This is a genomic window from Amycolatopsis umgeniensis (assembly GCF_014205155.1).
Classification (GTDB): domain Bacteria; phylum Actinomycetota; class Actinomycetes; order Mycobacteriales; family Pseudonocardiaceae; genus Amycolatopsis; species Amycolatopsis umgeniensis.
The window spans coordinates 4,658,867-4,714,170 of the sequence record NZ_JACHMX010000001.1 but is presented as its reverse complement, the minus strand read 5'-3'; the positions used below and the strand labels follow the sequence as shown (position 1 = coordinate 4,714,170).

General features: G+C 68.7%; 59 protein-coding genes (2 of these 59 running past the window's edge). 22 read left to right on the top strand and 37 right to left on the bottom strand.

The window, feature by feature from the left end:
- On the bottom strand, positions 1-860 hold the 5' portion of the coding sequence (locus HDA45_RS22135) for a hypothetical protein (protein ID WP_184898282.1). The gene continues 751 nt to the left of window position 1, outside the view; only the first 860 of its 1,611 coding nucleotides appear in the window; the start codon lies at positions 858-860; its stop codon lies off the left edge, out of view.
- A 263-nt stretch (positions 861-1,123) separates the two neighbouring features.
- Here HDA45_RS22135 and HDA45_RS22130 point away from each other — a divergent pair, with 263 nt between their 5' ends.
- A complete protein-coding gene (locus HDA45_RS22130) occupies positions 1,124-3,061 on the top strand; it encodes a DUF6541 family protein (RefSeq protein WP_184898280.1) in 1,938 nt (645 codons plus the stop codon).
- Between the two features lie 55 nt (positions 3,062-3,116).
- Here HDA45_RS22130 and HDA45_RS22125 read toward each other — a convergent pair whose 3' ends face one another.
- Genes HDA45_RS22125 through HDA45_RS22095 form a run of 7 tightly spaced genes read right to left on the bottom strand, consistent with a single transcriptional unit; the run spans position 3,117 to position 9,512 of the window.
- Positions 3,117-4,088: a lysylphosphatidylglycerol synthase domain-containing protein gene (locus HDA45_RS22125; protein WP_184898278.1), complete on the bottom strand. Its 972-nt coding sequence runs from the start codon at positions 4,086-4,088 to the stop codon at positions 3,117-3,119.
- 33 nt (positions 4,089-4,121) lie between these two features.
- Positions 4,122-5,363 (bottom strand): acyl-CoA reductase, encoded by a 1,242-nt coding sequence (locus tag HDA45_RS22120; RefSeq protein ID WP_184898276.1) that lies wholly within the window; start codon positions 5,361-5,363, stop codon positions 4,122-4,124.
- A complete protein-coding gene (locus HDA45_RS22115; RefSeq protein WP_184898274.1) occupies positions 5,360-6,412 on the bottom strand; it encodes a LuxE/PaaK family acyltransferase in 1,053 nt (350 codons plus the stop codon). Before HDA45_RS22115 ends, HDA45_RS22120 begins: the two co-directional genes overlap by 4 nt.
- Complete coding sequence (locus HDA45_RS22110) at positions 6,409-7,806, bottom strand: AMP-binding protein (RefSeq protein WP_184898272.1); 1,398 nt, start codon at positions 7,804-7,806, stop codon at positions 6,409-6,411. The genes HDA45_RS22115 and HDA45_RS22110 overlap by 4 nt, the downstream gene beginning before the upstream one ends.
- Positions 7,806-8,531 carry an SDR family NAD(P)-dependent oxidoreductase gene (locus HDA45_RS22105; protein WP_184898270.1) on the bottom strand — a complete coding sequence of 242 codons (726 nt, stop codon included), beginning with the start codon at positions 8,529-8,531 and terminating at the stop codon, positions 7,806-7,808. The genes HDA45_RS22110 and HDA45_RS22105 overlap by 1 nt, the downstream gene beginning before the upstream one ends.
- Positions 8,531-8,770, bottom strand: a complete 240-nt coding sequence (locus HDA45_RS22100; protein WP_005149592.1) for an acyl carrier protein — start codon at positions 8,768-8,770, stop codon at positions 8,531-8,533. Before HDA45_RS22100 ends, HDA45_RS22105 begins: the two co-directional genes overlap by 1 nt.
- Positions 8,771-8,786: 16 nt before the next feature.
- Positions 8,787-9,512 (bottom strand): UDP-N-acetylglucosamine acyltransferase, encoded by a 726-nt coding sequence (locus HDA45_RS22095; RefSeq protein ID WP_184898268.1) that lies wholly within the window; start codon positions 9,510-9,512, stop codon positions 8,787-8,789.
- 158 nt (positions 9,513-9,670) lie between these two features.
- Here HDA45_RS22095 and HDA45_RS22090 point away from each other — a divergent pair, with 158 nt between their 5' ends.
- From HDA45_RS22090 to HDA45_RS22080, 3 genes are read left to right on the top strand one after another with little or no spacing between them, the layout of a single operon-like run.
- On the top strand, positions 9,671-10,777 hold the full coding sequence (locus tag HDA45_RS22090) for a DegT/DnrJ/EryC1/StrS family aminotransferase (protein ID WP_184898266.1): 1,107 nt from the start codon (positions 9,671-9,673) through the stop codon (positions 10,775-10,777).
- A complete protein-coding gene (locus HDA45_RS22085) occupies positions 10,774-11,733 on the top strand; it encodes a Gfo/Idh/MocA family protein (protein WP_184898264.1) in 960 nt (319 codons plus the stop codon). The genes HDA45_RS22090 and HDA45_RS22085 overlap by 4 nt, the downstream gene beginning before the upstream one ends.
- Before the next feature lie 46 nt (positions 11,734-11,779).
- Positions 11,780-12,256 carry a hypothetical protein gene (locus tag HDA45_RS22080; RefSeq protein ID WP_184898262.1) on the top strand — a complete coding sequence of 159 codons (477 nt, stop codon included), beginning with the start codon at positions 11,780-11,782 and terminating at the stop codon, positions 12,254-12,256.
- Here the strand turns inward: HDA45_RS22080 and HDA45_RS22075 are convergent.
- The 4 genes from HDA45_RS22075 to HDA45_RS22060 all read right to left on the bottom strand — a co-directional run bounded on the left by HDA45_RS22075 (position 12,223) and on the right by HDA45_RS22060 (position 15,018).
- The gene (locus tag HDA45_RS22075) at positions 12,223-12,981 is read right to left on the bottom strand and encodes a hypothetical protein (RefSeq protein WP_184898259.1); all 759 of its coding nucleotides are present in this window, start codon (positions 12,979-12,981) and stop codon (positions 12,223-12,225) included. The two genes, HDA45_RS22080 and HDA45_RS22075, sit on opposite strands and share 34 nt — an antisense overlap.
- Positions 12,978-13,487, bottom strand: coding sequence for a SigE family RNA polymerase sigma factor (locus HDA45_RS22070; RefSeq protein WP_184898257.1), 510 nt, complete (start codon positions 13,485-13,487; stop codon positions 12,978-12,980). The genes HDA45_RS22075 and HDA45_RS22070 overlap by 4 nt, the downstream gene beginning before the upstream one ends.
- Before the next feature lie 71 nt (positions 13,488-13,558).
- Positions 13,559-14,125, bottom strand: coding sequence for a copper resistance CopC family protein (locus tag HDA45_RS22065; protein ID WP_184898255.1), 567 nt, complete (start codon positions 14,123-14,125; stop codon positions 13,559-13,561).
- A 680-nt stretch (positions 14,126-14,805) separates the two neighbouring features.
- Positions 14,806-15,018, bottom strand: coding sequence for a hypothetical protein (locus HDA45_RS22060; RefSeq protein ID WP_184898253.1), 213 nt, complete (start codon positions 15,016-15,018; stop codon positions 14,806-14,808).
- A 16-nt stretch (positions 15,019-15,034) separates the two neighbouring features.
- On the opposite strand from HDA45_RS22060, the gene HDA45_RS22055 reads away from it, so the two are divergent.
- Entirely contained in the window at positions 15,035-15,403 is a 369-nt protein-coding gene (locus tag HDA45_RS22055) for a hypothetical protein (protein WP_184898251.1), read from the top strand.
- A gap of 38 nt (positions 15,404-15,441) precedes the next feature.
- On the opposite strand, the gene HDA45_RS22050 is transcribed toward HDA45_RS22055, so the two are convergent.
- Positions 15,442-15,636, bottom strand: coding sequence for a hypothetical protein (locus tag HDA45_RS22050; RefSeq protein ID WP_184898249.1), 195 nt, complete (start codon positions 15,634-15,636; stop codon positions 15,442-15,444).
- 40 nt (positions 15,637-15,676) lie between these two features.
- On the opposite strand from HDA45_RS22050, the gene HDA45_RS22045 reads away from it, so the two are divergent.
- On the top strand, positions 15,677-16,066 hold the full coding sequence (locus HDA45_RS22045) for a hypothetical protein (protein WP_184898247.1): 390 nt from the start codon (positions 15,677-15,679) through the stop codon (positions 16,064-16,066).
- Here HDA45_RS22045 and HDA45_RS22040 read toward each other — a convergent pair whose 3' ends face one another.
- Positions 16,067-16,642, bottom strand: coding sequence for a Uma2 family endonuclease (locus HDA45_RS22040; RefSeq protein WP_184898245.1), 576 nt, complete (start codon positions 16,640-16,642; stop codon positions 16,067-16,069).
- Positions 16,643-16,793: 151 nt separating this feature from the next.
- Between HDA45_RS22040 and HDA45_RS22035 the strand changes: the two genes are divergently transcribed.
- The gene (locus tag HDA45_RS22035; protein WP_184898243.1) at positions 16,794-17,375 is read left to right on the top strand and encodes a hypothetical protein; all 582 of its coding nucleotides are present in this window, start codon (positions 16,794-16,796) and stop codon (positions 17,373-17,375) included.
- Position 17,376: 1 nt separating this feature from the next.
- Here the strand turns inward: HDA45_RS22035 and HDA45_RS22030 are convergent, their stop codons facing one another.
- The 4 genes from HDA45_RS22030 to HDA45_RS22015 are packed head-to-tail and all read right to left on the bottom strand — an operon-like array spanning position 17,377 to position 21,283.
- Positions 17,377-18,003 carry an acyltransferase gene (locus tag HDA45_RS22030; RefSeq protein ID WP_101611763.1) on the bottom strand — a complete coding sequence of 209 codons (627 nt, stop codon included), beginning with the start codon at positions 18,001-18,003 and terminating at the stop codon, positions 17,377-17,379.
- Positions 17,990-19,186, bottom strand: a complete 1,197-nt coding sequence (locus HDA45_RS22025; protein WP_184898241.1) for a glycosyltransferase family 4 protein — start codon at positions 19,184-19,186, stop codon at positions 17,990-17,992. The genes HDA45_RS22030 and HDA45_RS22025 overlap by 14 nt, the downstream gene beginning before the upstream one ends.
- Before the next feature lie 26 nt (positions 19,187-19,212).
- The gene (locus tag HDA45_RS22020; protein ID WP_184898239.1) at positions 19,213-20,145 is read right to left on the bottom strand and encodes an NAD-dependent epimerase/dehydratase family protein; all 933 of its coding nucleotides are present in this window, start codon (positions 20,143-20,145) and stop codon (positions 19,213-19,215) included.
- Between the two features lie 7 nt (positions 20,146-20,152).
- Positions 20,153-21,283: a DegT/DnrJ/EryC1/StrS family aminotransferase gene (locus HDA45_RS22015; protein WP_184898237.1), complete on the bottom strand. Its 1,131-nt coding sequence runs from the start codon at positions 21,281-21,283 to the stop codon at positions 20,153-20,155.
- Between the two features lie 103 nt (positions 21,284-21,386).
- Here HDA45_RS22015 and HDA45_RS22010 point away from each other — a divergent pair, with 103 nt between their 5' ends.
- Positions 21,387-24,506, top strand: coding sequence for an AfsR/SARP family transcriptional regulator (locus tag HDA45_RS22010; protein ID WP_184898235.1), 3,120 nt, complete (start codon positions 21,387-21,389; stop codon positions 24,504-24,506).
- Here the strand turns inward: HDA45_RS22010 and HDA45_RS22005 are convergent.
- Together HDA45_RS22005 and HDA45_RS22000 are read right to left on the bottom strand one after the other, a co-directional pair.
- The gene (locus HDA45_RS22005) at positions 24,488-25,171 is read right to left on the bottom strand and encodes a hypothetical protein (RefSeq protein WP_184898233.1); all 684 of its coding nucleotides are present in this window, start codon (positions 25,169-25,171) and stop codon (positions 24,488-24,490) included. The two genes, HDA45_RS22010 and HDA45_RS22005, sit on opposite strands and share 19 nt — an antisense overlap.
- Positions 25,168-25,365 carry a hypothetical protein gene (locus HDA45_RS22000; protein ID WP_184898231.1) on the bottom strand — a complete coding sequence of 66 codons (198 nt, stop codon included), beginning with the start codon at positions 25,363-25,365 and terminating at the stop codon, positions 25,168-25,170. Before HDA45_RS22000 ends, HDA45_RS22005 begins: the two co-directional genes overlap by 4 nt.
- A gap of 95 nt (positions 25,366-25,460) precedes the next feature.
- Here HDA45_RS22000 and HDA45_RS21995 point away from each other — a divergent pair, with 95 nt between their 5' ends.
- The gene (locus HDA45_RS21995) at positions 25,461-26,558 is read left to right on the top strand and encodes a C45 family peptidase (protein ID WP_184898229.1); all 1,098 of its coding nucleotides are present in this window, start codon (positions 25,461-25,463) and stop codon (positions 26,556-26,558) included.
- A complete protein-coding gene (locus HDA45_RS21990; RefSeq protein WP_184898227.1) occupies positions 26,555-28,096 on the top strand; it encodes an MFS transporter in 1,542 nt (513 codons plus the stop codon). Before HDA45_RS21995 ends, HDA45_RS21990 begins: the two co-directional genes overlap by 4 nt.
- 80 nt (positions 28,097-28,176) lie before the next feature.
- Here HDA45_RS21990 and HDA45_RS21985 read toward each other — a convergent pair whose 3' ends face one another.
- Positions 28,177-28,668, bottom strand: coding sequence for a nuclear transport factor 2 family protein (locus HDA45_RS21985; RefSeq protein WP_184898225.1), 492 nt, complete (start codon positions 28,666-28,668; stop codon positions 28,177-28,179).
- Positions 28,665-29,261 (bottom strand): TetR/AcrR family transcriptional regulator, encoded by a 597-nt coding sequence (locus tag HDA45_RS21980; RefSeq protein WP_184898223.1) that lies wholly within the window; start codon positions 29,259-29,261, stop codon positions 28,665-28,667. Before HDA45_RS21980 ends, HDA45_RS21985 begins: the two co-directional genes overlap by 4 nt.
- Between HDA45_RS21980 and lhgO the strand changes: the two genes are divergently transcribed.
- The gene (gene lhgO / locus HDA45_RS21975; RefSeq protein WP_343072128.1) at positions 29,216-30,526 is read left to right on the top strand and encodes an L-2-hydroxyglutarate oxidase; all 1,311 of its coding nucleotides are present in this window, start codon (positions 29,216-29,218) and stop codon (positions 30,524-30,526) included. The two genes, HDA45_RS21980 and lhgO, sit on opposite strands and share 46 nt — an antisense overlap.
- On the opposite strand, the gene HDA45_RS21970 is transcribed toward lhgO, so the two are convergent.
- Positions 30,523-31,512, bottom strand: a complete 990-nt coding sequence (locus HDA45_RS21970) for a DUF3558 family protein (protein WP_184898219.1) — start codon at positions 31,510-31,512, stop codon at positions 30,523-30,525. The two genes, lhgO and HDA45_RS21970, sit on opposite strands and share 4 nt — an antisense overlap.
- A gap of 20 nt (positions 31,513-31,532) precedes the next feature.
- The gene (serS, locus tag HDA45_RS21965) at positions 31,533-32,801 is read right to left on the bottom strand and encodes a serine--tRNA ligase (RefSeq protein WP_184898217.1); all 1,269 of its coding nucleotides are present in this window, start codon (positions 32,799-32,801) and stop codon (positions 31,533-31,535) included.
- Between the two features lie 155 nt (positions 32,802-32,956).
- Between serS and HDA45_RS21960 the strand changes: the two genes are divergently transcribed.
- Positions 32,957-34,240, top strand: a complete 1,284-nt coding sequence (locus HDA45_RS21960) for an aspartate aminotransferase family protein (RefSeq protein ID WP_184898215.1) — start codon at positions 32,957-32,959, stop codon at positions 34,238-34,240.
- Between the two features lie 66 nt (positions 34,241-34,306).
- On the opposite strand, the gene HDA45_RS21955 is transcribed toward HDA45_RS21960, so the two are convergent.
- Genes HDA45_RS21955 through HDA45_RS21940 form a run of 4 tightly spaced genes read right to left on the bottom strand, consistent with a single transcriptional unit; the run spans position 34,307 to position 37,557 of the window.
- Entirely contained in the window at positions 34,307-35,212 is a 906-nt protein-coding gene (locus HDA45_RS21955) for a haloalkane dehalogenase (RefSeq protein WP_184898213.1), read from the bottom strand.
- A 55-nt stretch (positions 35,213-35,267) separates the two neighbouring features.
- Positions 35,268-35,720 carry a DUF350 domain-containing protein gene (locus HDA45_RS21950; protein ID WP_184898211.1) on the bottom strand — a complete coding sequence of 151 codons (453 nt, stop codon included), beginning with the start codon at positions 35,718-35,720 and terminating at the stop codon, positions 35,268-35,270.
- 55 nt (positions 35,721-35,775) lie between these two features.
- Positions 35,776-36,942: a glutathionylspermidine synthase family protein gene (locus HDA45_RS21945; RefSeq protein ID WP_184898209.1), complete on the bottom strand. Its 1,167-nt coding sequence runs from the start codon at positions 36,940-36,942 to the stop codon at positions 35,776-35,778.
- Positions 36,943-37,557, bottom strand: a complete 615-nt coding sequence (locus HDA45_RS21940) for a hypothetical protein (protein ID WP_246480753.1) — start codon at positions 37,555-37,557, stop codon at positions 36,943-36,945.
- 94 nt (positions 37,558-37,651) lie between these two features.
- Between HDA45_RS21940 and HDA45_RS21935 the strand changes: the two genes are divergently transcribed.
- The 4 genes from HDA45_RS21935 (at position 37,652) to HDA45_RS21920 (ending at position 40,993) form a co-directional block, all read left to right on the top strand.
- Complete coding sequence (locus HDA45_RS21935) at positions 37,652-38,659, top strand: septum formation family protein (protein WP_184898207.1); 1,008 nt, start codon at positions 37,652-37,654, stop codon at positions 38,657-38,659.
- 4 nt (positions 38,660-38,663) lie between these two features.
- Entirely contained in the window at positions 38,664-39,014 is a 351-nt protein-coding gene (locus tag HDA45_RS21930) for a metallopeptidase family protein (protein WP_007030570.1), read from the top strand.
- Positions 39,015-39,228: 214 nt separating this feature from the next.
- Positions 39,229-40,497, top strand: coding sequence for an MFS transporter (locus HDA45_RS21925; RefSeq protein ID WP_184898205.1), 1,269 nt, complete (start codon positions 39,229-39,231; stop codon positions 40,495-40,497).
- 61 nt (positions 40,498-40,558) lie between these two features.
- Positions 40,559-40,993, top strand: a complete 435-nt coding sequence (locus tag HDA45_RS21920; protein WP_184898203.1) for a hypothetical protein — start codon at positions 40,559-40,561, stop codon at positions 40,991-40,993.
- 1 nt (position 40,994) lies between these two features.
- Here the strand turns inward: HDA45_RS21920 and HDA45_RS21915 are convergent, their stop codons facing one another.
- From HDA45_RS21915 to pheA, 3 genes are all read right to left on the bottom strand, one after another.
- Complete coding sequence (locus HDA45_RS21915; RefSeq protein WP_184898201.1) at positions 40,995-41,648, bottom strand: DUF4232 domain-containing protein; 654 nt, start codon at positions 41,646-41,648, stop codon at positions 40,995-40,997.
- 146 nt (positions 41,649-41,794) lie between these two features.
- Positions 41,795-42,415, bottom strand: coding sequence for a histidine phosphatase family protein (locus HDA45_RS21910; RefSeq protein ID WP_184898199.1), 621 nt, complete (start codon positions 42,413-42,415; stop codon positions 41,795-41,797).
- Positions 42,412-43,320 carry a prephenate dehydratase gene (gene pheA, locus HDA45_RS21905; RefSeq protein ID WP_184898197.1) on the bottom strand — a complete coding sequence of 303 codons (909 nt, stop codon included), beginning with the start codon at positions 43,318-43,320 and terminating at the stop codon, positions 42,412-42,414. Before pheA ends, HDA45_RS21910 begins: the two co-directional genes overlap by 4 nt.
- Before the next feature lie 97 nt (positions 43,321-43,417).
- Between pheA and HDA45_RS21900 the strand changes: the two genes are divergently transcribed.
- The 3 genes from HDA45_RS21900 to HDA45_RS21890 all read left to right on the top strand — a co-directional run bounded on the left by HDA45_RS21900 (position 43,418) and on the right by HDA45_RS21890 (position 45,911).
- Entirely contained in the window at positions 43,418-44,059 is a 642-nt protein-coding gene (locus HDA45_RS21900; protein WP_184898195.1) for a macro domain-containing protein, read from the top strand.
- A gap of 157 nt (positions 44,060-44,216) precedes the next feature.
- The gene (coaA, locus tag HDA45_RS21895) at positions 44,217-45,149 is read left to right on the top strand and encodes a type I pantothenate kinase (protein ID WP_184898187.1); all 933 of its coding nucleotides are present in this window, start codon (positions 44,217-44,219) and stop codon (positions 45,147-45,149) included.
- Positions 45,150-45,740: 591 nt separating this feature from the next.
- Complete coding sequence (locus tag HDA45_RS21890) at positions 45,741-45,911, top strand: hypothetical protein (RefSeq protein ID WP_184898185.1); 171 nt, start codon at positions 45,741-45,743, stop codon at positions 45,909-45,911.
- Positions 45,912-45,961: 50 nt separating this feature from the next.
- Here HDA45_RS21890 and HDA45_RS21885 read toward each other — a convergent pair whose 3' ends face one another.
- From HDA45_RS21885 to HDA45_RS21865, 5 genes are all read right to left on the bottom strand, one after another.
- The gene (locus tag HDA45_RS21885; RefSeq protein WP_184898183.1) at positions 45,962-46,378 is read right to left on the bottom strand and encodes a PIN domain-containing protein; all 417 of its coding nucleotides are present in this window, start codon (positions 46,376-46,378) and stop codon (positions 45,962-45,964) included.
- A complete protein-coding gene (locus tag HDA45_RS21880) occupies positions 46,375-46,674 on the bottom strand; it encodes a type II toxin-antitoxin system Phd/YefM family antitoxin (protein ID WP_221471206.1) in 300 nt (99 codons plus the stop codon). The genes HDA45_RS21885 and HDA45_RS21880 overlap by 4 nt, the downstream gene beginning before the upstream one ends.
- Before the next feature lie 46 nt (positions 46,675-46,720).
- Positions 46,721-48,277 carry a DUF1841 family protein gene (locus tag HDA45_RS21875; protein WP_184898181.1) on the bottom strand — a complete coding sequence of 519 codons (1,557 nt, stop codon included), beginning with the start codon at positions 48,275-48,277 and terminating at the stop codon, positions 46,721-46,723.
- 189 nt (positions 48,278-48,466) lie between these two features.
- Positions 48,467-49,780 carry a DUF6880 family protein gene (locus HDA45_RS21870; protein ID WP_184898179.1) on the bottom strand — a complete coding sequence of 438 codons (1,314 nt, stop codon included), beginning with the start codon at positions 49,778-49,780 and terminating at the stop codon, positions 48,467-48,469.
- The gene (locus tag HDA45_RS21865; protein ID WP_184898177.1) at positions 49,777-50,670 is read right to left on the bottom strand and encodes a nitrate- and nitrite sensing domain-containing protein; all 894 of its coding nucleotides are present in this window, start codon (positions 50,668-50,670) and stop codon (positions 49,777-49,779) included. Before HDA45_RS21865 ends, HDA45_RS21870 begins: the two co-directional genes overlap by 4 nt.
- Before the next feature lie 151 nt (positions 50,671-50,821).
- On the opposite strand from HDA45_RS21865, the gene HDA45_RS21860 reads away from it, so the two are divergent.
- Positions 50,822-51,139 (top strand): nucleotide pyrophosphohydrolase, encoded by a 318-nt coding sequence (locus HDA45_RS21860; protein ID WP_007030556.1) that lies wholly within the window; start codon positions 50,822-50,824, stop codon positions 51,137-51,139.
- On the opposite strand, the gene HDA45_RS21855 is transcribed toward HDA45_RS21860, so the two are convergent.
- Entirely contained in the window at positions 51,136-52,650 is a 1,515-nt protein-coding gene (locus HDA45_RS21855; RefSeq protein ID WP_184898175.1) for a 3'-5' exonuclease, read from the bottom strand. The two genes, HDA45_RS21860 and HDA45_RS21855, sit on opposite strands and share 4 nt — an antisense overlap.
- 186 nt (positions 52,651-52,836) lie before the next feature.
- On the opposite strand from HDA45_RS21855, the gene HDA45_RS21850 reads away from it, so the two are divergent.
- Positions 52,837-53,676, top strand: coding sequence for an excalibur calcium-binding domain-containing protein (locus HDA45_RS21850; protein ID WP_184898173.1), 840 nt, complete (start codon positions 52,837-52,839; stop codon positions 53,674-53,676).
- Positions 53,677-53,767: 91 nt separating this feature from the next.
- Positions 53,768-55,304, top strand: the 5' portion of a protein-coding gene (locus HDA45_RS21845) for a M14 family zinc carboxypeptidase (protein WP_246480751.1). It continues 983 nt past the right edge of the window; only the first 1,537 of its 2,520 coding nucleotides appear in the window; the start codon lies at positions 53,768-53,770; the stop codon falls past the right edge of the window.

Genomic DNA, 55,304 nt, shown 5'->3' with positions numbered 1-55,304 from the left:
AGCAGCAGGAATCCCTGGTGGACCACCGAGAATCCGGAGAGATACCGCCAACCGTGGTCGATACGCGCGGCGACATCGATGTCGAAGGGAATGACGACCGACGTCGGCAGGACGTGGTCGTAGTAGGTCACCCGCCACGCCGTCCACGGTGCGGCGAAGACGAGCCCGCCGAGCAGCCAGCCCGCCGGTGACCACCAGGTGTAGCGGCCGCGCAGCGCGGCGATGACCAGCCAGCTCCCGACGAGCACCGCGAGCAGCGTCCCCGCCGGACGGGTCATCATCGCGAAGGCGACGAGCACCCCCGCGACGACCGGACGCCGCGCCGCGAGCGAGGCGAAGACGCCGAACACGAGCAGCACGAACAACGGTGTCTCGGTGCCGGATCCGCCGTACGCGGCCAATCCTCCGGCGCCCGCGACGAGCACGGCGGCGGCCACCCCGTAGGCCGGACGAGGCTCCCCCGCCGCCCGCGCGACCACCCGGTTCACCGTCACGTGCGCGAGCAGGACCGCGCCGAGGGTGGCGAGGACCCCGAGGACGATCGCGGAGGTCTCGATATCGGCCCCGAAAGCGGCCTTCGGCAACGCGATCGCGATCATCCAGAGGAAATTCGCGTATCCCTCGATCCGCTCACCGGTGTTGAACACCGGGCCATTGCCGTCGGCGATGTTCTGGGCGTAACGGAAAGTGATGTACGCGTCTTCCGAGATGGTCGAAAACAACAGCTGGTGTATCAGCGAGAAACCGAGAGTCAGCGCCAGCGCGGCGGCGCGCCAGTTCTTGTCCGCACTGATCTCGGGCCAGGCCACGAGGACGAAGGCGGCGACCACGAACCAGGCGCCGACGAGCGCGACCACCACCTGATCCCCACCCTTCCGGGCCGAGCCACTCCCCTGACGAAAAGACTACGGTCAAGTATCGATCACCGCGCCGAGGTGTTTCTTTTGGCGCAGTTAGTTGACACGAATGGGTGAGTTCGGTGTGCGCGGAGTAGGCGTCGTTCCGCCGTTTTCCCCGACGGGATGTGACTCCTTCGGGTAACGGCCCTCGGCCGTTAATCTGACTTCCCATTCCGTTCCGCACCTCGGGGGTTCCGTGCGGATTCCCCACCCCGAGGAAGCCCGTGCCCACCCAGACCTCCCTGCTGGCCGACATCGTCACGGTGTGCGTCGCACTGCTCGTCATCGGCCTGCCCGGCCTGCTCACCGGTCTCGCCGCCGGCCTGCGCGGCTGGGTGCTCGCGGGTATGACGCCGTTGCTGAGTTACGCCATCGGTGGTCTCGCCGGGCCGTGGACGGCCGCGCTCGGCCTCCCGTTCACCCCGGTGACGTACGCGGCGGCGACGGTCTTGTTCGCCGGAGTCGCTCACGGTCTGCGACGGCTCACCCTGCGCCGATGGCCGCCCGCGCCGGAGGAACCGCTGTGGGGACGGGCAGGGCATCTAGCCGTCGGGGCCTGTTTGCTGCTCGCGGCCGCCGTCGGGATGTACGCCGTGGTGCGCGGGATGGGCAGGCTGGACGCCATCCCGCAGGGTTTCGACGCGGTCTATCACGCGAACGGCGTCCGGCAGATCGCCGAAACCGGGGACGGCGGCCTGTTCGGCACCGGCGAGGTCAACTGGTACGGCGACGCGGCGCCGGTGTTCTACCCCAACGCGTATCACCTGCTCGCGTCCGTGGTGTACCTGCTGAGCCCGGCGACCATCCCGCTGACCCTGGACGCGAACACCGCGCTGCTGCCCGCGCTGCTCGCGTTGTCGCTGGTCACGATGGTGCGCGTGTTCCGCGGGCGCGCGGTGCTCGCGGGCGCGGTCGCGCTCGTCTCCATCGCGCCGGTGATGGGGCTGTACGAGTCGATGAGCAGGGGACCTTTGCTGCCGTTCCTGCTCGGTCTGGCGCTGACGCCGCTGGCCGCCGTCGCGGTGAAGCGGTACCTCGACCGCCCGGCGCCCGACACCGGCTTCGTCCTGATGATCAGTGCTGTCGGACTGCTGTGCGTGCACTCGTCGGCGTTGTTCGGCGCGATCCTGTTCGCCGGTCCGCTGCTGCTGCAGCGCTGGCTCGCGCCCGGTGAACGGTGGCGGCGGATCGGACGGGACCTGCGCGCGCTGGCGATCGTCGGCGTCGTCGCGGTCTTCGTGGCGGGGCTGCAACTGTTCGGCGCGATCGGACTCGCGAACGGCGAGGTGCCCTATCGCAGCTGGCCGGTCGAATGGCGGGCGACGACGGCTCTCGGCGCGCTGCTGGGCTTCCAGCACCACGAGCCCTATCCGCAGATGTGGCTTTCCGCCGCGCTGTTGGCGGGCTTCATCTTCTTCGCGCGGGCAGGCGGGCTGCGCTGGATCGGGGTGACGGCGCTGGTCACCGGGCTCGCCTACATCGCGGTGACGTCGTCGGAGCAGCCGATCGTGCTGGCGCTTTCCCGGCCGTGGTGGAACGACCCGTACCGGTTCATGTCGATGGCGGCGGTCCCCCTCTCGATCATCGCGGCGCACGGGCTCGCCGAGACGCAGGCGTGGCTACGGGACACCCTGGTGCACCGGAAGGTGCCCGCGTTCGTCGTCGCGGTGGTGGTGTTCGGCGGATTCGCCTTCCTGAGCAACGGTTTCTACGCGCGGTCCAACGCGGAAAAGATCGCGCCCGGCTACGCGAACACCCCAGGCATCAACCCGCACAAACTGCCGGTGAGCCCGGACGAAGCGGCCGCGATGGAGAAGCTCGCCGAGTTCGCGAAACCCGGCGAGCGCGCGGTGAACGACCGGCTGGACGGGACGGTGTGGACCTACGCGCTGTCGGGCGTCCGCACCACTTCCGGGCATTTCGACGAGACGCTGTCGCCGTCGGACGCGCGGCTGCTGGAGTGGCACTTCCGCGAGTACCCGTCGAACGCCGAGGTGCGGGCGGCCGTGCGGCGGCTGAACGTGCGCTGGGTGATCCTCGGGCAGTACGGCTACCCGCCGGGTGCCCCGCGCCAGGCCGGGCTGCGCGATCTGGACGGTCTGAACTTCGTGACCGAGGTCTACCGCAACCCGGACGCGGTGATCTACCGGCTCAACCCCTGAAGCTTTTAGTCCTCTGGATGCGTTCCTTGCGCGTGCAACTACCGCATCCAGAGGACTAAACGCGGGAAGTGGCGAGGCGCGCCGAGAGGGCGGCGGCGCCGGCGGTGATCAGGTCGGCGACGGTGAACATGACCCGTGAGGCGATGGCGAACGCCGTCGCCTGGACGACGGTGAGGCCCGACGCGGTCAGCACGGCGACCTGCGCGACCTCACGGACGCCGACCCCGCTCGGCAGGATGAACGCGAACGTCCCGACGGTCATCGCGACCGCCATCGCGCCGACACACAGCACGAAGCCGCTGAACCCCGGCGTGCCGACGGAGTTCGCCAGCAGCCACAGGTGCACGCCCTGCAACGCCCACGCCGCCGTCGACGAACCGAAGACCTTCCCCACCACCGACCAGCTCAACCGGTGATCGAGCGGCGGGCGGCGCAGGATGCGCAGCACGAGCGACGTGCCCCAGGTCAGCACCTTCGGATGCAGCATCGCGAGCCCGACCGGGATGAGCACGAACAGCCACATCGCGCGCGGGCTGTTGCTGAACACCGCGGGGGCCGCGAGCAGCGAGACGACCAGCGCCGACACCACGCCGACGCCGAGCTGGATCAGCGAACCGGTGAAGATCCGGGCCCTGGCGAGCCCGGCCTTGCGGCCCAGTTCCATCTGCAGCAGGTACGCCCACACCGAACCCGGCACGTACTTGCCGAGCGAGCCGACGAGGCAGATCTGCGCGCCGCGGGCGTAGCCGATCGGCTTGCCGAGGTCGTCGACCATGACCTGCCAGCCGTAGGTCGACACCATGATCGCGGCGATGAGCGCGAGCAGGCTCAACGTGGAGGATTCCCAGGCGACGTCGGACAACGTCCGCCAGAATTCACCCCAATTGGCGACAAGTGTCTTCGCCGCGAAAGCGATGACCAGCAGGATGGCGACCCAGCGAACGACGTCGAGGACCTTCGCCTTGGTGGATTTCGGTTGCTTTACCGCAACCGGAGACTCCCCTTCGGGCGTTTCGACGGTCGTCACTGAACCTCCTTGCTCGGCCTCTGTCGCCGCTGGTCAGGCCTGTACGGTCACCAGTCGGCTGAACTCGGTCAGCAGATCGTAGCCGTCCCAAATCGCGGAGAACGTCAGGGCCGATCCGAAGGGAACGACACGGTCGACGCCGCGCCCCGCCAATTCCGTCACGAATTGCGTCAATTCTTCTTTGCTGAAGCCGAATTGGCCGACGGTTTGATCTTTGCGGAGCACGATCGGAACGAGGTCGGAAAGCGTGTCCACCCGCGCGTTGGCGAAAGTGCCCGCACCGAGCCATTCGCGCGGGAGGATCGCGGGGTCGGCCAACTCGAGCGTCGCGATGCCGTTGCCCTGGAACTCGATACCGCTGACGAGCCCGTCGACGGCCGCGCCGTACGCCGAAACCCGCTTCTGGACGGCCATCGCGGGCTCGGTGACGTGCTGTTTCGTCGCGAGGACCTCGGCGAGCAGCTTCCGGAACTCCTGCCCTGCTTCGCGAGCGCCCGCTTCGTCGCCGACCCAGAACACCGCGCGCGGTGACGAGCAGGCGGCCTGGTCGAACCAGTACGAGTCGTTGTAGAAACCCTCGGCCGCGCCTCGCCGCTCGGCCTCGGAGGCGTTCTGCCAGCCGCGCACCGACGCGACCGCGAACGAGGACCGGTCCGGGAAGGTCAGGTCGCGCGCGTGCGGCGCCAGCGGGTACTTGCGCAGCGCCGCGACCGAGGCGTCGCCGCCCCAGATCACTCGCAGGTCCGCCGCGACCGACAGCGCGCCGCTGATCGCGTCGCTGCGGTCGTAGGTGACCATGCGCTGGGTCGCGGTGATCGCGGCGGCGGTTTCGGCGTCCACTTCGGACAGTGCGGCGTTGAGCGCCTCCAGCACCGTTTCGGCGGCGCCTGCCGAACGCGAGGACACGCGGACGACGTTGTGATTGCCCGCGAGCGCGGAAAGCGCCCACGAGTACACGAAGATCGTGTCGACGTTGGCGGGCGGCACGTGGAAGACGAGCCCGCGCGGGAAGCGCAGCGCGTCGCCGGAAGTCTCCAAAGTGGACAGTGCCTTGGCGATCTCTCCCTTGCGCAGGAAGAAACCGAGCGACGCCAGTTCCGGGAAGCGGCGGGCGGTCGCGGGCGCGAGCAGCTTGCGCGCGAACTTCGTCAGGAACTCGACGACGCGCGGGTCTCCGACGCGCAGCCGTCCGCCGACTGGCTCGGCACGCAGCTCTTCGACGAGCTTGTCGACCTCGATGGCGTCCGAAAGCGGGAAACGCTGGTTCAGGCTCATGCCGCCGCCCCCTGGAAGGTGTCCGAGCAACCGCGGGCCTCGGCCTTGGGCAGCCTGCCCATCACCGAGAAGTGCTTGCCCGGCCAGTCGCCGTCGTCGATTCCGTTGTAGACACCGAGGTCTTCGGTGAGCAGGACGTGCCCCGGGTACGAATGCGGCAGCGTGCTGACGACCTCGATCACGCCGGGCTCGCCCACGGGCTGCTCTTCCCACGTCTCCGGGTTCCGGATCACAATGTCGGCGAAATCGGGGCAGTACAACGAGTTCCCGGAAGGTCCTTCGAGGAACACGGTGCCGATCTGCTCGATCATCCCGTAGTAGTTGTGGATCCGGGTGAGCCCGGTGTCCGCTTTGAAGCGGCGGCGGAACTCGGTGTTGTCGACCGCGCGGTCGATCAGTTTCTTCCAGCCACCGGAGTGGATCAGGATGCCGTTGGACAGGTCCAGCTCGTGCTCACGAGCGACCTCGTAGAGGTACTGCCACACCATGAAGGTGAAGCCGAAGATCAGGAACGGCTTGTCGCCGTAGTTCGCGAGGAACGTCTTGACCGCCTCGACGTCCGGCTGATCGTTCTCGTCGAGCACGTAGGTGTGCTTGCGGCCGAAGTTGGCCATGCCCAGCACGCCCGCGCCGCGCGCGGAGAACGAGCGGCGGTTCTTGATGATGCCGATCGTGTCGACCATCAGCATCGGCAGGCGCTCGTTGCCGAGGACCTCCTGCAGGGTGGCGCCGAGCTGCTTGGTCTGCGCGCCGGCGGCGGCCTTGTCCAGGTAGATCCGCGACGCGCCCTCGCCGGTGGTGCCCGAGGACGTCAGCGTCTTGAAGATCTCGGACTCGGGGATGCTGCGCAGGTCGTGCGTCTTGAACATGCGCACCGGGAGCCACGGCAGGTCCGCGATGGAAGCGAACGACGCGTCCCGCGCGATACCGAGCGACGAGAGGATGCGCTCGTAGCCTTCGGAGTTCTCGCGGTGGTGCGCGGTCAGCTCGGCGAGCTGCGGAAGCAGGTGCTTCTCGCGCTCGGCCTGAGACAACGTAAAGACGCTCATACCTGGGCCTCCAGCGACCGGTAGTCGATCTTGCCGCTGGCGAGCAGCGGCACGGTGTCGATGGGGCGGACGTCGAACCCGCTCGTGTGCAGGTGCAGCCGCTCGGACAGCGCCTTCGACGCGTCCTTGCAGATGTCCTTGTCGGCGCCTTCGGCGAACAGGACGACCTTGTCCCCGGCCGCGACGGCGGCCACGACGTCGATCCCCACCGAAGCAGAACGCACGGCGTGCTCGAGATCATCCAGGCTGACCCGATTGCCGAAGACCTTGCCGATCCGCTTGAGGCGTCCGGTGATGTAGAGGAACCCGTCCTCGTCGAGGTAGCCGAGGTCGCCGGTGGCCAGTACGCCACCGTATTCGTCGCCCGCGGCCAGCCCGGCCTCGTCTTCGGCGTAGCCCATCATCACGTTGGGACCGCGGTAGACGACCTCTCCGACGATCTTCGGATGCTGGGTCTCGGAGCCGTCCTCACGCCGGACGGCGAACGAGCCGCCGGGCAGTGCGGGCCCGGCGGAGCCGAGCTTTTCCGCGAGCCGCTCCGCTGGGACGGTGGTCATCCGCGGGGCGGCCTCGGTCTGCCCGTACATGACGAACATCCGCCCGCCGACCTCGCGGATCTTGTCGTTGAACTGGGCGACGAGGTCGTCGCGGAGCTTGCCGCCCGCCTGGGTCAGCGTGCGCAGCGTCGGGTACTTCGCCGGGTCGAACTTGAGGCGCCGCAGCATCTCGTAGTGGTACGGGACCCCGGCGAGCGACGTCACCTTGTACTCGTTGACCGCGTCCCAGAAGCCGCGCCCGAGCACGCCCGAGGGCTCGATGACCACGGTCGCGCCGCGGACGAGGTGGGAGTTCAGCACGGACAGGCCGTAGCTGTAGTGCAGCGGGAGACTGGTCGGCGCGACCTCGTCGCGGTCGATGCCGAGCACCTGCGCGATCGCGTCGGCGTTGGCGTAGACGGCGCCCCGCGAGAGCCGGACCAGCTTCGGGTTGCCGGTGGAACCGCTGGTCGGCAGGAGGACCGCCAGCTGGGGATGCGGCTCGACACCTTCGGCGGACTCCCGGACCCAGTGCCCGTCGGAGACGCCGTAACCCTCGGGTGCGGGCGCGTCCGGCGCCGACAGCACGGCGGCCGGGCGGAAACGCTCGATGAGCCCCGCCAGGACGTCGGCGTCGAGCGCCGGGTCGATCAGCGCGATCGCGCGGCCCGCCTCGAACGCGCCGAGGTAGTTCAGCACGCTGGGCAGGTCCACCGACATCCGCGCGAACAGCGCGCCCGGCGGCAGCAGCGACAACGCGGCCCCCACGCGGGTGACCTCGGTGTCGAGTTCCTCGCCCGCGAGCGTCTTGCCGCTCGTGACGTCGATCAGTCGCGCGCCCACACCCAACAGGGTCATTACAGAACAAGTCCTCCGTCGATGCCCAGCACCTGGCCGGTGATGAACGAAGCGTCATCACTGACGAGGAACCGGATCGCGTTCGCCACGTCCTCGGGCGTCCCGAGCCGTCCGAGGGGGGTCTTGCCGATGTTCTCGGCCTTGGCGTCCTCGGTCAGCCCCGAGGTCAGGTCGGTTTCGATGACGCCCGGCGCCACCGCGTTGACCCGGATCCCGGACCGGCCGAGTTCCTTCGCGGCCGATCGCGCGATGTTCGCCACCGCCGCCTTCGAAGCCGCGTACACCGTCTGACCGGCGCTTCCGTGCTCGCCCACGATCGAGGCCAGCACCACGATGGCGCCGGTCTTCTTGCGCATCATCGCCCTGGCCGCGGCCTGGACGGTGTGCAGCGTGCCCGCGACGTTCGTGCTCAGCGTGGTGTCGACGAGTTCCTCGCGGATCATGCCGAGGAGCGCGTCCTCCATGATCCCGGCGTTGGCGACCACGATGTCGAGCTTGCCGTGCTCCTTGGCCACACCGCGGACGAGCGTCGAGACGGCCTTGGCGTCGGTGACGTCCAGGGCGAGCCCGCTCGCGGCACCCGCGGCGGCGGCCGCTTCCTTGGCCTTGGTCTCGTCGCGGCCGGTCAGGACGACGGTGGCGCCCGCTTCGGCGAGCGCCCGCGCGGTGGCCAGGCCGATACCTCGGGTACCCCCGGTGACCAGGGCGATCTTGCCGTCCAACATCACTTGGACTGGAGGTCGGTGACCATGTCGACGGCGACCTTGAAGCTGGACATGTCGATCACCTGGTCGGTGTCGAATTCCACATCGAACTCGTCCTCGATGGCCGCGACCAGCGCCATGTGACCGACCGAGTCCCAGGCCTCGATGTCGCGGTACTTCAGGTTTTCGACGTCGACCTCGCCATCGAGGTCCAGCGCCTCGACGAAGACCTCACGCAGCTTGCCGGCGACTTCCGCCATCGTTGTACTCCTAGTGCTAGTCGCGCGGACGGGCGTCCCACGCCTTCACCAAGGTAGAGAGGTCGCCGGGCAGCCGGTCGGCCAGCCCGTCCTCAGGGAGACCGGCCTTACCCTTCAGCCACGGTCCCAATGCCTCGATGGTGGCCTCGTCCAGGCCCCGGCGGGAAAGTCCCACGGTGTTGACGCCGGTCACCCGCGCGGGGTTGCCGACGGCGATGGTGAACGCGCCCACCTCCTTGCGGACGGCGGAGCTCATCCCGACCATCGCGCCGGGGCCGATCACGACCCGCTGGTGCAGGATCGCGCCCATGCCCAGGTTCGCCCCGGCCCAGATGTGGCAGTGGCCACCGGTGATCACGTTCGAAGCGACCGTGACGGCGTCCTCGACCAGGCAGTCGTGGGCGATGTGGGAGCCGCGGAGGAAGTAGCCGCCGTCCCCGATGGTGGTGGTGCGCCAGGTGCCCTGGTGGACGCTCACGTACTCGCGGATCCGGTTGCGGCTGCCGATGACCACGCCGTGGCCGTCGTGATCGGGATCACCGTTCGGCGCGGACTCCCAGGCGGCGGGGTGCTCACGGCCGCGATCCTCGCCGGGGGTCCCGATGGTCACATGCGGGCCGATCCAGTTGCCGTCACCGATCCGCGCCGGGCCCACGATGACCGTGAACGGTCCGATCACGTTGTCTTCACCGAGCTCGACACCCTCGCCGATGACTGCTGTCGGGTGGATGCGGTTCACCACGTGAGATCCGTTCGTTGTGGCTGGGAGGCAGCCTGGGGTAATGGGCGCTTCGGCGGTCCCGGTAACGTGTGGCCCGCGCCAGAGAGGGCGGCCGGGCGCAGAACCGGCGGCTCACTGTACCGGACGCACCAGAACGCCCAGTCGAGAGAGACTTGCAGATGATCCCCATTACCGTGGTCGACGTCCGTGACGCGGAGGACCTCGTCGTCGAGGTGCTGCGATCCGGCGCCATCGCACAGGGACCGATGGTCAAGCGCTTCGAGGACGCGTTCGCGAGCGTTTCCGGCACGAAGCACGCGATCGCCGTCAACAACGGCACCACCGCGCTGGTCGCCGCCATCCAGGCGCTCGACCTCAAGCCGGGCGACGAGGTGGTCACCTCGCCGTTCACCTTCGTGGCCACGCTCAACGCGATCCTGGAGGCGGGCGCGACCGTCCGCTTCGCCGACATCCGCCGCGACGACTTCGCGATCGACCCGGACGCCGTCGCCGCCGCCATCACCGACCGCACCAAGGTCCTGATGCCCGTGCACCTCTACGGGCAGACAGCGGACATGGGCAAGCTCGCGCCGCTGGCCGCCGAGCACGGTCTCAAGGTGATCGAGGATTCCGCGCAGGCCGTCGGCGCCTCCTTCGAGGGCAAGCAGGCCGGATCCTTCGGGATCGGCTGTTTCTCCTTGTACGCCACCAAGAACATCACCACCGCCGAGGGCGGCGTCATCACCACGGATGACGACGAGCTGGCCGACGCGCTGCGCGTGCTGCGCAACCAGGGCATGCGCGCCCGGTACCAGTACGAGGTCGCCGGGCACAACTACCGGATGACCGATCTGCACGCCGCCGTCGGCATCCCGCAGCTGGAGAAGCTCGACCAGCTCACCGCCGCCCGTCAGGCCAACGCGAAGCGCCTCTCCGAAGGCCTCGCCGGCACGCCGGGTCTGGACATCCCGCAGGTCCTGCCGGGCCGCGAACACGTGTGGCACCAGTACACCGTGCTGGTCGGCCCGCACGCCTTCCTCTCGCGCGACGAGCTCGCCGCGGCCCTCACCGAAAAGGGCATCGGCAACGGGATCTACTACCCGAAGATCGTCTTCGACTACGACTGCTACCGGAACAACCCGCTGATCCCCGACGCGAAGGTCGAGGACTTCCCGGTGGCCGCTTCCGTCGCGGCACAGGCGCTTTCGCTGCCCGTGCACCCGCACCTTTCCGAGTCCGACCTGGACACCATCATCGAAACGGTTCGCGAGGTGCTCGGCGCATGACCACCCACAAGATCGCCCTCATCGGCACCGGCAACATGGGTTCGCTGCACGCCCGTGTCCTCGCCGCGAACGAGCGCGTGGACCTCGTCCGCGTGATCGACCCGCGTGAAGAGGCGGGCCGCAAGGTCGCCGAGCGCTACGAAACCCAGTGGACGCCCGAAATCGGCTCACTGTCCGATGTGGACGCCGTCGTGCTCGCCTCGGCCACCGAGGCGCATTACGAGCTGGCGCAGGAGATCCTGGGCCAGGGCAAGCCGTTGCTGGTCGAGAAGCCGGTGTGCAACAGCCTCGAGTTCTCCAAGGAGATCGTCGGGCTTTCGGCGAAGAAGGACGTCCCGCTGATGTGCGGGCTCCTGGAGCGCTACAACCCGGCCGTGATGACCGCGCGGGCGCTGGTCAACGAGCCGATCCACCTGATGGCCCGTCGTCACGGCCCCTACGCGCCGCGTATCAAGACCGGTGTCGCGTGGGACCTGCTGGTGCACGACGTCGACCTGGCGATCCAGTTCTTCGGCGGCGCGACCCCGCAGCGGGTCGCCTCCGGAGCGGGCTACTTCCACCCGAACTCGGTCGAAGGCGCCGAAGACACCATCGAGACGGTGCTGTCGTTCGAGTCCGGGCTCGCCACGGTTTCCGCGTCCCGCCTCGGCCAGCGCAAGGTCCGCTCGCTGTGGGTGTCCGAACTGGACCGCATGATCGAGATCGACCTGCTCCGCCGCGACGTCACCATCTACCGGCACGTCTCGCACGACTCGGTCACCCCGGACGGCCTCGGCTACCGGCAGCAGACCGTCATCGAGATCCCGGAACTGGTCACCGCGCGCGAGCCTCTCGCGACCCAGCTGGACCGGTTCCTCGAGCTGCTCGAAGGCAAGATCGACGCCGACACCGAGCGCGACCTGATCCTGCCCTCGCACGCCGTCGTCGACCAGGTGCTGACGCAAGCCGCCGCCTGACCTCCTCAGGGACCTGTCCCGGCCGGGCACGGCTACCGTCCGCGGGGTGCCCAAGACCCTCAAGCGCGCGACGACCGTTCTGGCCCTGGCGGCGTTGACGTGGATGATCACTTCGGGACTGCTCTCGTTCCTCGCCTTCATGCAAGGTGTGGACGGGCCCCGTCTCCGTCAGGAGGATGCGGGGTCGCCGGTCGTCATCTGGTTCCTGGTGTTCGGCGTCGTCCAGATGGCACTGTGCGTGGTGACCCGGGCAGGCCGGAACTGGGCACGGGTGGCCCTCACCGCTTCGGCGGGTTTCATGAGCCTCATCACGCTGGTCACCGTGATCGCCGCGGTGGTCGGCTATCTGGACACGACCGAGCGCGCCACCGTGCTGGACGGCGAAGTACGGGTGTCAGGTCTGGGGATCGCCCTCGTCGCGATCGACGTGCTCGTCCTCGCGGGGACCGTGCTCGGCATCGTCGGGTTGTACCGGTCCTCGGTCAACGCCTACTTCGTGAGGCGCTGGCCCCTCGAGTCGTAAGCGATGAGCGGGGTCAGCACGCCCGTCGACTCCACGTCCGACGGGGAGAACCAGAAGATCATCACCGACGGGTCCTCGCTCCAGGGGATCACCTTCGCCTCGACCGGCTTTCCCCGGACCGTGCTGGTGATCCGCGTCGCCGGACCGGCGAAGTAGCCGAACACGGGGACGAAAGCGCCCTGGACCAGGTCGCCGCCGTCCACCGCGTGGAAACCGAACGACCGGTCGGCCCCCTTGAACTCGTTGGTGCCCAAGAGCGCGTCGTAACTGCCGTCTTCGTTCCGGTACGCGATCTGCAAGCCGAACTCGACGCCCGGCAGGGCGCTCTCGTCGAGGGCGTTGGCGTAGAGCACCAATTCCCGGCCCCCGTCGCCGCGAGTGCCGAGCGGGATCACGTCGCCCAGCGGCGCCGGGGTCTTCCAGGCCGTGCGGTCCGTGGGGACGGGCGCCGGCGTCGGAGCCGGAGCCGGTATCGACGGCGCGGTCGCCGACGCGACGCTCGCGGCGGGCGGAAGCGGACGCTGCGCGGGTTCCTTCAACGCGACCGCCCCGACGATGACCAGCACCGTCACCACGGTGGCGGCGACGCCACCCGCGCCGGTCGCGAGACGGCGACGGCGGCGGATACGCCTGCCCTTGGTCATGATCGCGCCGAGGTCGGGCTCGGCGAACTCCTCGGCAGGCGGTTCCCGCAAAGCCGAGCGCAGCGTCTCGAGGTCGGTCATCGTCCCAGCCCGCCGATCAGTTCCGTTCCGTCCTCCGCGGTGATCCGCAGCTTGGTCAGGGCGCGGGAGTTGGTGCTCTTCACGGTGCCCACCGAGACACCCAGCTCGCCGGCCACATCGGACTCCTTCAGATCGAAGAAGTGCCGGAGCACTACGACGGCTCTCTCCCGGTCTGTGAGCGTACGCAACGCGTCAAGCAGCCATTTCCGCTGGACAACGGCACCGGCGATGTCCGCGCCGCTCGGCTGCTCGGGGATCTCCTCGGTCGCGTTCTCGCGAATGGGGCGCCGCCAGCCGTCGATGACGTGGTTGACGAGGACCTGCCGCGCGTACGCGTAAGCGTCCTTGCGGCGCACCCGCGACCAGGCCGCGTACGTCTTGGCGAGCGCCGCCTGTGTGGCGTCCTCGGCCTGATGGCGGTCGCTGGTCAGCAGGTAGGCCGCATGCTGAAGACGGTTCGTCGAGTTCCGTACGAACTCGACGAACTCGTCATCGCCGCGAGCCACCCTGGTCCTCATCTCAGTTCGACGGTTGACCACCTGAAAGGTTGCCTCAACCGCTGTCGTTCCGTGAAGCCTCAGTCCTTCCGACGAGTGAACCGGAGCGCGACGACCAGCCCGGCGACGACCACGGCGACAGCGAGGACGATCCACACCCAGGTCGGCACCAGCTTGTCGGGAGTGGTCTCCTCCGCCTGCGGAGCGGGGGTGGCATTCGTCGCGGGCGCCGCGCTGCTGGCCGGGGCCTGGCTGCTCGTCGGCGCGCTGCTGGGCACCGGGGCGCTGAGGTTGAACTTCACCGAGCCGCTCGCGGCGTGCGAGTCCTCGAAGGTGACCTTGTAGCGGAGGGTGTACTCCCCGGCGGGCCCGACCGCCTGCACCGGCGCCGTGACGACCGTCCCGGCGACCTCCGCCCGGCCGACCGTCCACGAGGCGTTCTCGGGCCCGGTGATCTGGATCGGGTTTTCGGCGAGGGTGACCGGACCGGAGAAGGTCAGCTTGATCTGCGTCGGCGGTGTCGCCAGCGAAGCGCCCCTCGCCGGGTCGCTGCTCTTCAACTCCGAGTGGGCCAGCGCCGGGGTCGCGGCGCCCAGCAGGGTGATGCCGGCGACCAGTAGCGACGCACCGAACCGCTTGAACCTCATCTGACACCCTCCTCGCCGGGGAACTCCCCGTCGAGCCTAGTAGTCGGGCTCGGGAGGGCGACGGTTCCCGGTGGCGCTCCGGGTGAGGGGTGTGTGGACTTTGAGTCATCTATTGAGGAGAAGGACAAACCTGGCGTCGTGGCTGAACTCAGGTGAGCGAAGGCCGTAACTCGCGTGATTGGAGACGGATCTCGCGTGATCAGACAGCGAACTCCGTGAACGTCGCCCGATCACGCGTGAACGCCCATCCCGTCCGAACACGACACGTTCGCCCTGCCCCTCAATAGACCGGAACGCCACTCGCGACCGAAAGCTGCTGCTCCTGGCCACTGTGAGGGTCACACCAGCCTTTCGGGGTGTCGCGAAAGCCACTTTCGCGACGTCTGATGTCCCGAAAGTGGCTTTCGCGACACGGCCGCTCGGCATCGCCCGCGAACACGACACGTTTGCCCTTCCCCTCATCTAACGCCCAAAATCCACACAGTCCCGCGGCGCTGCGAGTGCCGCGCCGTGAGGGCGTCGAGATCCAAAGCGAACTGGGTACCGTCGAAGTCGGGATGGCCTCGCCGGTGTCCTCACCGAAGCTCTCGTAAGCCATTTCCACAGTACGCACGAGCACTCTTCGAAGTTGCCCTCACGCAAGAACCATCACGAAAATCCCCGATGTTTCCGCAGGTCAGCTACATTTCGAGGATGAAAAGGACCTGGGGGCTCTTGTTCGTCGGCATGCTTTTTTTCGTCACCTCTTGTAGCGGCGAGCCAGCGCCGCCGTCGTCCCCGCCGGCGCCGCGGCCCACCTCGGTGAGCAAACCCGCGAGCACCACTCCCACGACACCGCCACCACCCGCCTCGCCCGCCATGATCAGGGAGGCCTGTCCGTTCCTCCCGCTCACGGAGGTCCACCAGATCATGGGCACCACGCAGTTGGGCCAGGGCAAGAGCCAGCAGGAGGCAGAGGTAGAGGAAGAGGACGGCATCATCAAGTACGCGTGCCTGTACAACGGCGTGAACGGCCTGTACCTGCACGTCTTTCCGGAGAAGGAACGGTCGGTGCCGTCGATGGTGACGCAGACCAAGAAGCTGTGCGTGAAGCCGCCGACGATGTTGCCGGGCATCGGCGATGCGGCCTGGTACTGCGAAGTGGAGGGCGACTTCATGTCGACGATGGTCTACAAACGCGGACACGGCCAGATCAGGTTCGCGTGGGTCTACCTCATCGGCGAAACCCGGTCCGACGTCTACGAGACGATGGCCAAGAGGCTGGCGGAACGGCTCTGAAGAATTGGCTGGTCGCCCAACATCCTGAACAGCTAGGTTCACGGCGTGCACAGATCGAGGGGGACCCTCACCACCGCAGTCCTGCTGTTCGCCGTCACGGCTTGCTCGAGCGGCGCCGCGACCGAGCCCACGCCGACAGCGCCGGCACCACCGCCGTCGTCGTCGAGCAAACCGACCAGCAGCACGCCACCCAGCCCCAGCACCACTCCACCGGCACCACTCGACAAGATCACCGCGGCCTGTCCTGTCCTGAGCCCGACGGAGTTCCTTCAAGTGATCGGGAGATCAGACGATCTGGTCGCCAACGAAGGCGAGGCCGAACGGGTCGGCTCCGGCAAGGCCTACCAGTGCGCTTTCGAGGACCCCAAAGGAAAGTACGGGAAATCGGCGGAGCTCTTCGTCGCGGCCATCCCCGGGAACCAGCCGCCCCGCGCGACGATCGACAAGCTCGCGAAGGAATGCAAGCAGCCGATCACGCAGCTTCCCGGAATCGGCGAGCAGGCCTTGTGGTGTTCGATCCCCACCGACGGTCCGGAGCTCGACATCCTGGTGAGCGTCGGGAAACGCAGCCACGGCGAGACGAGGGTCGCGACGCTGTACCTCAACAGCACCAGGACCGACGTCTACGCGACGCTGGCGAAACTGATGGCCGACAGGCTGTGATCAGGGGCGCTGCGCGTGGCGGGTGGTCAGTGCGTCGAGATCGAGGGTGAGCGGGGTGCCCTCGACCTCGAGGCTCACCTTGCTGGTGTGCTCACCGAAGTTCTCGTACTCGCCGTCGACCAAGCGATAGGTGACCATGCTCGTCGGGTCTTCGAGGTCGACGATCCAGTAGTGCTCGATGCCGACTTCGGCGTACTCGGCGAACTTGGTGACCCGGTCGGTGCGGACGGTGCCCTCGGACAGCACCTCGATCACCAGCCGTGCCGCGTCGGCCGGAACACGGGCCGGATTGCTTTCCATGATCTCTGTTCTCGCCACCACCACGTCGGGCACCCGGACGGTGAGAGGGGCGGTGCCGATGATCATTTCGGCCTCGCTCCAAGCACTGAATCCGGCGGGCAGCTGGTCGTGGAGCAAAAAACCCAGACGTGTGACGGCCCACTGATGGACGAGCAACGGAAGCGGCGACACGACGACGACCCCTTCGACGACTTCGACCCAATGCTCCGGGTCTTCCGGCAGCGCGGCCCAGTCGTCGAGGGTCAGGAATCGCTGAGGCCATTGCACGACACTCATCGAACTCCTCCTTCGCTTGTGATCACCAGAGCCATCTCCCCACGGTTTCCCAAGAACTGTACCATCACACACAGTAGCGTGTGGGCACTCTGTGGAGTTGCTCCCGCGCAAGAGATCCCCACTGTTTCCGCAGGTCCGCTACATTTCGAGAATGAAAAGAACCTGGGGGCTCTTGTCCGTCGGCACACTCTTCTTCCTCACCGCCTGTAGCGGCGAGCCCGCACCGGCGCCGCCACCGGCCCCGCCGTCCACGTCAGCGAGCAAAGCCCCGAGCACGACGCCGACGACACCTCCTCCACCGGCATCGCCCGCCGAGATCACCGCGGCCTGCCCGTTCCTTCCGCTCACCGAGGTCCAGCAGATCATCGGAGACGCGATCTACGGCGCGCGCGACGGACAGCAGGAAGGGGAAGTCAGAAAGAAGGAGGACGCGACGGACTACGCCTGCCACTACAACCGCGCGGACGGGCTGTACTTGACCGTCGTCCCGGAAGACGGCTGGTCGGTGCCGTCGATGGCGGCGGAAACCAAGAAGGAGTGCACGAAACCGCCGACGCCGTTGCCGGGTATCGGCGAAACGGCGTGGTACTGCGACGGCAAGGACCAGCGGGTGACGACCGTGGTCTACAAACGCGCCCACGGCCAGATCCGGGTCGCGCTGGTCGACCTTTCCGGCGGCACCCGTGCCGATGTCTACGAGACGATCGCCAAGAGGCTGGCGGAACGCCTCTGAACTACTCCGTGAAATCGCCCGCCGGGGCACCCCAGGACGACGACGTGTCCCCACGCTCCTCCGCCAGCGCGCGCCGCCGGGCGTTTTCGCCGCGCACACGCTCCACTTCGGACTGGATGTACTCGTCGTCGTAGCGCTGGAACACGCGCGCCGGGTTGCCCGCGACCAGGGTGCGCGGCGGGACGTCCTTGGCGACCACGGAGTTCGGCTGCACGGTGGCGAAATCCCCGATCGTCACGCCCGCCATGATCACCACGAGGCCGCCGATGAAGCAGCCCTTGCCGATCTTCACCGGTTTGCGTTCGATGAGGTCGCTGCCGGAGTGGTTCTGCAGCGTCATGTTCGCGAGCCAGCTGGAATGCGTGAAGATCAGCGTGTTCAGGCCGATGCTGGTGTGCTCGCCGATCTCCAGCCCGCCGCTCGCGTCGAGCGCGGCGCCTTCGCCGATCCAGCAGTGTTCGCCGATCTTCAGGTTCTCGGGGCTGATGATCTTGACGCGTTCGCGCACCCGTGTCGACTCCGGCAGCCCGTAGAACCGGGCGCGCTCGGCGTCGTTCATGTACTGCGAAACGAGTTCGGTCAGGATCTGCGGACGCAGCCGGTTGCTGCGCTCGTCATCGAAGAACATCGGCCTCGGTCACCAGTTTCTCGAAGGTGCGCAGGTGTTCCTCGGCGACGACGTCGAGGCCGAAGTTGGCCCGCACCATCGCGCTTTCCCGCTGTGCCACCAAAGCCCGCTTCTCCGGATCGTCGAGCAGTTCGATGACGGTGTTCGCCACCGCCTCGCTGTCGTCCGGCCGCACCAGCAGGATGTTCTCGCCGTTGCGCAGTTCGATGCCCGGGTAGTTGTCCTCGGTGACCGACGCGATGGTCGCGGTGCCCGAGAGCATCGCCTCCAGCGACGCGGTGCCACAGCCGCCGTTGAGGTCGTGCGTGACGATGTCGGCGGCGGCGAAGTACGCGGGGACGTCCGCCTTCGGCACGGCGCCGGTGACGATGATGGCGTCCGCGACACCGAGTTCTTCCGCCCGCTTCAGGAAGACGTCGTGGTACACGCGGCCGACGACGACCACCTTCACGCCAGGGTGTTTGTCCAAAATGGACGGCAGCGCCTCGACCAGCGGAAGCCGGTTGCGCAGCGGGATCACGTGCCCGAGCGAGACGATCACCGGACCGTCGCCCAGCTCGTGCTCCGCGCGCACATCCTTCGTCAGCGGCTTCTCGAAGTTCCCGGTGTCGACGGCGATCGGGAAGTAGTCCGAGTTCGCGTCGCTGGTGCCGTAGCGCTCGACGCAGTAGTCCACGCCGAGTTTGTCGAGGATGACGTACCGCGGCTTGAGGTAGCGCAGGATCGGGTTCACCAGCACCGTGTCCAGGAACCGGAAGACACCGCCGTACAGCTTGTTGTCGCTGATCAGCAGCGTGTGGATGGTCATCAGCATCGGCAGCTTGTGCCGCCGCGCGTACCGCCCCGCCAGCCACGACAGGTCGAAGAACTGCCCGTGCAGGTGGATCGCGTCCGGTTTGAACTCGTCCAGCAGCTTCCGCAGCCGCCGCCAGTTCCCCGGCCGCAGCGAGGCGAAGCTCATGTCGAAGTCGATCGACAGGCCCAGCTGCGGCATCTTCACCGCGGGCAGGCGGACGACGCGGTAGCCGTCCTTGGTCTCGTCGGCCGGGGCGTCGGCGTAGGCCGCGGTGATCGCGAGCACCTCGTGCCCGCGCGCCGCGTACTGCTCGGCCAGGGAGGCCGCCATGTGCGCGCTTCCGCCCACCCTCGGCGGGAAGAAGTTGTTGACGACGGCGATGCGCATGGGGCGGCTCTCCCCCGGCCCGGCGGTCATCCCTCCGAAGCCTTCACCAGTTCGTACATGCCCTCTTCCACGGAGATCTTCGGCTCCCAGCCGAGGACCTCGCGGGCACGGGTGATGTCCGCGGCACGCCGCGAAACCAGCACGTCACGCTCGTTGAACAGCGGCTCGACGTTGACGCCGACGGCGTCGATGAGGATCTTCGCCAGCGTCGCGATCGAGGTGTCGATCCCGGTGCCGATGTTGATCGGAACGTTCGCCTGGTCCGACTCGAGCGCCGCGACCACGGCACGAGCCAGGTCCGTGACGTGCACGAAGTCCATCGACTGGTCGCCGCGGCCGTCGATGATCGGCGGCTGGCCGGCGCGCAGGCGCTGGATGAAGTGGTTGATCACCGACGTGTAGTAGGCCTCGATCTTCTGGCCGGGGCCGTACACGTTGAAGAACCGCAGCGCGTTCCAGGACAGACCCTTGGTGCGCTCGTAGAAGCCGAGCATGTCCTCGCCCGCGCGCTTCGAGATGCAGTACGGCGTGAGCGGCGTGAGTTTGTCGTCCTCGTGCATCGGCAGCCGCTTCGGCTCGCCGTAGACCGACGCTGTCGAGGCGAACACGACCCGCTCGACACCCTCGTCCGCCGCGGCGGCGAAGACGTTGTGGTTGCCGACCATGTTGATGTCGATGGACTCGTGCGGGTCCGCGACCGATTTGTTGATCGACACGGTGGCGAAGTGGATCACGTGCGTGCAGCCGCGCATGGCCTCACGCACGGCGCCGCCGTAGCGCACGTCCTTCTCGACCAGTTCGACCTTGCCGGTGGCGACGAACTCGTTGATCCTGGCGCGGTCGCCGCGGGTCATGTTGTCGAAGACGCGGACGGTGTAGCCGCCTTCGATCAGCATCGGGATGACGTGCGCGGCGATGAAACCGCCGCCCCCGGTGAAGAGGACCTTCTTGTCGGGCATTTCTCTCCTAGCTCGGCAGTGCGGCGCTGACGGTCCCGATGACCCTGTCGACCTGGTCATCGGTGAGGTTGGCGTGCATCGGGATGGCGAGATGACGGGCGAAGAGGTCCGCCGATACCGGCAAGGTCTGCTTCTTGCCGTAGATGGGCTGGAGGTGCGAGGCGTAGGTGCCGAAGTTGCACTGCACGCCCTGCTCACGGATCCGCAGCGCGAGCGCGTCGCGGTCGATCTCCGGGGCCACGGTGAGGATGTAGGCCTGCCACGGGTGCTCGCGGTCCGGCAGTTCCACCGGGACGTCGAGACCGGGCAGGTTCTCGAACGCCTCGTGATAGCGCTTGGCCACCGAACGGCGGGCCGAGAGCAGGTCCGGGAGGCGGTCGAGCTGGACGTTCATGATCGCGGCCTGCACGTCCGAGAGCCGGAAGTTGTAGCCCAGCTCGTGGAACTCCGGGATCGGCAGCGCACCGGAACCCTCGCGGGTGATGGCGGGCTCGATGCCGTAGGTGTGCAGCTTGCGCGCGTGCGCGATGAGGTCTTCGCGGTCCGAGACGAGCGCGCCGCCTTCGCCCGCGGTGATGCCCTTGCGGCCGTGGAAGGAGAACGCGGCCAGATCGGCGAGGCTGCCCGCCGGGCGGGTCTTGTACGTCGCGCCCGCGGCGCAGGCTGCGTCCTCGAAGAGCCACAGGCCGTGCTTGTCGGCGATCGCGCGGTACTCGTCGAAGTCACCCGGCTGCCCGGCGACGTCGACGGCGAGGATGCCGACGGTGCGCGGGGTGATCAAGCTTTCGATCGACGCCGGATCGGCGCTCCACACGTCCGGGCGAATGTCGGCGAACACCGGTGTCGCACCCGCTTGGAGCACGGCGTGGCCGGTGGCGGGGAACGTGTAGTCGCCGACGATGACCTCGTCGCCCGGCTTCACGCCGAGTACACGCAGCCCGAGGAAGAGTGCGGAGCCACAGTTGCTGGTGGTCAGCGCGTGCGCGGTGCCGACGGTCTTCGCGAAGCGTTCCTCGAAACGGCGGCACGCGGGGCCGGCACCGGCCAGCCAGCCGGACCGGAACACCTCCGCCACGGCGGCGAGTTCTTCGTCGCCGACGGTCGGCTGACCGAGGACCACAGGTTCCTGGTTGGACATACCTCTCCCATTGCGTGGGGACCGGCCGAAGTGTATAGACGCCATTCGGCCGATCTCGGGCGGGCTGGATCCACCCAGGTCAACGACGCCCTAACCTCTAACCATGCGATTCGGCGTCCTGGGGGCGACGGAGGTGCGCCGCGAGGACGGCACCGCCGTCGGAGTCGGCGGGCCCAGGGTCCGGACGCTGTTCGCGTTGCTCGCGCTGGAGGCGGGCCGGGTCGTCCCGGCCGAGCGGCTCATCGACGGCCTTTACGGCGAACAACCGCCGGACGGCGCGGCGAACGCGCTGCAATCACAGGTCTCGCGGCTGCGCGCGGCGCTGAAGGACCTCGCACCCGTCGAGTTCAGTCCGGCGGGATACCGGCTGGCCGTGGACCCCGGCGACGTCGACGTGCACCGGTTCGAGCGGCTCGCCGCCGAAGGCCGACGCACTCTCGCGGCGGGAGACGCCGAGAAGGCGGCAGAGCTGCTTCGCGACGCTCTCGGTCTCTGGCGCGGCCCGGCGTTCGCGGACATCACCGACGCGCCGTTCCGCGATCCGCAGGTCACCAGGCTGAACGAGCTGAGGACGTCGGCGATCGAGGATCGCGTCGAGGCCGAGCTCAAGCTGGGAAGGCATGCAGATGTCCTCGACGAGCTTCGTGAGGTCATCACCGCCCAACCGCTGCGAGAACGGCCGAGAGCGCTGCTGATCCGCGCCCTGCACGCCGCGGGACGCCAGGCCGACGCGCTCACCGCGTTCGAGGACGCCCGCCGCGTCCTGGCCGACGAACTCGGCGCCGACCCGGGACCGGAACTCGCCGCCGCGCATCTGGCCGTGCTGCGCGGTGAGGCGCCGGCCGCCAAGACCACGACGGCGCCGCTCCCCGCGCAGCTCACCAGCTTCATCGGCCGCGAGGGCGACCTCCGGCACGTGCTCGACCAGTTGGAGCGCTCGCGGCTGGTGACGCTGACCGGCCCCGGCGGGAGCGGCAAGACGCGGTTGGCCATCGAGACGGCCGCCGCCACGGACCTCCCGGTGGTCTTCGTCGAACTCGCGCCCTACACCGAGGACTCGGACGTCGCCCATGCCGTGCTGACCGCGCTCGGCCTGCGGACCGTCCCGCTCGGGGCGGCCACCCCCGCCATGGAGAACGCACCGCTGGAACGGCTGATCGACGCCCTGGCGGAGCGGGCACTCCTGCTGGTGCTCGACAACTGCGAGCATCTGGTCGGCGCCGCCGCGAAACTGACCGCCCGGCTGCTCGGCGCGGCCGCGGCGCTGCGCGTGCTCGCCACCAGCCGGGAACCGCTGGGCATCACTGGCGAGGTCGTCACCCCCGTGCCGCGGCTCGCCGTGCCGCCGCCGGGTACGCCGCCCGCCCGGTCACTGGAGTTCGCCGCCGTCCGGCTGTTCGTCGATCGCGCGCGAGCGAACGACCCGGGCTTCGCCATCGACGACACCACCGCGGGCGACGTCCAGCACATCTGCGCCGCACTCGACGGGCTGCCGCTGGCCATCGAACTCGCCGCCGCGCGGGTGCGGACGCTGCCCGTCGGCGAGATCGCCGCCAGGCTGGAAGACCGCTTCAAGCTGCTCTCGCGAGGCAGCCGGGTCGCCGAAGACCGGCATCGCACCCTGCGCGGCACCGTCGAATGGAGCTGGGACCTCCTGGAGGGGGACGAACGCCTGCTCGGCAGGCGGCTGACCGTTTTCGCGGGCGGCACCACCCTCGCCGACGCCGAAGCGGTCTGCGCCGTGCCGGACACCGGAGACCTGCTTCCGTCCCTTGTGGACAGATCGCTCGTCGAACGCGGCGGGAACCGGTATCGGATGCTCGAAACCATCCGGGCGTTCTTCGCCGAGAAGCTCGCCGAAGCGGGCGAGACCGAGCAGCTGCGGCGCGCGCACGCCGAGCACTTCCTCGCCCTCGCCGAAGAGGCGGACCCGCTCCTGCGCACCGGCGATCAGCTCGTCTGGCTCGAGCGTCTCGACAACGCCTACGACGATCTCCTCGCCGCGCTGCGCTGGGCGGCCGAAGCCGACGTACGGATCGGTCTGCGGCTTTCGGCCTCGCTGGTGACGTACTGGTGGATGCGCGGACGCCGGTTCGAGGGCTCGACGCTGAGCCTGGAAGTGGTCAAACACGTCGGCTTGCGACCGCCGGAGGATCTCGAAGAGGAATACCAGCTCTCCGTGCTCAACGCCGCTGCCGCGCTTCGCGATCACGAGGCGTTGGAGCGGCATCTTCCGGCGGTCGACGAACTCGTGCGGAACATGGTCAGGGCGCCGAGGAACCCGGCGTTGCTGATGCTGATCGGGGTGGTGAGCGGGCCGCCGGGTGACGACGACGAGCTGTTCAAACGCGGTCAGGCCCTGTTGGCGCACAGCGACGCGTGGAGCCTCGCCCTGATGCCGACCGGATACGGGCTGCGCCTGATGATGCAGGGCGATCTCGAATCGGCGGAAGGGTTGCTGCGCGAAGGGGAGGCCGCGTTCCGCGCGATCGGGGAACGCTGGGGCCTTTCGATGACGCTCGACCACCTGTCACAGATCCTGATCTGGACGAACCGGCAGGCCGAGGCCCTCGAAATGATGCATGAGGCGCTCCGGCTGATGCGGGAACTCGGCGCGTCCGACGACAACGCGGACCTACTGTGCCGTCGTGGCACCAGCAAGCTGCTCCACGGTGACGCGGCGGGAGCACGGGCGGACTTCGAACTCGCCATCGAGATCGCGCGCCGCGCCGGGATGCCCGAAAGCCGGGCGTTCGGGTACGTCGGCCTCGCCTCCCTCGCGCGGCACGGAGGCGATCTGGCCACGGCTCGCGCGCTGAGCGAACTCGCGCTTTCGGAGTGCGCCGGCGGCTCCTTCACCTCCGAGGGGGCCCGCGCCGGGGCTCGCATCTCGCTCGGCTGGGTGCTGGCCGCCGAGGGCGAGATCGACCGGGCCGAGGAACTGCACCGGCTGGCGCTCACGGCCGCGGATCAGTGGAACGACAGCACCACCGTGGCCTGCGCCGTCGAAGGCCTCGCCGGAGTCGCGCTGCTGCGGGGCGACCCCGAGCGGGCGGCGGTCCTGATCGGCGCCGCGGTGACCATCCGGGGCACCGCGTTCGCCGTCGATCTGGACGCCGCCCTGCTCCGGACTTCCGTGCGGGAACGGCTCGGGAACGACTTCGACCGGCCGTACCGCCAAGGGCTCGGCATGCGCGGCGCCGCTCAAGTGGCGGGCCCCTGACCTCCGGTCAGCAAGATCCCCTGCGGTGCGAAGCGGCCGACGGCCCCGGCCAGCAGACGCGGGTCCAGTTCGCTGTCCTGGACCGCGACGTACAGCGGCGCCGCGTTGACCGGGAGCGCGCCGAGCCGGGTCATCCCGGGGCCGACCGGGTCGGTGGTGAGCCGGGAGACGTCGCGCCAGGGCACGATCGTCCGCTCGACCCGGACGCCCACCGCGTCCAGTTCGAAGAGCACCCACTGCTGGTCGTGCAGCGACTTCACGTAGGCGATGGTGCCGACGCCGCCGGCGATCAGGACGACGCGCAGCGCGCCGGGCGCCTCGATCGAGCCGAGCAGGGCGGCGATCCCGAAGAAGGCCACCAGGAGCCCGGTGAGCTTCGCGGCGCCGACCAGGCCCGCGTTCGGTTTGTGCACCCGGAACCGCACGGCGCGCATCAGGTGTTTGGTGAGCACCCCGCCCCCGACGGCGACGGCCAGCGCGATCATCGTCACGACCAGCGAAACCGGCGAGAAGTCCACGAGGGCGTTGTAACCGGCGATCAGGGCGACGAACCCGCCCGCGACGGTCAGGAGCAGCGCGAGCTTGCCTTTGCGCACGTCCTGGTCGCGGCGATCGAGGGAGGCCTGGTCCGGGGCGGCGAGGAAGCCGCCGTCGATGTTCCTCATCGGGCGTCACGCCGCTCGCGCTGACGGCGATCGAGGACGTACAGCAGGGTGCCGGCGCCGGCGCTCAGCGCTGCGTAGAACAGGTCCTGCAGGCCGTCGTCCGGGTAGCCGGTGGAGAACTCGGTCATCGCGAGCACGATGAAGAGGACGGAGAGCACGCCTCCGGCGATGATGTAAACCTTGTTGCTCAACATGGGGCAAACCTTCGCGCGGGGCACATGACATTCGGATGACAAGCGGTCAGCGTGTGGTGCGCGAACGGTCAGCGGCGGCGGACAACCTCTCGGCCATGACCTACATCGCGGGTTCTCCCGAAGACTTCCTCGCCGTGCGGCAGCTGACGTTGCGCGGCACCCAGGCCGAGATCGGCCACGCTCTCGCCGCCGAGATGAAGGCGCGGACCGGCTGGACGCCGCCGCCGACCGATCCGATCGTGGCCAGGGCCCGGCGTGTCTGGTTCGAACGGAACTGGCCGCAGTACGCCGCGCGCACGGCCGGATTCGCCGAGGCCTACGGGCTCGCGGCCGACGCGGCGGTCTGCTTCGACAACGCCACCGCCTTACCCGCCGGATCGGGCTGTTCGGCGCTGTGGACGGGCAGCGCGCTCGGCCGGAACTACGACTTCTTCACGTTGAGCTGGAGCCAGCTGGGCGCGGTGATGGCCGGTGCGGAACCCGTCGACGACGGGACGGTGCCGATGGCTTCACGCCCCTACGTCCTGACCACGATCCCCGACGACGGCATCGCCTCGACGTCGCTTTCGATGTCCACAGTGGACGGTGCGATGGAGGGTGTCAACGAGGCCGGGCTCGTGGTCGCGTTGCTGATGGCCGACCTCGAGGCGGCCACTCCGTTGGAGCACGATCCCGGTCCGCAGGCGGGTCTCTCGGTGCCCCAGGTCTGCCGGTACCTGCTGGACACGTGCGAAAACGTCGACGAGGCCAAGGAAGCGCTGATGCTCGCCAAGCAGTACGCGCACGGCGCGCCCTGTCACTACATCGTCGCCGACGCCTCCGGACGCGGCTTCGTCTACGAGCGCGGCGCGCACGACATCGAGTACTTCGTCGAGGTCGCGGACGGGCCGCTGTGCGTCACGAACCATCCGCTGCACCGCTATCCGGACATCGACGCGCTGCCGGAGGACACGCCGGAGACCATGCTCACCTACCAGCGGCTGCGCACCATCACCAAGGAGGCGGAGGCCGGGCCGCGCGACGCGCTCGACGCGGTGTCCGTCGCGATCGAACCGGGCGCGCCATGGCGGACGTTGTGGCGCAGCGTCCTCGACCCGGCGGCCCGCACCATGAGCACCCGGTTCTACCTCGGCGACGGGGACCACGGCACCGCGCGTCACTCGCCGGAACTCACCTTCGGCGTTTCGAGGTGAACAGTGTTGACATCGGCAAGGGCCGCAAGATCGGGACGATCGCGGTCTGTGTGCTGGCGCAGCTGCTGATCGCGATCGACCTGACCGTGCTGCATCTGGTGCTGCCGTCGCTTTCCGAGCAGATGCACCCGTCGACGACGGAAATGCTGTGGATCGCCGACGCGTACGGTTTCGCGCTCGCCGGGCTGCTGATCACGATGGGGAACATCGGCGACCGCGTCGGCCGGAAGAAACTGCTGCTGATCGGGGCGTCGCTGTTCGGCGTCGCTTCGGTGATCACCGCGTACGCGCCGACGGCGGAACTCCTGATCGCCGCCCGCGCGCTGCTCGGGATCGCCGCCGCGACGCTGATGCCGTCGACGTTGTCGATCATCCGGAACGTGTTCACCGGCAAGGAACGCGCGGCCGCCATCGGGGTTTCGAGCGGGCTGACGATCCTCGGTTTCGGCATGGGGCCGCTCGTCGGCGGCGTCCTGCTCGACCATTTCTGGTGGGGTTCGGTGTTCCTGGTCAACGTGCCGGTGGTGGTGGTCATGGTGATCGCGGGCGCGCTGATCCTGCCCGAGTCGAAGAACCCGTCCCCGGGGCGGATCGACGTGCCCAGTGTGCTGCTGTCCATCATCGGCATGGTCGGGATCGTCTACACGATCAAGGAAGTCGCGTACCAGGGCTGGGGGCACTGGGACATCGCGGTGGCCGCAGTGCTCGGCCTCGGCTGCCTGCTGGCGTTCGTCCTGCGGCAGCCGCGCCTGGCCGAACCGCTGATGGACCTGAAACTGTTCGCGCAACGGGCGTTCTCGGCGACCGTCGGCACGACCATCCTGGCGATGTTCGCGCAGCTCGCGGTCTCGCTGATGTTCGCGCAGTACCTGCAACTGGTGGCGGGCTGGTCGCCGCTGAAGTCGGGGCTCGCCGGGTTGCCGGGGATGGGCGGCGCGATCGTCGGCGGCGTGCTCGCGCCGCTGGCGATCAAGGCCCTCGGCCGCGCGGTCACCATCTCGCTGGGCTGTGCTCTTTCGGCGACGGGTTTCGCGTTGTACTCGGGTATCGGTGTGACGATCGTCTACACCGACCTGCTCGCCGCGATGATCGTCTTCGGTGTCGGGCTGGCGCTGATCCTCGCCGTCGCGACGGACACGGTGCTCGGCGTCGTGCCGAAGGCCAGGGCGGGCGCGGCGTCGGCGATCTCCGAGACGGCGACCGAACTCGGCGGGGCGCTGGGGATCGCGATCCTCGGCAGCGTGCTCGGCGCGCTGTACCGGAGCGAACTCGTCATCCCGGCGGGTGTGCCGCCCGAGGCGATCTCGGACACCCTCGGCGGCGCTGTCCAGGTCGCGGCGCAGCTGCCGCCCGAGCAAGGAGCTTTGATCCTCACCAATGCGAAACTGGCGTTCGTCGACGGGTTGCAGGTGACGATGCTGTGCTCGGCGGGGCTGATGGCGTTGCTGGCGGTCAGCGCTCTGTTCACGCTGCGCGGGGTGCCGAAGGTGCTCGAGGACCCCGAAGACGAGCCGGTGCCGGTGCCCGCGACGGTGTGAAGCGTGGGCTGAAGGGGCCCTTCACCGCATAGGACGTGGTGAAGGGCCCTTCCCTGCATGAGATGCGGGGAAAGCGTCCTTCAGCTCCTCGGTCCGGCCAGCGGGACGGCGCGTTTGTCGCCCGACCGCACCATGGCCAGCAACGGTTTCGTGGCCACCGCGAGCAGCCGCGCCGCGAAGGTGCGGCCGTTGCGGCGAGCGATGTCCGGGCCGAAGGCGTCCATCAACGTGACGATCCCGGGCAGCGGCCGCACGAACAGCGTCACTTCGGTGATGAGCCCGTCCTCGCGGAGTTTCAGCACCGCCGCCTCTTCGATCTCCTCCGCACCGATGCGCGCGGTGTAGACGACGACCCGCGTCGACGCGTCGCCCGTGTCGGTGTGGAAGCTGACGTCGCGCAGATGCGAGTAGGCGACCTCCAGCAGCGGCCTGAGTTCCCCGTGCCCGGTGAACCGGACCCGGCTGGTCAGCGGCGAATGGACGACCGCGTCCGGCGCGAAGGCGCTCAGCGCGAGTTCGACGTCCCGGGTCTCGAGGGCCCGGCGGTATCGCTCGGTGGTGTCGATGCTCATGTGTCCTCCTGGATCAGGGCTCCCAGACCGCGCCACAACAGATCCGTCGTGAGCGCGACGACTTGCTCTCGCGGGATGTCACGGTTGCTCCACCACCAGGTGGCGATGGCGTTCAGCGCGCTCTTCGCCGCCTCGGCGAGCGCTTCGTTCGCGCGGTCGCGCGGCAGGTCCGCGGTCAGCGCCAGGTGAGGGACCTGGGCGAACACCTCGGTCAGCTGACCGGTGGCCCTGGCCTGCCCGCGCCGGTGCACCTCGGCGACCCCCGGGTCGGACGGCGTTTCGGCGAAGATCATCCGCCAGCCGCGTTCGTTGGTCTCCATCCACGCGAAGATCGCCGCCACCCGGCCGCGCAGCAACTCCTCCGCGGTCTCCGACGGCGGCAGCTCGGCCCAACCGGCCAGCAGACTGTCCACTTCGGACTCCAGAAGCCCGGCGTACAGCCGCGCCTTGGACGGGAAATGGTCGTACAGCACGGGCGTGCTGATCCCGGCCGCCGTCGCGACCTCGCGCATCCCCGCCGCGTCGTATCCGGACGCCGCGAACACTCGTGCCGCCGCGGCCAGGATCCGCTCCCGGCGTTCTTCCCTGCTCAACCGCTTACCTGACATCGGTTAGGTACGGTACCACTCAACCTGACGACTGTCAGGTAGCGTTCCGGGTAACCTGGTCGATCGTGCGCACAGTCGTAGTCATCGGGGGCGGGATCGTCGGGCTCGCCACCGCCTGGGAGCTGACCAAACGTGGCCTCGACGTCACGGTGCTCGAGAAGGAGGACCGCTGGGCGGTCCACCAGACCGGGCACAACTCGAACGTCGTGCACGCGGGGCTCTACTACAAGCCGGGTTCGTTCAAGGCGAGGATGTCCACCGCGGGCAATCGGTCCATTGTGGACTTCGCGCGGCAGTACGGGGTGCCGGTGGAGGTGTGCGGCAAACTCGTCGTCGCCACGTCCGAAGCGGAGCTTCCGGCGCTGAAGGTGCTCGCGGAACGGGCCGAGGCCAACGGCGTCCCGGCCAAGCTGATCACGCCGAGCGAGGCCCGCGAGTACGAACCCGAGGTCTCGTGCGTCGCCGCGCTGCGCGTCGAGTCCACCGGCATCATCGATTTCCCCGCCGTCTGCGCCGCGCTGGTGCGGCTGCTCGACGAGTCCGACGCCGACCTCCGCCTCGGCACGCCCGCGCTGGGGATCCGCGCGGGCCGCACCGGCGGCGTCGAGGTGGCGACGGGCGACGACGTGATCCACGCGGACGCGCTCGTCAACTGCGCGGGCCTGCACGCGGACCGCGTCGCGCGGCTCGCCGGGCTCACCCCGAGCGCGCGGATCGTGCCGTTCCGCGGCGAGTACTACGAACTCAAGCCCGAACGCCGCCATCTGGTGCGCGGCCTGATCTACCCGGTCCCGGACGCGTCACTGCCGTTCCTCGGCGTGCACCTGACCCGCATGCTCGACGGCAGCGTGCACGCCGGCCCCAACGCCGTGCTCGCGCTGCGCCGCGAGGGCTACACCTGGCGTGACGTCTCCGCGAAGGACCTCGCCGAAGTCGCCCGCTTCCCCGGCGTCTGGCGGCTCGCGCGCAAGTACGCGTACCCGACCGGCCTCGACGAGGTCCGCCGCTCGTTCTCCCGCCGCCGCTTCGCCGAGAGCCTCGCGAGGCTCGTGCCCGCCGTCACCGAGGACGACATCGTGCGGCACGGTTCCGGTGTCCGGGCGCAGGCGCTGCGCCCGGACGGCGCGCTCGTCGACGATTTCCTGATCGAGACCGCGCGGAACCAGGTGCACGTCCTCAACGCGCCCTCACCGGCGGCGACCAGCGCGCTGGAGATCGCCAAGCACATCGCCGACGAAGTGTCCGCCTAGGCGGGCGCGTTCGCGGTCACGAGCGGCATCACGGTCTGCGGGATCTCGCAGGCCTTGGCGTTGTCACTGAGGTCGCCGGTGTCGAGTTTGATCGACGAGGTCTCCGTGATCGGGAAGAGCGCGACGCAGATCGGGCTGTCCGGAGCGGAGTAGACGATCCACTTCCGGCCGTTCACCGTCTGCTCGGCCGGGGTGCCTTCCAGCCCTGGCACGTCCTCGGTCTTGGTCGCCGTGTAGACCCAGAGGTCGAGCGCCTTCTTGCCCTTGTCGCCGTCCGTGTCGTCCCACTGGCAGCCGTTCTTGGGATCCCTCGAGGAACCGTTCATCGGCCGCGCGGGCAGGAGCTTGAGCGGGGCCACCTGCTCGGGCTTGAGCAGGGTGCACGGGTCGACGGTGGCCAGCGGGCCGGACGGCTCGATCGGCTTCTGCCCCGGCGGCGAGGTGATCTCCGGGTTCGGCTGACCACCGGGAAGATGCGAGGCGACGATGGGGAGAGCCGCCTTCGCCAGGTCGCAGGCCTTGCTGTTGTCGTCGCCCGGGGCGTCGCTGGAGACCTCGATGAAGGTCTTCGCGTCCAGCTCGGTGCTCAGTGAGCAGTAGCTCGGCCCGAGGATGGTCGCGTACCGCGTCCAGGTGAACCCGCCGACGCCGAACTTCTCACCCGGCAACGCACCCGCGTAGTACTCGACCGCCGAGAGGTCCTTGCTCTGCGAAACCTCCAGGGCGACCCCGTCCGGCGCGTCCTCGAGTTCGGGGAAGCGGCAGACCCCGGGGATCTTCTGTTCGGGCTTCGCCGGACGTTCCTTGCCCGGATACGTGACACCCAGCGCCGCCGCCTGCTCCTGCGTCATCAGGGCGCACGGCTCGGCCTTCGTGATCACCGGCCCCTGCCCCGGCACCGGCGAAGCCGAACCGCCGATCGTCGACGTGCATCCGCCGAGCGCCAGCACCGCCAGTCCGATCGCGAGCGAATTCCGATACCGCATGCGTCCCCTCCTCCGGGTCCTTACTTCGATGCCGGGGTGAGGACCTCGGTTCCGCCGAGGAAGGGACGAAGCGCTTCCGGCACCCGGACCGAACCGTCTTCGAGCTGGTGGTTCTCCAGGATCGCGACGATCCAGCGGGTGGTGGCGAGCGTGCCGTTCAGGGTGGCGACGGTCTGCGGACGGCCGTCGTCGTCGCGGTAGCGGATGCCGAGGCGGCGGGCCTGGAACGTCGTGCAGTTCGACGTCGAGGTCAGCTCGCGGTAGGTCTCCTGCGACGGCACCCACGCCTCGCAGTCGAACTTCCGGTACGCGGAGGTGCCGAGGTCGCCGGTGGCGGTGTCGATCACCCGGTACGGGACCTCGATCTTGGCGAGCATCTGCTCTTCCCAGTCCAGCAGGCGCGCGTGCTCGGCTTCGGCGTCCTCGGGACGCGTGTAGACGAACATCTCGACCTTGTCGAACTGGTGGACGCGGATGATGCCGCGGGTGTCCTTGCCGTACGAACCGGCCTCGCGGCGGTAGCAGGACGACCAGCCCGCGTAGCGCTTCGGGCCCTTCCCCAGGTCGAGGATCTCGTCGGCGTGGTAACCGGCGAGCGGGACCTCGGAGGTGCCGACGAGGTACAGGTCGTCGTCGCGCAGCCGGTAGACCTCCGACGAGTGCGCGCCGAGGAAACCGGTGCCCGCCATGATCTCCGGCCGGACGAGGGTCGGCGTGATCATCGGCGTGAAGCCGTTCGCCGTCGCCTGCGCGATGGCCATGTTCAGCAGGCCGAGCTGGAGCTGGGCGCCGATGCCGGTGAGGAAGTAGAACCGCGAGCCCGAGACCTTCGCGCCGCGCTCCATGTCGAGCGCGCCGAGACCCTCGCAGAGCTCGAGGTGGTCCTTCGGCTCGAAGTCGAACTTCTTCGGCTCACCGACGTGCTTGAGCACGACGTAGTCGTCCTCGCCGCCTTCGGGCGCTTCGGGGTGGACCAGGTTCGGCACCAGACGGTGCAGCTGCTCGAACTCCTCCGACGCCTCGGTCTGCTCGACCTCGGCGGCCTTCACCTGGGCGGCGAGTTCCTTGCCCTTGGCGAGCAGCGCGGCCCGTTCGTCACCCTGCGCCTTCGGGACGAGCTTGCCCAGCGACTTCTGCTCGGCGCGCAGCGTGTTGGCGGCGGCGATCGAAGACCGGCGGCGGGAGTCGAGGGAGAGCAGCTTGTCGACCACTCCTTCGTCCTCGCCACGGGCACGCTGCGAAGCGCGCACGACGTCCGGGTCATCGCGCAGAGTCCTGGGGTCAATCACGAGAGCTGAGGGTAGTCCGTGGGCTCGGCGCGCTTCGAGGCAGTTTCCCCGTACAGACTGTGCGGGCCGCCGCGGATAACCCGACAGTCTGATCGTTGTCGCCCGTTTCGGGCCCTCCCCATACTGAAATCTCCTGCTGCGGACGGAGAAAATCGATGACCGATGCGGATCTGCTGGCACGGCACAAGGCGGTGCTCCCGTCCTGGCTGGCGCTCTACTACGACGAGCCGATCGAGATCGTGCACGCGCAGGACCGACGGGTCATCGACTCGACCGGGCGGAGCTATCTCGACTTCTTCGCGGGCATCCTGACCAACTCGATGGGCTACGACGTCTCGGCGATCAGCGACGCCGTGCGCAAGCAACTCGACACCGGGATCCTGCACACCTCGACGCTGTACCTGATCCGCTCGCAGGTCGAGCTGGCCGAGCGGATCGCGAAGCTCTCCGGCATCCCCGACGCGAAGGTGTTCTTCACCAACTCCGGGACCGAGGCCAACGACACCGCGCTGATGCTCGCGACCCAGTACCGGCGCAGCAACCAGGTGCTGGCCATGCGGAACTCGTACCACGGGCGGTCGTTCGCGACGGTCGGCATCACGGGCAACCGCGGCTGGTCGGCGTCGTCGCTCAGCCCGGTGAAGGTGAGCTACGTCCACGGCGGCTACCGGTACCGCAGCCCGTTCCGGGCGCTTTCGGACACGGAGTACATCGACGCGTGCGTCGCGGATCTGGTCGACGTCCTGGAGACGGGCACGTCGGGCGACGTCGCCTGCATGATCGCCGAGCCGATCCAGGGCGTCGGCGGGTTCAGCTCACCGCCGGACGGCCTGTTCAAGGCGATGAAGGAGGTCCTCGACCAGTACGGGATCTTGTTCATCTCCGACGAGGTCCAGACCGGCTGGGGACGGACCGGGGAACACTACTGGGGGATCCAGGCGCACGACGTCGTCCCCGACGCGATGACCTTCGCGAAGGGCCTCGGCAACGGCCTCGCGATCGGCGGTCTCGTGGCACGCGGCGACCTCGTCGACTGCCTGACCGCGAACTCGATCTCGACCTTCGGCGGCAACCCGGTCGCGATGGCGGGCGCGGCCGCGGTCCTCGACCACATCGCCGACCACGACCTGCAGGCCAACGCGCTCGCGCGGGGCAACGAACTGCTCTCCGGCCTGCGCGCGGCGGGGAACCCGCTGATCGGGGACGTGCGCGGCAAGGGCCTGATGATCGGCGTCGAACTGGTCGAGCCGGGCGGCATGGCGCCGAATCCGGGGGCCGCGGCGCGGATGATGGAGCTGACCAAGGCGCGCGGGCTGCTGATCGGCAAGGGCGGGCTGCACGGCAACGTGCTGCGGATCGCGCCGCCGATGACGCTGACCGCCGACGAGGCCGCCGAAGGCCTCGCGATCATCCTGGACGCGCTGGCGGCCGTCTCCTGAGCTGCCCGCGCCTGACGCGGCGAAGGGAGCTTTCCTCGCATCACCTGCGGGAAAGCTCCCTTCGGCTCAAGACTTCACGAAACGCGAGATGACCTCGCCCAGCCGCACGCCGGCGTCCTCCTGCAGGAAGTGACCGGCGCCGGTGATGGTCGGATGCTCGAGTTCGCGGGCGCCGCGCATCGACCCCCGCAGTTCGAGGCCCCACGGCGCGGTGATCGGGTCGCCGTCGGAGAACGAGACCAGGAACGGCTTGTTCAGTTCGGCGAGCACCTTCAGCGCGGCCCGGTTGGCGGCCGAGGCCGGATCGTCCGGGGTGATCGGCACGAGCGACGGCATCGCGCGTGGCGCGGCCTTGTACATCTCGTTCGGGAAGGGCGCGTCGTAGGCGGCGCGGACCTCCTCGGACAGTTTGGTCTGGCAGCCCGACTGGACGAACCGCCCGACGTCGATGACCTGGGCGTTCTCCATGGTCTCCCGGAACTTGTGCCAGATCTCCGGCATGTCGGTGTCGCCGGTGGGGAGGCCGGTGTTGGCCGCGACGATCCGGGAGAACCGGTCGGGGTTCTCGGCGACCAGCCGCAGGCCGATCAGGCCGCCCCAGTCCTGGCCGACCAGGGTGACCTCGTTCAGGTCGAGCACGTCGAAGGCGAACGCGCGCATCCACTCGACGTGCCGCTGGAAGGTGTGGTCGACCATGTCGCCGGGTTTGTCGGACCGGCCGAAGCCGACCAGGTCGGGCGCGATGGCGCGCAGTCCGGCGTCGGCGAGCACCGGGATGACCTTGCGATAGAGGTAGGACCAGGTGGGCTCGCCGTGCAACAGGAGAACGGGCGGCCCATCCGCGGGTCCGGCCTCCACGTAACCCACTCTGATCACGCCGCCGTGAAGGTCGACGAGTTCCGCGTAGCGCGGTTCGAAATCGAAATCGGGCAGGTCCGAGAACCGGTCGTCCGGTGTCCTCAAAAGGCGCACGACACCCACGTTAGTGGGAATCGTGCGCCTATGCCGGTTTCGTCAGGTCAGGCGATCAGGAGATGCCGACGGCCACGACCAGGCCGAGCGCGAGGTGCGCGGCGGCGACCACGACGCTGACCGGGGCGAACTGCTCGCTCTCGATGGTCGAGCGGACGTCGATGCGGGTCGCCCACTCCAGCAGCCGGACGGCCAGCACCTGCACCACGATGCCGAGCAGGCCGTAGACCAACGACGTGATGAGGCCCTCGGTCAGGTCGCTGGCGGAGTTCGCGATCGCCACGACGACGATGAACGCCATCGACAGCAGGCCCGACGCGGTCACGATGACCGCGTTCGGCAGGCCGCGGCTGACCAGCTGCGACAGCTTGCCGGGCGTGGTCCAGTCGATCGCCCAGAACCCGGCGAACATCAGCAGCAGACCGACGACGCCGTACAGCAGGATCGCGCCGATCCCTCGCACGAGGTCGGAGCCGAACGTGTCGGACAGCGCAAGGGTGGTGGTCACAGGGTGCTCCCAGAGGTGCGGGTCGAGAAATGTCAGGTTTGTGCGGTTGCTTCTATCACGACTCGACGATGCGGTGCGGGACGAACGCCGCACCGTCGTCTGTGACGAGTCCCGCCGTCTCGCGGATACCGAGGCCGGCGGCGTGGTCCCCGACGATCCACGCGCCGAGCGCGGGCCGGTAACCCTGGAACTCCGGGAGCGGGTCGAAAGCCTGGTAGACGTAGCCTTCGGCGCCGTAGACGCCGTCGGTCTGCGTCTCGTACCCGGTGGCGACGATCTGCACGTTCGCGCCCTCGCGGCCGAGTTTCGGCTTGCGGACGTACTCCGTCAGCAGGCCGGGGTCGTCGGCGAAGGCGGGCAGCAGGTTCGGATGCCCCGGGTAGTTCTCCCACAGGATCGCGAGCAGCGTCTTGTTGGAGAGGATCATCTTCCACAGCGGCTCGACCCACAGCGTGCGAGGCATCGTCTCGACGGCGAAGCGGCCGAACTCCTCGTCGACCACCCATTCCCACGGGTAGAGCTTCACCACCGTCGCCATCTGCGACTCTTCGAGGTCGACGAACCGCTTGAGCACCGGATCCCAGCCGATCTCCTCGATCGACAGGCCGACGGTGTCGAGCCCGGCCTCGGCCGCGGTCTCCTGCAGGTACGCCGTCGTCACGTGGTCCTCACCGGACGGGTCGGCGGACGACCAGGTGAAGTGCAGTTCGTTGGAAGGCAGCTTCTCGGCGAGCTCGCCCCAGCGCTCGACCAGCTTCTCGTGGATCGAGTTCCACTGGTCGTCCTCGGGGAAGACCGCGGTCTTCCAGTGCCACTGGAGCACCGCGGCCTCGAGCAGCGAAGTCGGGGTGTCGGCGTTGTACTCGAGCAGCTTCGCCGGGCTCTTGCCGTCGTAGCGCAGGTCGAACCGGCCGTAGACGTGCGGATCCTGCCGCTTCCACGACTCCGCGATATGCGGCCAGACCCACTCGGGGATGCCGAAGCGGTGGTACTGCTCGGTGGTGATCACGTTGTCGACGGCTTCGAGACACATCGAGTGCAGCAGTTCGACGTCCGCCTCGACGGACAGGATCTCGTCCATCTCGAAGACGTAGTGGACCGACTCGTCCCAGTACGGCCTGGACTTGCCGGCGCCGTCACGGGCGGGGGTGCCGAAGACCAGGCCCTGTTCCTCGACGATGTTCTGCCAGTCCCGCCGGGGCGGCTTGGAATCCCGATACAACTACGAGCCCCCGCTCTTGCCGGTACCGCCGGAGGTACCGCTCTTGCCGCTGATGCCGAACCCGCCGCGCTGGACGGAAGTACCCGATTTGGTCCGCACGTTCGCGTTCGGCGGCGCCGTGTACGAGCCGCCGGAGACCCGCTGCCCGATCGCGCCGGAACCGCCGTAGTTGTAGCGGTAGCTGTTGTAGCCGCCGCCCACACCGATCGGCATGAAGAAGAAGCCGCCGCTGACGTAGCCGCCGTGCGACGTCACGTACCTCTCGTCGCAGTTCTGGTCGTCGTTGACGATCTCGGTGTCTTTGGCGGCGCAGACCGCCGTGACTTCTTCCGGCTTCGCGACGGTGTAGAACGTCGCGACGAGGCCGACCAGCCCCACGGTCACACCGGTTCCGATCAGGAGTTTCTTCTTGGTCGAAGACTTCTTCTCGGCGGCGCGAGCGGCTTCGGCGTCGAGCACCTCTTGGCGTTCCTGCTCCGCCAGTGCCTGCTGCCGTGCCCGCTGCTCGGCCAACGACGGCTGCCGCGCCTGCGTGCTGCCGTCCTGAAAGCGCATAGAACCGCGCTTGGGCGGCTCCTGGGGCGGCTGTGCCCCCTGGTTGTCATCCTGCGTCATCGAAGCTCCGTAATCGCCCGCCGGCCCGAACCCGTGTCCAACACTAACCACCCGGTATGCGCACCTTACGTGCGGCGCGGGCATCATGGAGTGGATGTCTCAACAGGCCGAGCGGTTCCGTGATCCGCGAAACGCGCTGAGCACCCTGCGCACCCGGCTCGTCATGGCCGGTGTGTTCGCGGGAGCGATCATCGCGCTTTCGCTGAGTGTGGCGTTCTCGTGGAACGTGGGCCCGGAGGGCGGTGCGGGCGGCGGCGCCCCCAAACTGTCGCCCGCCGCGGTCGAAGCGTTCCAATCTCCCCCAGGCACCTGCCTGACCTGGAACAACCCGGACGCCAACGACGCGCGGCGCGTGGCGTGTGCGGAGTCCCATCTTTTCGAGGTCACCAGCATCGTCGACATCGGCGCGCAGTACCCGGCGGGCGTGCCGAGCCCCAACCTGGAGCAGTGGCAGGAGATCTCCCGGTCACGCTGCACCGTCGACGTCAAGCCGTACCTCGGCCGCACGCTGGATCCGTACGGCAAATTGAGCATGAACCTGCTCCGGCCGACTCCCGCGCAGTGGGAGGACGGCGACAGGCAGCTGCGGTGCGGGCTGCAATGGGCGGGCCAGGGCGGCAAGCTCCAGCCGACCAAGGGACCGGCGAAGGAGCAGAACCAGTCCGCGGTGTGGGAGCCGGGCACCTGCCTCGCGCTGCTCAACAACAGCTTCGGCGACCCGATCGACTGCGCCCAGCCGCACTCCTACGAGATCATCTCGACGCTCGACCTCAAGACGAAGTTCAAGGACGGCTACCCGTCTCAGGAGCAGCAGAACATCTGGCTCGACACCGAATGTTCGACGGCCGCGCAGGACTACACCGGCAACGCGGACCTGGCGGCGAAGAAACTCATCCTCGGCTGGGACGTCCGCGAACAGGAGAGCTGGGACGCCGGGTCGACGCTGGTGAACTGCAAGGTCGCGGCGGCCCTGCCGGACAACAAGGGGCTCGCGCCCGTCACCGGGAGCGTCAAGGTCGGCAACGGCGAGGCCCCGCCCTCCGACGGCGGCGGCCCGTCGAACCCGCCGGCGTCGTCTTCGGCCCCGAAGACCGGCGGGTGATCGCGTGCCCGTCGAGATGACCCAGCAGCGCTTCGAAGAGCTGGTTTCGGAGGCTTTGGACGAGCTTCCGCCCGAATTCGCGGACGCGATGGACAACGTCGTGGTACTCGTTGAGGAGTTCAACGAGGAGTCGCCCACGATCCTCGGGCTCTACCACGGGGTCGCGCTGACCGAACGAACCCACGAATACGGCGGGGTGCTGCCGGACCGGATCTCGATCTACCGGCGGCCGCTGCTGCAGATGTGCGACACCGAGGAAGACGTAGTCGAGGAGGTGCTGATCACGGTGGTCCACGAGGTCGGCCACCATTTCGGCATCGACGACGCGCGCCTGCACGAACTCGGCTGGGGCTGAACCGCGGAACAGGCGATAGCAAAGGTCCCTTGCTCCCTTCCCGGCGGATTCCGCGCCGAGAGCGGCATGGTCGGTGATTTTTGTGCGCCGGGCGCCAAAGGTTCTTCGGATTCTTAACTGGGCGTAACAAGCCCGCCACTTTGGGCGACAACCCCGCTAAACTTTTCGACACGTTGTCGTCGGCCGGCGCCGGCGAAGGCCTGGGGAGGCGTGCATGGCCGAGTCGACGGCGCGCAGGAGGAGTGACCGGCGACTGCACTGGTTGCTCGCGTCCAGTGCGGCGTCGAATCTCGGCGACGGGATCGGCAAGGTCGCGTTTCCGCTGCTCGCGGTCACCCTGACCCGCGATCCGCTGCTCATCGCCGGTCTCTCGGCGACCCAGTTCCTGCCGTGGCTGCTGTTCGCGCTCCCGGCGGGCGCGCTCCTCGACCGGATCGACCGCAGGCGCGCGATGATCCTCGCGAACAGCGCCCGCGCGGTGGTCGTCGGCGGGATGGCCGCCCTGGTCGCGACAGGCGGGGTGACGATCTGGGTGGTCTACGCCGCCGCCCTGCTCATCGGCTTCGCGGAAGTGGTCGCCGACAGCGCCGCGAACGTGCTCATCCCGGCTGTCGTCGGCAAGGGCTCACTCGACAGCGCGAACAGCAAGCTCCAGGCCTGCGAGATCGTCGGCCAGACCTTCCTCGGCGGGCCAGTCGGCAGCGCCACCTTCGCGCTCTTCGCGACGTTCCCGTTCCTGCTCAACTCGGTGGGCTTCGCGATCGCGGCCGCCGTGCTGCTCGGGCTCTCCGGGAGCTATCGAGCGCGCCCTTCCACTGCCGACGAGGGCGCTCGATCCGGCCTTCGCACCGAACTGGCGGACGGTTTCCGCTGGCTCAGGGGCAACCGGCTGATGCTGCGCCTGGTCGTCGTCGCCGGGCTGATCAGCCTGGTCAGCGAGCTCGCGCAGGCGCAGCTGGTGCTGTACGCGATCGAGCACCTGCGTCTCAGCGAAGCGGCCTTCGGGCTCTTCGCGTTAGTCGGCGGCATCGGCGGCTTGCTGGGCGCGGGCGTCGCCCCGCGGCTGGTGAAGACGTCCAGCCGTCGCGCGGTGCTCCTCGGGGGCACCGCCTGCTGCGGCGTGGCGTTCACCGGCATGGGGCTGACGAGTTCGCCGGTGGCGGGGGCGGCGCTGTTCGGCCTGTTCGCGGCGGGCGTCGTCGCGGTGAACATCGTGCTGGGGACGGCGAGGCACACGCTCGTCCCCGGCGAGCTGCTCGGCCGGGTCCTCGGCGTGTGGCGCACCGTCGTCTGGGGCGCGATCCCGGTCGGGGCCCTGCTCGGCGGGGTCCTCACCCACGCACTCGGTTCCCCGGCCCGGACGTTCCTCACTTCCGGGCTGCTGCTGTTCGGCGTAGCCGGTTTCGCGTTCGTCTCGTCACGGCGAGGCGCGTTCGATGACGAATCGGCCACGGAGGTGCGGGTTCTCCACCAAGACCAGTGAAAACAAAGGCCTTTGGTGCTGAAATAGCCCATCACCCGCCAGCTGGTGAGGGAGGTCCGCGATGCAGCAGACACTGGTGCCGGAGGCCGGCGTGGGGACGACAGAACCTTCCAGGCGCCCGCAAGTGCTCACCGCCGTCGCCGGTTTCGTGATCGGTGCCAGCGTGATCGGCATGCTGTGGGCTCTCTCGAGCGTCAACGCGGGAGCGCTGGAGGACGCGCAAGAAGCGTGCAACGCCCTGGCCAGGGTCGGCACGATCCCGGACACCACCGACTCGCCCGGCGACCGGACCGTGGCGGTGCTGGCCCCCGAGATCCTGCACCGGATGACGGCCGCGCGCGAACTCTCCGCCGCGGCGGCCGCCGCCAACGACACCTACCGGCCGCTGGCCGACCACATCGACGGTGTCAGCCGGATGGTGTTCAGCCTGCACTTCAACGAGATCTCCGGCCAGCGGCATCTGTCGCAGGCCGAACAGCTCTGCACCCAGCTCTAGGTCACGCTCCCTTGTGGACCGTCTTGACGGTCAGCTGGTTGCCGGGGATCTTCCCCGCGCAGCCGAGCCCCTGCACCGCCACGAAGTTCGACGCCGTCTCCTGCGGCAGGTACACCCGCAGCCCTCGGGTCTCGGTGGGCTTGCAGGCCGCCTCGTCGTAGTTGCGGACGTTCACGAAGCCGATGTCGGCGGACGCGCTCTCGCCGTTGTTCAGCTGGATCGGCTCGCCTTTGGCGCCGTCACGGAACGCGGCCTCGCCGACCTGGTGGCCGTCCGCGCCGGTCACGTAGGAGACGCCGGGGAAGCCCTGGATGGTGCACGGGTGCCCGCTCGAGTTGGTGATGACGAGCTTCCGGTAGACCGTGCCCGCGGCCGCGTCACCGCCCCCGACTGACAGCTTGACGTCTCCCGCCTTGCAGAGCCCGTCGTTCTTCTGCGCCGGGGCGGGTACCTCGGCGGGCTGCGAGACGGGCGCCGGGCTCGACGAACTCGCGCTGGGCGCGGCGGAGGTCTCCGGTGCCGAACTGGACGGCGACGCGGAAGAACTCTGCGCGACGGGTGCGGTTCCCGAACCGCAGGCGCCGAGCAGCAGGAGCCCGGCGGTACCCGCGACGAGACCGCCGATGGAGATCCTCTTCGAACGAACCATGGTCATTCGCCTCCCTGTAGCCGGGTGACCCACCACTGAAGTAGACGTGTTGTCCGCCGTCGGGGTTGCGCTCTCCCGGTTAATTCCCCACAAGGTGTTAATCGATCTTGTGGGGTGTATTCCCCGGCGAGAAGGGAGGCAAACGTTCCAGGTCACCCCTCGACGGGGACCTCCGCCCAGGTGAGACAGGTCCAGCCGTCGGCGGTCGCGACGAGTTCGACCACGCCGGTGTTCGGGATGAGGCCCTGGTTGGCCACCTCGGCGGTGATGTTCCCGGCGAGCCACTCCCCGCCCAGCCGGATCGCGCCGCCGTGACTGACCAGCACCACCGTGCCGTCGGGGTCGGCCTGCTCGTGTTTGGCGCGCAGCCGGGCGACGGCGTCGAGCATCCGCGCGCGGACCTGCGTGCCGGTCTCGCCGCCGGGGATCGGCGGATCGAGCTCGCCGAGCGTCCACCGGCGCACCACGCTCATGTACGTCGTGACCGAGTCCTTGTCGGTCTTGCCTTCGAGTTCGCCGGCGGCGACCTCGTGCACGCCGTCGACCACCTGGACGTCGAAGCCGAACTTGGCGGCCAGCGGCGCGGCGGTCTGCTGGGCGCGGACGGCCTGCGAGGCGTAGACCGCGACGACCGGCTCGCCGCCGAGCCGCGTCGCGAGATCCCGAGCCTGTTCACGGCCCAGGTCGGTGAGCGGCGGGCCGGGCAACGCGGTGTCGAGCGCGCCCCGGACGTTGCCGTCGGTCTGACCGTGACGGACGAGAAGGAGTTTCACGCCTGTGCTCCCTTCCTGACCGAAGCGACCCAGTCGATCGCGTCGGTGAAATCCTCGTTGGCGGCGCCCGGCTCGATCTCGGTCGTGCCGTTGTCCGCCCGCGGGTGGGAGCCGAGGAACCGCACGTTGCGGCACCGGCGGCGCAACGCGGCCAGCACGTCGCCGATCCGGGGCTCGGCCACGTGCCCCTCGAAGTCGATGAAGAAGCGGTACTCGCCGAAGTTGTTCCTGGTCGGACGAGCGTCCAGTTTGGTCAGGTTGATCCCGCGGACCGCCAGTTCGGTGAGCAGTTCCGCCAGGGCACCGGTCCGGTTCGTCGCGGCGGCGACGATCGACGTTCGGTCGGCCCCGGTCGGCTCCGGCAGCTCGCCGGGCTTGCGGACCAGCAGGAACCGGGTCTTGGCGTCGCGGACGTCGGCGACCTCGGTGGCCAGCACCTCCAGCGGGTAGTGCTCGACGGCGACCGGCGCGGTGACGGCGGCGTCGAACTCGCCCGCGTCGACCGCGACGGCGGCCGCGGCGGTGGACGACGTCGCGACCGGATGCGCGCCGGGCAGGTTCGCCTCGACCCAGTGACGGACCTGGGCGAGCGCGTGCGGATGGCTCGCCACGGTGCGGATCTCGGTTGTGCCGGGCCTGGTCAGCACGCTGAAGTGGACCGGCAGCAGCACTTCCGCCACCGCGACGAGCGGCTCGGCCTCGCTCAGGCTGTCGAGGGTGGCGGTGACGGCGCCCTCCACGGAGTTCTCGATCGGCACGCAAGCCGCGTCGGCGCGGCCCGCGCGCACCGCGGCCAGTGCCGCCGGGATGGTCTCCGCGGGGATCAGCTCCTCACCGGGGGCGAGCCGGCGCGCGGCCTGTTCGGTGAAGGTTCCCTGGGGGCCGAAGTAGGCGATCCGTGACACCTCGCCAGATTACGCACGCCGCGGGTGGCGACTTTCACTCGGACAGCCGGTACGCGAACCGGTTACGCCGGGTGGCTTTTTTTGCCATGCTTAGCGCGTGACCGCCGAACCGGGCACGCACACCGGCCACGAGGATGTCGGCTCCTCTTTCGGTCCCCCGCCGGACCATCCCACCCCGGAGCTGGTGCTGTGCGCCGTCGATGACCTGCTCGCGCAAGCCTGGACCACCGTCGCGGACACTGTGGACGGACGGGTCTCCGTGCACCGCGGGTCGGTGCTCGACGTCGTCGCCCAGGCCGTCGTCAGCCCCGCGAACTCCTATGGCTGGATGCGGGGCGGGATCGACGCCGTCTACGCCCGCGCCTATCCCGACGTCGAGCAGAACGTGCGCAGCGCCGTCCTCGCCTACCACGGCGGCGAACTCCCGATCGGCGAAGCGGTGATCGTGCCCACCGGCGAGGCGGAGCCCGCCTGGCTGATCAGCGCGCCGACGATGCGGGAGCCCGGCGAGCGCCTCCCGCGCGAGACCGTGCACCCGTACCTGGCCGCCAGGGCGGTGTTCCAACAGTGGCGCGACGGCAGGCTCGACCAGGGCCGGGTCCGTGATCTCGTGCACACGATCGCGATGCCGGGCCTCGGTACCGGCGTCGGCGGGGTCGCGCCCGCCTCCTGCGCCCGGCAGGTCGCCGCGGCCTGGGACGAGGTCTTCGCACCCGGCCGCCCCCGTAACGGACGGTAACGCCCCGAAGCGGGCTACATCACATCGCAGCGCGTTCACGAGCCGTAAGCCCTACCGTTAAAGCGGCTTCATCCGGTTCGAGGCACGTTTTCCCGCCGAGAACTCGTCTACACGGTTTTGTACGGCGCCAGCGCTGGCGACGGGCGAGGAGTGTGCGATGCCGCGGGTCCGTGAGCTCAGTCCCTACGTCGAGCTGCACCGTGAGCAGTGGCGCGAGTTGCGAAGGTCGACTCCCCTGCCGCTGACGGCCGCGGAGCTGCTGCGGCTGCGCGGTCTCGGTGAACAGGTCGATCTGGCCGAGGTCGCCGAGGTCTACCTGCCGCTCTCCCGGCTGATCAATCTCCAGGTCGCCGCCCGGCAACGGTTGTACGAAGCCACCACCACCTTTCTCGGTGAAGACAGTCGGGGCACCAAGGTGCCGTACATCATCGGGATCGCCGGAAGCGTCGCCGTCGGCAAGTCGACCACCGCGCGCATCCTGCGCACCCTGCTCGCCCGCTGGCCGGATCACCCCAGGGTCGACCTGGTCACCACCGACGGGTTCCTCCACCCGCGGGCGGAGCTCGTCCGGCGCGGGATCATGCACCGGAAGGGTTTCCCGGAGAGCTACGACCGGCGGGCGCTGCTGCGGTTCGTCACCGAGGTGAAGTCCGGCGCGGAACGGGTCAGCGCTCCGGTGTACTCGCACCTCGCCTACGATATCCTTCCTGACGAAGAGCAGGTCGTTCAGCAACCCGACATCCTGATCCTCGAGGGGCTGAACGTCCTCCAGCCCGGCCCTCGGCTCACCGTCTCCGATCTGTTCGACTTCTCGATCTACGTGGACGCGCCGACGACCGACATCGAGCGCTGGTACATCGAGCGCTTCCTCAAACTGCGGCACACCGCTTTCGCGGACCCCGCCTCGCACTTCCACCACTTCGCCGGCCTCCCGGACGACGAGGCACGGGCCGAGGCGCGCCACCTGTGGCGCACGATCAACGAGCCGAACCTGATGGAGAACATCAAGCCGACGCGGCCTCGCGCGACCCTCGTCCTCCGCAAGGACTCCGACCACACGATCAACCGGGTCCGGCTGCGCAAGCTCTGAGGGTCGGTTTGCCTCTCGTGCCATGTCCTTGATCGACGGAAGGTCGGGGACGTCGAGCAAAGACCGGTCCGCTCCCACCCGAATCGCCACTCGCGGCGTGAGTGGCCCGCGCGGTTCCGGCAGTTTCGCGTGTCTGAACGGACGACACCCGTGCCTGAACGGACGACACGCGTGATTGAGCGGACGACACGCGTGCTTGGGTGGAGGTGCGGCGGGGCATTCGGCTGCGCGGGTGCCGTCCGTCGGAGCACGCGCGCCCCGGAGGTCGACACTGAGTAACCGGTCAGGCGCGGAATCTCTACTCACGGCGAGCGTTCACGACAAGATTCAAGATCATTTCACCGGAAGCCGATCACCCGGGCGAATTCCGGCCGTTCCCTCACAAGTACCAGCCTTCGCACCCCAGGCGAGCCCACGGTGTCGGCCCGTCGCGGACCGCGACCGCCGGGCGGGTTTCCTCGGCCGATCGGCCGATCCACGCTCAGTACGTGTAACCGGTTGGCCGATACCGGCTACAGCCCCCCGAGGTGACCCTTGTGTCAGGGGTTCAAGAGGTCTCGAAAAAGACCTTGAGCAGGGAGGAGGCTCACGATGTTCTCGATCATCCTGACCTGGGTCGGCTCGATTCTCGGACTCGCACTCCTGGTGGCCATGGCCGCCGGCGCCTTCGTCGTCGACTTCGACGACGCCCGCGGGGACCGTCGCCGGAAGAAGCCGCAAGTCACGGAGAGCGAAGGCACCCCGGCGGCACCACTGAGCTGAGTGCTCAATCCCTGAGCGCTTGAACCTCAAGTGCTTGATCCGCCGGGAACTCAGTCGAACGGGTTGTGCACCTGCGCTCCGAGCCCGGCCATGTCGGCGAGGTTCCGGGTGACCAGGGTCAACTCGTGGATCCGGGCGGTCGCGGCGATCAGCCCGTCGACGGACGGCACTTTCCGCGGCGCGTGCTGCCTGCCCCATTCGGCCGCGATTTCGGCGGTCACCGGAAGGATCCGTTCCGAGAACTGCGCGGTGAGCCCGGCGAGCCAGTCGGTGAGCGCGTCCGCCCGTTCCCGGTCTTGATCTCCTCGATGCCTGAGTTTGTGGATTCCTCTCTCGATCTCCCCCACGGTCAGCACGCTCAGGTAGAGCCTGCTCGACGACACCCCGCTCCACCACCGGGCGAAACCCGGATTCTGCGTGCGCCGCCGGGCCTCGGACACGATGTTCGTGTCCAGCAGAAAGGTCACCCGCTCACCTCCACGGCATCCCTCGGCAGATCCTCCGCGCGTTCGGCGGCGATCTCCTCCAGCACGTCAGCCAGCGCCTCCCCGTATTCGGGATGGTGCTGCTCACCGGAGAGCACGAGTTTGAAATCGACGGCTTCACCGCCTCCGGCCAGCCTGCGGTAATCCATGATGTCCAGCACCACGGCCACCTCCTCCCCATGTTTGGTGACGAACTGCGGCCCCTCGGCCGCGGCCCGGCGCAGCAGCTCGCTCAGCCGCTGCTTGGCGTCCTGCACTTGCCAGGTTGCTGCTTCCATCTAGACAGACTAGACGGATTGGGGAGGGATGGCAAGGGGATGGCCGTCAGGCGAGGTCGCCGAGCGCCTTCCGGTAGTCGTCGACGTCGTAGTCCATCTCGTGTTCGCCGGCTTCGCTCAGCTGGGCGGACAGCGCGTCGATGAGGCGGTCGAAGATCTCGTCGCGCTCCAGCCCGGTCTCGCTCAGCCGCCGGACGGCCTGCCAGACCTCGGCGGGCTCGTCGTCCCAGAGCTGGTCGACGATCGTGGTCTTGAGCGCGAGCCGCATCCTCGGCTCGCCGTCGAAGGTCTCCTCGGCAAGCGCCTCGTGGTACTCGGGGTGCTCGCCGATCACCAGCAGACGGCGCTGTTCGGGATCCGCGGGCTCGAGTTCCAGCTCCTCGTCGCCGATCTCCGTGTAGACGGTCGGGACGGCGAACATCCGGCGCTCGAGGGCCTCCGCGAGTTCCGCGGGGTCTTCGATCCCCTCGGAGCCGTCGAAGTAGACGTCGAGCGTGGAGTCCTCGTCCTGCGCGAACTCCTCCAGGAACTCGGTCGCACTCTCCAGCAGCGCCACGCGGGCGGCCTCGGGGAGTCCGGCGCGGTCGGCGGCCCAGGTGACCCAGCCGAGCAGCGCGGGTTCCAGTGCTTCCTCGTACGCCTCGTCGACCTCGAACTCACCGTCCAGCAGCGACTCGAGGAACCGGGCGAGCTTCTCGGGCCCGACACGCAGCGGGCTGCCCGGCTCGGTCTCACAGCCGTAGTCGACGAGCAGGCGCGCGTAGAACCTCGTCGCCTCGGTGTCCTCCACGAGCCCGGAGCCGATGAAGTCGGCGACGACCTCTTCGCGGACCTGCTCGGGCCATTCGGTGATCTCGGGCGAGGGTTCGGGGGCGGGCAGCGCCCGGATCCAGCCCAGCGCGAGCGCGTGGAAGCGCGCGTAGTCCTCGCTGACGTCGGGCTCCTCGACGACGTCCGTCGCGGCCAGCCCGTCCGCGAGCAGCTGGTGGGCGCGCTCGGGCAGCACCCGCTCCAGTGTGACCAGTTCCGGGTCGTCGGCGGCCTGCTGCCGCATCTCGGCCAGCACGTCCTGCGGCTTGTCGACCACGACGACGTCGCGGATCCGGCCGCCCTCGGTGAAGTCGACCAGCGCGAGCAGCCCGTGCTCCACACCGCCGCGGGAGAAGACACAGAGGAGGGAGGACTCGTCACCGAAGACGTCGCCGGTCCGCCAGCAGTCACCGACGGTCACCGCGGCCAGATCGGCCGCCCACTCCGGCTCCGGGATCCCGCGGCCCAGCACGGTGTTCAGCGCCGAGGCGGCCGCCTCGCGCTCCTCCTCGGTCTCGGCGAACACCCGCAACCCGGCGAGCAGCGCGGCCGCGGCGGGGGTGATCTTCCGCTCGGCGAACGCGATGAGCTCCAGGCCCAGCGGCGTTTCGCCCTCCTCGACCTCGATCTCCCACCACTGGCCGAGCACCTCGGAAGTCAGCAGCTCGACATCGAGCACCTCGGGTTCGGCGCCGAGGGTCGAGAAGTCCCGGAGGACGTCCTTGAAAAGGCCCGTCACACTCGGGGTGGAGGGCTGGGCTGCCTTCTTGCGGGCACGGCTCACCGGACTCATGGCGACATGTTTTCACGCGACCTCGAGCCGGTTCGTCGCGGTGGTCCCGGGCGCGCAACACGATGTCCTGATCGCCGGGAGGACGCGGGCGGACACCGGTTCAGGACCACCGCGACTTCGTCGGTCCGTTCGACCTTCTTCGCCGGATTTTCCTCGGTTCATCCCGATAACGACCGACGGCCGCCGCGGTTACGCCTTGACGGGTTTCCGAATCGCGATTCTCGCCGCCTTGACCTCGGCGATCAGCCGCGTCTTGCGTTTGTGTATTTCCACCAATGTGCCGAGGTACGAGCTGAATTCCTCAGCTGTGCCAGCCTTTTTGTGCACCGTGCGCAGTTTGCGCAGCTGCCGGGCCGCCTCGCGGTAGGAGTTCGGATCTTTATGCGTGATCAATTCTTCGACATGGTCCCGATAGACAGGAATGGTTTCGGCCGGATGGGCGACGGAACGCGAATCCGCGAGTTCGACGCGCACCGGTAAAGAAGCTTCGAAACGCACCGCCACCCGCCAGGCCTCGTCGGCCCGGTCCTCGCCGACCAGGGCGCGAACCAGTTCGTCGGCGGCCTCCGTGCTTTCGGCGGCGAGCTCACGCAACTTGGCGAGCGCGGTCTTCCGCTGCGCGATCCACCTCCCCGATTCCAGCGACTCCTGGCGCAGCGCGAGATACGTCGCACTACCGGGACTCTCGTCGAAACCTTTGCGGGACAAGGGAACCGGCTCTTCTTCGGGCGGGGGCGCCTCTTCCTTCTTGTCGTGCGTGAGCGCCCGCGCCGCGTGCGCGATGGCTTCACTGTGCCGTCCCGCCGCACGCAGGACGCGCACGATCTTGAGACTGACGTCGACCCGCGGCGGCTTGGCGGCGAGGATCGCGACGAGCGCGTCGACGTCTCCGGACACTTCCGCCAGCTCCTCGCGCAACCGCTCGGCCGTCTCGCGTTTCGTCCCGGACGGCTGCTCCGCGAGCACGCTGTCCACAGTGGACTTGATCCGCGCGATTCCCTTGTCGCCCAACGCCGAGGCGAAGTCAGCCAACTCGATGACCGGCCATCCCGGACCGTCGAACTCCACTTCGAGGATCCAGGAGGCCAGGCTCTCCGGGTCGGGCGGGCGCGCGACGCAGGCCCGTGCGTACAGCTCGACGGCCCGGTCCAGCCGGTCCGCGACCTCACCCGAGGTGTCGTCGATCTGCTCCAGCATCTCGCTGATGTCGTCCACGGTCCGGCGGGCGAGCGGAGCGAGATCCGCCCGGCTGCCGGCGTCGAGAAGTCGCTGAAGGGTGTCGAGCACGGAGCCGACTTTCGCGGCGTACTCGACGTTGCCCGCCATCACGGCGGTGTCGAGGAGGCGGTGCGCCTCGGCTAGGTCACTCCCCTGGGTGACGAAGCGGTTCTCCAGGGCTTGTCGTAACACAGGGTCACGCTCGGCATGGGCATGAAGCAGGTCCGCCAGCGTCTCCGCGTCCAAGGTGCGCAGGTAGGGGCGCAGATCCGTCGTGGAACTCACCCGGACAAGTCTGCCCGACCGGTTCGCCGACGCGTGTGGGCCAACAGCGTGCTCTTTCCGGCGTAATCGCTCACCAAGTGTGACCAGGTCAGCGGCGTCACTTCGACGCGCGAAGGGCAGCGGACGACCGGGATCGGGAGCCGCCGGGCGAGCAGCATCACGATCGCCATCACCACCCCCGCGAGCAGCGAGATCGACGCGGACGCGGCGAGCGCGCCGCTCAGCACCCGGCGTCCGCCGTCGATCGCGAGCTGCGCGGAGTACTCGATCTGACGGGCGGCGAGATCGCCGAGGGAGCGTCCGACGACGCCGGCCGCGACGCGCCAGGCGTCCTGGCCGACGGGCGGCGGCGTGGCCGCGCTCAACGCGGTTTCGACCGCGCCGAACCGGCTCCAGTCCTCGCTCCCGACGAGATCCCGGTAAACCTGACGACTACTTTCCGTCAGCTTCCCGGCCACGGCGTCGAGCCTGGACCGGTACGCGCCGACAGCCGCCGCGTAATCGCGACGCCCCTCGTCGTCGATCCCGGCGACCGCGAGGGAGTCGCTGCGGTCCAATCCTTCGACGGCGGCGAGCAGTTCGACGGCGATCGTCTGCTGGTAGCCGACCTCGGCGTCGGGAGCCGCCCGCGCGATGTCGCGCAGGGAAGAGAGCGAGGTGTCGATGCGGTCGGCGTACGCGGTGTAGATGGCGGAACGGCTGCCCGGCGCTTTCAACGCGGCCGCGCGGTCTCGCTGCAGCGACGCGATCCCCCGGCTCACCTCGGCCATGGTGACCGCTCCGCTTTCGGCGTCGTCGCGGTCCTGAATGGCCTGCTGGACCAGGAATCCGCCGATGAACAACGCCACGAGCACCAAGGCGGCGCTCGGCACGAACGCGATGGAGAGCATGCGAGAGCGAAGGCTTCGCTGGTACGTCAAAGCTTTCCTTCCGAATCGGATCCCCGACGCCGAGCGACGCTATGCAAGTTGCAAATTGCACGTCAACGCTCGTCCGCCATACGGCCGTTAGCGCACCGTGACGATCTGGTAGGCACGGCACGTGACACTCGACGACCTCAATCAGCGCCTCCGCGACTTCGCCGCGGCACGGGCCTGGGAACCGTTCCACACCCCGAAGAACCTGGTCATGGCATTGTCCGGCGAAGTCGGCGAGCTGACTTCGCTGTTCCAGTGGCTCACTCCGGAGGAGTCCGCGAAGTGGCGATCCGACCCTGAACTGGCGCACAACGTCGTCGACGAAATCGCCGACGTGACGCTGTATCTGCTGCAGTTGGCGAACAGTCTCGGCGTCGACCTGATCGAAGCGGCCAACGCGAAGATCGACCGGAACGAGCACCGTTTCCCGGCGCCCGATTAGCCCCTGACGGCGATCTGCCAGCCTCCGAGCAGCCCTCCGACTCCCAGGACACCGACAAAGATGCCCGCGGCGAGCCCCGCGCCGCCGAACAGCGCAAGCACCGTGATGAACATGAGCAGCAGCCCGAATCCCATCAGGACTCGTCCGCCCCAGAGCATCACGGACGGCGCTGGCGACTGCGGAGGAGGTGCGAAGACCGCGGTCCGCCTGTCGCTGTCGTAGGCGGGCCAATGCGCCGCGGGCGCGGGGACGGGAATCGGTTCGGGTATCCGGACAGGCGCGGGCGACGGTTGAGGAACGAGACCCAGTACTTGGCTCGCCTCGGCGATTCCGAGCACCCTCGCGCCGAGTTCGCCCGCCCTGGCGATCCGCGGCTCGGCAGGCGAAACCCCGGAGCCCACGACCAGGTGGGTCACCGACGCGGTGAGCTTCTTCGCGAGTTGAAGCCCCGCGTCGAGTACCGCGGCGCGCAAGCCGTCCTCCGCCAGCCCGTCGCCGAGAACGAGGACGCGGCGGCGCCCGCCGGACGAGGTCGCGGCGGCCTGGAGTCCGTGCAGCACCTCCGGCACTCTCAGTGCCGCCGCGACGGTGCGCAGATCCCGTCCTTCCTCGGTGGTGATGACACCGTCGCTCTCGGCGAGCTCTCGCATCGCGCGGACGAACCCGGTGTGCACACGGTGCAGATCCGCGTCCGACATTCCCGCCGCCGAGGCCGCCGAGCCGAGAGCCCTCGCTTCGGTGTCCGAGATGTGCCTGTCGGCCAAGGCGTTCCCGAGCAGTTCGACGTAGGCGTCCCGCAGCGAGCCGGGCACTCCGAAAGCGGCTTCGGGGACCCTGTCCACGAAGTCCGCCATCCAGGTGCCACCGCTCGGCACCACCGCACGGCGGGGTGACAGGCGTGCGGCAGGCGCGAAACGCGGTAGCTCCGGGAAGACCGGCCGGGTCGCGAACCTGAGACCGTGGGTGGTCACCAGTGTCGTCACGATCCGCGCGCAGACATACGCGTCGGCGAGTGCCGTGTGCGCCGCGAACTCACCGACACCGACCGCCTCGGCGACCGTGGCCAGGCGGTAGTTCGGCAGCCGAAGCGAGCGTCGCGCCGCCGCCAGCGTGCACACCCCTGGCATGGCCGGGACCCGGGCGCCGAGCCTGCCGAATTCCCCGCCGAGGAACCGCGCCTCGAAGGGTAGGTTGTGCGCGACCAGGACACTGCCCTGGCAGAGATCGAGGAAATCGCCCAGCACCTCGCCGAGATACGGGGCGTTGTCGAGTTCGCGGCGGGTGATCCGGTGCACGTGGGCCGGACCGGGATCCACACCGCGACCGGGATTGACCAGCGTCGAGAACTCGCGCAGGACCGTGCCGTCCGCGCGGACACGCACGGCCGCGACCTCGACCACGTGCCCCGGATGCAGGCCGGTGGTCTCGAAATCGATGGCGGTGAACTCCGTCGTGCCCACGGCGAACCGGCCGTCTCCGGTCAACACGAGGTTTTCGACTGTCTCCGCCATTTCGTTTCCTTTTCTCGAAGCATCTACCGGTGGATCGCGACCCCGTCGCCCGCGTAACGCCCGAACGCCGACGGTGACCTGTTCGTGGCCGCTTCGTGACGAAATATCCGGGCTTGTAACGACATTCGGTGGATGAACGACAAAAACCGGCAAAGCCCACCCGAGGCAAGAATTCCGAGGACGCCCATGCGCACCGATCCCACCGAACGGCCTTCTCGTGAGAAGCGGATGCCCCGCTGGATGATGATCGTTCTCGCCGCCTTTTCGGTGCTCTTCGTACTCGGCGCGGTCTTCGGTAAAACACCACAGCCACAACAGGAACCACCTGCCGCCGCGGCCGTTCGCGTCGAACAGACGCCGAGCCCGGCGACGTCTTCGTCCGCCGCTCCGAATACGTACCGGGTGGCCGAGGTGATGGATGCCGGCACGATCAAGGTGACCGGCCCCGGTGGTGAGAAAATCATCCATGTTCTCGGGTTGACGACCCCTCCGAGCACCAATGGATGTTTCGCCACGGAAACCGTCACGTGGGCAAAGAACACACTTGCGGGACAGGAAGTCGTCATTCAGGCCGTGTCCGATGACGCCGGTGTCGCGCTGGCTTCGGTCAGCATGGTGAACGGTGGCGATTACTCCACCACCGCACTCAAAGCCGGATACGCGAAATACGCGAGCAAGGCTGTCGAGAAGACGGTCGGTGTCGCGCTCCAGGCCGCGGAAGACGCCGCGCGGACGGCCGGGAACGGGCTCTGGGGTCCCCCGTGCCTCGGCAAGATCGACACGCCGCCCACTTCCGTCGCGCCACCGCAGCAGCCCGTCGCGGCGCCGCCGACGACCACTCGGGCCGAGCCCACCACGAAGAAGACAACGCCTCCGCCCGCGGCGGAGGAACCGGACCCGCCCAAGGCCGCCTACTATCCGAACTGCGCCGCCGCGCGGGCGGCAGGGGCAGCGCCGTTGTACGCGGGCCAACCCGGCTACAGCCGGAAACTCGACCGGGACGGCGACGGCGTGGCCTGCGAGTAGCCGTTTCCCGGCGCCCGATTAGCCGCCTTTCGGGTCTTGTGACGTCTTTGGCGAGCAGAAACACTGTGCCGAAGTCCCTGGGAGGTGGCCCTTGTCGCGTTCGGCTCGCACCGTGGTCCTGGCCCTGATGCTTTCCCTGAGCGCGGTCGCCGCGCCGGCGCATGCGGCGCCACCGCCGTCCACACCGCATCGGGATCCCGGTAACGGGCCGGAACGCAACGACATCGCCGCGACCGACCCGCTGATGGGTGCCGCGCGGGCCGCGGTGGGCGAGAACGTCGCGGGCGACCACTCCGGTTATCCGCGCAGGACCAAGCTGCGGGTGTACCCGGAGAACGCGGCCGACAAGTCGATCAAACTCGGGCTCGCGCCGTATCACGCGATCGCGCCCAGGCTGAACGCGTTGCAGGCGCTCGGCAACCGGGTCTCGGTCGAGATCGCCGGGCAGTCGGGCCTCGGCCGCGACCTGTACCTGGTGACGGTCACCGCGCCGGAGAGTTCGTTCGAGGCGCGGCGGCAGGACGCGTGGCGATCGCTGATCGAGAACGATCCGGTCCGCGCCGCGCGCGATCCGTTCCTGCGCCACGGCTACAAGGCGCCGGTGTGGATCAACAACAACATCCACGGCAACGAATGGGAAGGCACCGACGGGGCGCTGCGCGTCATCGAGAAGCTGGCGACGTCGAAAGATCCCAAGACCGCCGACCTGCTGAAACGGAACCGCTTCTACTTCAACGTCACGGCCAATCCGGACGGCCGGGTCGCCGGCACGCGGCAGACGTCGCAGGGCTTCGACCCCAACCGCGATTTCGTCACCGCGTCGCAGCCGGAAGTGCGGGCCATGCGCGGGATCGCCATCGGCAAGCAGCCGCTGATGATGCTGGACGAACACGGTTACGTCGAGAACACGCTCATCGAGCCGACCACCCCGCCGCACGGCCAGAACTACGACTTCGACCTCTACCTCAAGCACGGTTACGCCAACGGTCTCGGCATGGAGGAGGCCGTCAAGGCGCTCGGGCGGCCGGAGACGGCGAAGCCGGAGATCCCGTTCCGCGACTACGAACCCGGCAGCTGGGACGGCTGGGCGCCGATCTACACGGCCCAGTACGCGATGTACCACGGCGCGGTGTCGTTCACGATCGAGATCCCGATGCGGGTCAACAACGCGGAGTACGAGACGCAGCCCGCCGCGGAACTCCAGCGGCGCGCGGTGATCAACACCGAGGTCGTCGAGGCCACCATCGGCAGCACGCTGACCTACGTCGACCGCAATCGCGGCGAACTGATCGCGAACCAGATCGAGATGTTCCGCCGCGGCGGCGCGGGCGAGGCACAGCGCGAGATCCCCGACGGTTTCGTGCCCGGCTTCGGCCCGGAAGACCGCTACCGCACCGAGTTCCCGCGCGCGTACGTCATCCCCGCCGGCGCGGATCAGCGTTCGGCCGTCGCGGCTTCGCGGCTCGTCGATCACTTGGTGGCCAACGACGTCCGGGTGCGGCAGGCCGATCGCCCGTTCTCGCTGGCCGGACGCCGCTATCCGGCCGGTTCGTACCTGGTGGACATGCACCAGCCGAAACGCGGCCTGGCGAACGTGATGCTGGAGCAGGGCAGCGACATCTCGGCGA

Excerpts from the sequence above, each read along its gene's own strand:
- HDA45_RS22075 (WP_184898259.1), bottom strand. The coding sequence starts at position 12,981 with ATGACCGACCTCGAGACGCTGCGCTCGGCTTTGCGGGAACCGCCTGCC.
- HDA45_RS22000 (WP_184898231.1), bottom strand. The coding sequence starts at position 25,365 with ATGTTGAGCAACAAGGTTTACATCATCGCCGGAGGCGTGCTCTCCGTC.
- HDA45_RS21935 (WP_184898207.1), top strand. The coding sequence starts at position 37,652 with ATGTCTCAACAGGCCGAGCGGTTCCGTGATCCGCGAAACGCGCTGAGC.
- HDA45_RS21880 (WP_221471206.1), bottom strand. The coding sequence starts at position 46,674 with ATGGAAGCAGCAACCTGGCAAGTGCAGGACGCCAAGCAGCGGCTGAGC.
- HDA45_RS22105 (WP_184898270.1), bottom strand. The coding sequence starts at position 8,531 with ATGTTGGACGGCAAGATCGCCCTGGTCACCGGGGGTACCCGAGGTATC.
- HDA45_RS22090 (WP_184898266.1), top strand. The coding sequence starts at position 9,671 with ATGATCCCCATTACCGTGGTCGACGTCCGTGACGCGGAGGACCTCGTC.
- HDA45_RS22015 (WP_184898237.1), bottom strand. The coding sequence starts at position 21,283 with ATGTCCAACCAGGAACCTGTGGTCCTCGGTCAGCCGACCGTCGGCGAC.
- HDA45_RS22110 (WP_184898272.1), bottom strand. The coding sequence starts at position 7,806 with ATGACCCTGTTGGGTGTGGGCGCGCGACTGATCGACGTCACGAGCGGC.
- HDA45_RS21915 (WP_184898201.1), bottom strand. The coding sequence starts at position 41,648 with ATGACCATGGTTCGTTCGAAGAGGATCTCCATCGGCGGTCTCGTCGCG.
- HDA45_RS21970 (WP_184898219.1), bottom strand. The coding sequence starts at position 31,512 with ATGCGGTATCGGAATTCGCTCGCGATCGGACTGGCGGTGCTGGCGCTC.
- HDA45_RS22115 (WP_184898274.1), bottom strand. The coding sequence starts at position 6,412 with ATGAGCGTCTTTACGTTGTCTCAGGCCGAGCGCGAGAAGCACCTGCTT.
- HDA45_RS22055 (WP_184898251.1), top strand. The coding sequence starts at position 15,035 with ATGGGCACCACGCAGTTGGGCCAGGGCAAGAGCCAGCAGGAGGCAGAG.
- HDA45_RS22010 (WP_184898235.1), top strand. The coding sequence starts at position 21,387 with ATGCGATTCGGCGTCCTGGGGGCGACGGAGGTGCGCCGCGAGGACGGC.
- HDA45_RS22040 (WP_184898245.1), bottom strand. The coding sequence starts at position 16,642 with ATGAGTGTCGTGCAATGGCCTCAGCGATTCCTGACCCTCGACGACTGG.
- HDA45_RS21940 (WP_246480753.1), bottom strand. The coding sequence starts at position 37,557 with ATGACGCAGGATGACAACCAGGGGGCACAGCCGCCCCAGGAGCCGCCC.
- HDA45_RS21920 (WP_184898203.1), top strand. The coding sequence starts at position 40,559 with ATGCAGCAGACACTGGTGCCGGAGGCCGGCGTGGGGACGACAGAACCT.
- HDA45_RS22005 (WP_184898233.1), bottom strand. The coding sequence starts at position 25,171 with ATGAGGAACATCGACGGCGGCTTCCTCGCCGCCCCGGACCAGGCCTCC.
- HDA45_RS22020 (WP_184898239.1), bottom strand. The coding sequence starts at position 20,145 with ATGCCCGACAAGAAGGTCCTCTTCACCGGGGGCGGCGGTTTCATCGCC.
- HDA45_RS22085 (WP_184898264.1), top strand. The coding sequence starts at position 10,774 with ATGACCACCCACAAGATCGCCCTCATCGGCACCGGCAACATGGGTTCG.
- coaA (WP_184898187.1), top strand. The coding sequence starts at position 44,217 with ATGCCGCGGGTCCGTGAGCTCAGTCCCTACGTCGAGCTGCACCGTGAG.
- HDA45_RS22100 (WP_005149592.1), bottom strand. The coding sequence starts at position 8,770 with ATGGCGGAAGTCGCCGGCAAGCTGCGTGAGGTCTTCGTCGAGGCGCTG.
- HDA45_RS21960 (WP_184898215.1), top strand. The coding sequence starts at position 32,957 with ATGACCGATGCGGATCTGCTGGCACGGCACAAGGCGGTGCTCCCGTCC.
- HDA45_RS21865 (WP_184898177.1), bottom strand. The coding sequence starts at position 50,670 with ATGCTCTCCATCGCGTTCGTGCCGAGCGCCGCCTTGGTGCTCGTGGCG.
- HDA45_RS22025 (WP_184898241.1), bottom strand. The coding sequence starts at position 19,186 with ATGCGCATCGCCGTCGTCAACAACTTCTTCCCGCCGAGGGTGGGCGGA.
- HDA45_RS22035 (WP_184898243.1), top strand. The coding sequence starts at position 16,794 with ATGAAAAGAACCTGGGGGCTCTTGTCCGTCGGCACACTCTTCTTCCTC.
- HDA45_RS22120 (WP_184898276.1), bottom strand. The coding sequence starts at position 5,363 with ATGAGCCTGAACCAGCGTTTCCCGCTTTCGGACGCCATCGAGGTCGAC.
- HDA45_RS21995 (WP_184898229.1), top strand. The coding sequence starts at position 25,461 with ATGACCTACATCGCGGGTTCTCCCGAAGACTTCCTCGCCGTGCGGCAG.
- HDA45_RS21875 (WP_184898181.1), bottom strand. The coding sequence starts at position 48,277 with ATGAGTCCGGTGAGCCGTGCCCGCAAGAAGGCAGCCCAGCCCTCCACC.
- HDA45_RS21855 (WP_184898175.1), bottom strand. The coding sequence starts at position 52,650 with ATGGCGGAGACAGTCGAAAACCTCGTGTTGACCGGAGACGGCCGGTTC.
- HDA45_RS22030 (WP_101611763.1), bottom strand. The coding sequence starts at position 18,003 with ATGTTCTTCGATGACGAGCGCAGCAACCGGCTGCGTCCGCAGATCCTG.
- HDA45_RS21850 (WP_184898173.1), top strand. The coding sequence starts at position 52,837 with ATGCGCACCGATCCCACCGAACGGCCTTCTCGTGAGAAGCGGATGCCC.
- HDA45_RS21925 (WP_184898205.1), top strand. The coding sequence starts at position 39,229 with ATGGCCGAGTCGACGGCGCGCAGGAGGAGTGACCGGCGACTGCACTGG.
- HDA45_RS21890 (WP_184898185.1), top strand. The coding sequence starts at position 45,741 with ATGTTCTCGATCATCCTGACCTGGGTCGGCTCGATTCTCGGACTCGCA.
- HDA45_RS22065 (WP_184898255.1), bottom strand. The coding sequence starts at position 14,125 with ATGAGGTTCAAGCGGTTCGGTGCGTCGCTACTGGTCGCCGGCATCACC.
- HDA45_RS21985 (WP_184898225.1), bottom strand. The coding sequence starts at position 28,668 with ATGAGCATCGACACCACCGAGCGATACCGCCGGGCCCTCGAGACCCGG.